The following is a 57671-nucleotide window of genomic DNA, read 5'->3' as shown; positions in this document are numbered from 1 at the left end:
ATGACCTTGAGTATCGATTTGAAGGGCTTAATTAATCTTGGACCGAAAAGTCTTATAATGTTTGTCGCAGGAACAGTTGGAATCATTTTGGGTGGAGTAGGAGCTGTCTGGTTGTTCTCTATTTTTAGTCCGGAGACTGTCGGTGGAGAAGGTAATGAAGCTACCTGGAGAGGGTTGGCGACGTTGGCAGGAAGCTGGATCGGTGGTGGTGCCAATCAAACAGCTATGTTCGAAATTTACAAATACAAAGAGTCTTTATATGGGGCTATGATTACTGTTGATATTGTTGTGGCAAATATCTGGATGGCTTTGGTACTTTTCGGAATTGAAAAGCGTAAAAAACTGGATAAATGGTTGAAAGCAGATAATACAGCCATTGATGAGTTGGTACATAAGATGGATGCTTTCCAGAAATCTGTTTCAAGACAGGCCGGAGTAAAAGATTATATGATAATGGCCGGATTGGTATTCGGAATAGTTGCTATCGCACACTTTTCAGCGGGATATTTATCCGAGTTTTTTGCCAGCCGGACAGAAACACCGGAGCAGGATACGTTAGCCAATTATTTTTTCTGGTTGGTGGTTCTGGCAACTGTTTTCGGGTTTATTCTTTCGTTTACAAAAGCAAGAAACCTGGAAGGGGTAGGAGCGTCAAAAATAGGATCGATTTTTATTTACATTCTTGTGGTAACGATTGGAATGAAAATGGATATTACACGAATTTTTGAAAATAAACTTCTCATACTGGTTGGATTAGTCTGGATGGCAATTCATGTCGGGATACTGGTGTTGGTTGCTAAGTTAATTCGTGCTCCATATTTCTTTCTGGCTGTAGGTAGTCAGGCAAATGTTGGAGGAGCTGCATCAGCTCCGGTTGTTGCAGGAGCATTCCACTCATCATTAACTACCGTAGGAGTTATCATGGCAGTCTTTGGATACTTTGTCGGAACAGTTGGTGCAATAGCCTGCGCAGAATGGATGAGGATCGTAGCTCCGTAAAGTAATCGAATAGATATTAAAAATAAAAAACGCTGTTTCTAAAGGAAACAGCGTTTTTTTTATTCATCAACCAAAAGGGAAGAAGGTCTTACTCTTCCTCTTCTTTCTTTGTTTTTTTCGGTTTTTTATTCTTTTCAATATCGATTTTCAACTCCTCACCGTTTTCACCAAGATCAATTTTGATCGAATCTCCTTCCTGTAGATTGGCTTTGATAATCTCTTCTGCCAATGGATCTTCAATATATTTTTGGATGGCTCGCTTCAATGGTCTTGCTCCGAATTTTTGATCATAACCTTTATCTACAATGAAATCTTTTGCTTTCTCGGTCATCGTCATATCATAACCAAGATTGTTAATACGACCGTATAGTTTGTTGATTTCAATATCGATAATTTTGTGGATGTCTTCACGCGTAAGTGACTTGAACAGAATCATGTCATCAATACGGTTCAGGAATTCAGGAGAGAAAGCTTTTCTGAGCGCATTTTGAATCACACCTTTTTGTGCTTCTTCTTCCTGATCTTGTTTTGCTTTTGTTCCAAATCCAACTCCTGTTCCAAAATCCTGAAGTTGACGGGCACCGATATTTGATGTCATAATGAGAATTGTGTTCTTGAAGTCAACTTTTCTTCCCAATCCATCTGTCATGTGACCGTCATCCAAAACCTGTAACAACAAATTGAATACATCAGGATGTGCTTTCTCTATTTCATCCAGAAGAATGATGGAGTAGGGCTTACGGCGTACTTTCTCCGTCAATTGACCTCCTTCTTCGTATCCGACATATCCGGGAGGCGCTCCAACCAGTCTGGAAATAGAGAACTTCTCCATATATTCAGACATGTCTATTCGAATAAGAGCTTCCTCGGTATCAAAAAGATACTTGGCAAGTTCTTTGGCTAACTGCGTTTTTCCCACTCCTGTTGGCCCCAGAAAGAAGAACGATCCGATGGGTTTATTCGGGTCCTTCAGTCCGGCACGGTTTCGCTGAATCGCACGAACTACTTTTTGAACAGCTTCAGACTGACCGATAACGCGTTTGTGCAACTCTTCGGCCATTGTAACCAGCTTTCCGCTTTCGGACTGAGCAACACGTTGTAAAGGAATTCCTGTCATCATGGATACTACTTCGGCAACATGTTCTTCGGTTACCTGAATACGATGAGATTTGGATTCCTCTTCCCACTTTGTTTTGGCTTCTTCCAGTTTCTCCTGCAGTTTTCTTTCCGTATCACGCAATTCAGCTGCTTTTTCATACTGCTGACTTTTGATAACGTTGTTCTTTTCTTCTTTGATCTTCTCAATATCAGCCTCAATATCAATGACTTCTTTAGGGACATTGATATTAGTAATATGAACACGTGACCCCACTTCATCCAATGCATCGATTGCCTTGTCAGGTAAGTGGCGATCCGAAATATAACGATCCGTCAATTTGACACACATTTCTATAGCTTCCGGAGAGTAAATAACATTGTGGTGTTCTTCATAACGTTCCTTGATGTTATTGAGGATCAAAATAGTTTCATCAATCGTTGTTGGTTCAACCATTACTTTTTGGAAACGACGTTCCAAAGCACCGTCTTTCTCAATATACTGACGATACTCATCCAATGTTGTAGCTCCGATTGCTTGCAGTTCGCCCCTTGCCAAAGCAGGTTTAAACATATTGGAAGCATCCAGAGAACCACTTGCTCCCCCGGCTCCGATAATCGTATGGATTTCATCTATGAACAGAATAATGTCCGGAGATTTTTCAATCTCACTCATTACTGCTTTCATTCTCTCCTCGAATTGTCCTCTGTATTTAGTTCCTGCCACAAGAGACGCAAGATCTAGTGAAACAACACGTTTGTTAAAAAGTACACGGGATACTTTTCGTTGAACAATGCGCAGCGCAAGTCCTTCAGCAATAGCACTTTTACCTACACCGGGTTCACCGATCAGGATAGGGTTATTCTTCTTTCTTCGTGATAATATCTGACTAACACGTTCAATTTCTTTTTCACGTCCGACAATCGGATCCAGTTTCCCCATTTCGGCCATTTTTGTAAGATCACGACCAAAATTATCCAATACAGGAGTTTTGGATTTTGAGTCTGTTCCTTTACGTTGACCGGGAGTACCATATCCGCCGCCTTCCTGTGGGTCTTCATCCGAAGCCCCGGGAAATTCGGACTTAGGTAATTTTCCTTCTTCTAACATAAGTTCAAGTTCGTCTTTAACATTTTCATATAAAACGCCATACCTGTTCAATAAACGGCAGGCGAGGTTGTTCTCATCCTTCAATATTGATAGTAACAAATGCTCAGTTCCGATAAGCGGGCTTTTAAACAATTTAGCCTCCAGATAAGTAATCTTTAAAACTCTTTCAGCTTGCTTAACCAATGGAATGTTTGTCATTGAAGCATTCGTTGGTTTTGCTGTTTTTAACAACGTGCTTTCCAGTTCCTTGCGCAGAGCACCAAGATCCACATTGAATTCCTTGATAAGGCGTATTCCAAGCCCTTCGCCTTCGCGAATCATTCCTAATAATATATGCTCAACCCCTATAAAATCGTTTCCGATGCGTAAAGCTTCCTCTCTACTGAAAGAAATCACATCCTTAACGCGGGGAGAAAATTTTGCTTCCATAATTTACCTGTCATTTTTGAGTTCCTGATAAAACACAGTATACTCAGTTTACCAAAAATATAATTTAGTTTCTCAAAAACCGAAAAAAACAGATGCAATTTTCAACAGAATTTTGTTTATAAAATGCCGTTGCATTTGGTTTTTGTAGCTATCTTTTATGTATTTTCGAAACTTTATGGAATAGCAAACAATTTCCATGCAAATCTAAAATGATGTCAAAATGGCAGATGGAGAAAGAATAATACAGATTAACATTGAGGATGAAATGAAATCGGCTTACATCGATTATTCGATGTCGGTAATTGTTTCACGGGCGCTTCCTGATGTTCGGGATGGTTTTAAGCCGGTTCACAGAAGGGTTTTGTATGGAATGCAGGACCTTGGAGTTTATTCGAACAAAGCGCATAAGAAATCAGCAAGAATTGTAGGGGAAGTGTTGGGTAAGTATCACCCTCATGGAGACTCTTCAGTATATGATACAATGGTTCGTATGGCGCAGCAATGGTCTTTGCGCTATCCATTGGTGGACGGACAAGGAAACTTTGGTTCTGTTGATGGTGACAGTCCCGCAGCAATGCGTTATACGGAGGCCCGGCTTCGGAAAGTGGCTGAGGAAATGTTGTCGGATCTGGATAAGGATACAGTAGATTTTCGTCCAAACTTTGATGAATCTCTTCAGGAGCCTTCAGTTCTTCCTACTAAAGTACCAAATCTTCTTGTAAACGGGGCGTCAGGTATCGCAGTAGGTATGGCTACAAATATGGCTCCTCACAACTTGTCTGAGGTAGTCGATGCTACTATAGCCTATATCGATAACCGCGATATTGAAATCGCTGAGTTAATGCAGTATGTGAAAGCACCCGATTTTCCTACCGGAGGTATTATCTATGGATATGAAGGGGTGAAAGATGCATTTGAAACAGGTCGCGGACGTGTTGTAATGCGTGCAAAAGCTACTATTGAAGAGGAAGAAAACGGTAGGTCATATATCATTGTCAATGAGATTCCTTATTTGGTAAATAAGGCCGAGATGATTAAGAAAACAGCCGATCTGATCAATGATAAGAAGATTGATGGTATTTCTGATATTCGTGATGAGTCTGACCGTAATGGTATGCGTGTGGTTTATGAATTGAAACGCGATGCAATTCCAAATGTAGTACTTAACAAGTTATTTAAGTTCACACAGCTACAGACTTCCTTCTCAATTAATAATATTTGTTTGGTAGATGGACGTCCGAGATTATTGAATCTGAAAGAACTGATTCATTATTTCGTTGAGTTCCGTCACGAGGTGGTGATTCGCCGTACTCGTTTTGAATTGAAAAAAGCTGAAGACCGGGCGCATATTCTGGAAGGGCTTATTATTGCTTCGGATAATATTGACGAAGTTATTGCTATCATCCGGGCTTCCAAGTCTCCTGATCAGGCAAGAGAAAACCTGATGACAAGATTTGAACTATCGGATCTACAGGCGAGAGCGATTGTTGATATGCGTCTTCGTCAGTTGACAGGACTGGAACAGGATAAGTTACGTACTGAGTACAATGAATTGTTGGAAATAATCAAAGATCTCAAAGATATTCTAGATCGTGAAGAACGAAGAATGGAGATTATTAAGGATGAGTTAGCCTACATAAAAGAGAAGTATGGGGATGAAAGACGTTCGGTTATAGAGTACTCTGCCAGTGAAATGAGAATAGAAGACCTTATTCCTGATGAGGAAGTGGTTGTTACTATTTCACACGCCGGATATATTAAACGAACTAATCTTGCTGAATATAAAGTTCAAAACAGAGGAGGAGTAGGATCGAAAGGTTCGACTACAAGAGATAAAGACTTTCTGGAACATCTTTTTGTTGCTACAAATCATAACTACCTGCTGATCTTTACAGAAAAAGGACGTTGTTTCTGGATGCGTGTATTTGAAATTCCTGAAGGAAATAAAACATCCAAAGGACGGGCCATTCAGAACCTCATAAATATTGAACAGGATGATAAAGTAAAAGCGTACATCAATGTAAATGATCTGAAAGATCAGGAGTACGTGGAAAACAACTTTATTGTTATGTGTACAAAGAGAGGAGTTATTAAGAAAACGTCTTTGGAGGCGTACTCCCGTCCTCGAACAAATGGTATCAATGCTATCAATATCCGTGAAGACGATGAGTTGTTAGAGGCAAAACTGACTAATGGTTCAAATGAGATTATACTTGCGGTAAAATCAGGTAGAGCAATCCGTTTTAATGAATCAACTGTGCGTCCAATGGGTAGAACTGCCTCCGGAGTAAGAGGAGTAAATATTTCTGAAACCGATGAAGTGATCGGAATGATCTGCATCCAGGAAAATTCAGAAACGATTCTGGTGGTTTCCGAAAACGGTTACGGTAAACGATCGTATCTGAATGATCCAGAAGATGGGGAACCTGTATATCGTATTACGAATCGGGGTGGTAAAGGTGTGAAAACATTAAATGTTACAGATAAGACCGGTCCGTTAACAGCGATCAAAACCGTGACGGATGAGGATGACTTGATGATTATCACGCAATCCGGAATGGCAATTCGAATGCATGTGGCTGATATTCGCGTTATGGGACGTACAGCGCAGGGAGTAAAACTAATCAACCTGAAAGGGAAAGAAAGTATAGCTGCCGTTGCTAAAGTTCCACGTTCGGACGAGGAAGAGGATATGTACGACGAAGAGAACGGTGGAGAAATGAATGATAATGGCACTATTGTTGATGATAACAACAATGTAGAAGAATAAGGTTAAATTGAGTGAATTATGAAAATAGTTAAATATTCAGCCGTGTTTTTGACGGCCGTTATGATTACAACAGGCGCATTTTCTCAGAAGAAAAACGAGACCAATGCTGCTATGGATTATCAATCGTATGAAAAGGCTTTGATGTCCCAGGATATGGATGGAGCAAAGAAATCACTTCTTTCAGCTAAAAATTGGATTGATGAAGCTGCGGAACATCCGGATACAAAAGAAAGTGTAAAAACTCTTTTCTATAAAGGTAAAATATACCTTGGACTTTCCATGTTGGGATTGATGAGTGAGGACGCAGAATTGAAAGAACTGGCGACAGAAGAAAATGCGCAAAAAGGTATTGATGCATTTAAAAAATCGTACGAATTGGATTCGAAAGGACGTTATCGCGATGATATCAAAACAATGGCTTTTATGGTGCGTGAGCAGTCTATTCGTGAAGGAGTGAAACAATTCCAGGAGCAAAAATTTGAACAGGCAATGGAATTGTTCGAAACATCTGTTGTAATGATGGATGTAATCGGACAAACGGACTCGTTGGCTATTTATAATATGGCTTTGGCTGCTGATCGAAGTAAAAATTTCGATAAAGCTTTCGAATATTATGATAAAGCGGCTCAAGTGGGGTATAATGTACCTGGATCATATACTTTAGCATCTAACGCATTGCGTGAGCAGGGTAAAAACGAAGAAGCTTTGGCTTATGTAAAAACTGCCCGCGAGAAATTCCCGAACGATCAGGATCTGATCATCCAAATGGTGAATATTGCCCTTAGCTCCGGAGATAATGAAGTAGCTGAGAAAAGTTTGAACGATGCGATTGCAAAAGATCCGGAAAACAAACAATTGTATTTTGCAATTGGTACCGTGTATGATCAGTTAGGGAAAAATGAAGAAGCAGTAAAATCATTCGAGAAAGCGATTCAGATTGACCCTAAGTATGAAGATGCAGTATACTCGTTGGGAGCACACTACGTTAACTTGGCAGCTGCTCAATTTGAAGAAGCTTCTAAAATGAAGTTGGGTGATCCTGATTATGAAGGATTGAAAAAAGAATCGGAAGATAATTATAAGAAAGCAATTCCGCATCTTGAAAGATCATTAGAGTTAAATCCTCAGAATGTGGATGTAATGAATACGCTTTTCCAATTGTACAGAAAACTTGGAGATAGTGCCAAAGCACTTGAATACAAGAAAAGAATGGATGCGTTGAAAAACTAATTACGTAGTATATGTTAAAAAAGCGGGTTCGGTAATGAATCCGCTTTTTTTTGGATTGAAATTTGTTGTATATTGTTCAAAAAGAAAAGAATGAGACAAATACTATCATTGATTGCAACTGTTCTGTTGATAGGAGCAGGTTATGGACAACAATTAAAAATTGACGCCTCTCAGGCTAAAGTTGCTTTCTATTTTCATGGAGATAAAGTGGATGGTACAGTAAGTGGTTTTGAAGGAATCATAAAATTTGACCCGTCAACTCCTTCTTCTGCAGAAATATCAGGAAGTGTAAAAGCAGGTACAATCAATACCGGAAATAAAATGCGGGATAAGCATCTTGCTTCTTCTGATTTTTTTCATGCAGAGAAATTTCCTGAGATTCGATTCCGTGCAGCTGAAGTGAAAAAGGAAGGGGAAAACTATACGGTTAGAGGTAAATTAACGATTAAAGATACACCAAGGGAGGAATTATTTAAAATGTCCGTGAAAGAAGGAAAGTTGATTTTTACTTCCTCAATTAATTCGGCAGATTACGGAATTATGGAGAAAAAGAAACGAGAAGATTCTCAAGTTGATATTACAATAGAGATTCCGTTATTGTAAGTGATACTTTTTGTAGTTTTGAGTCCGTCTATTAGGCGGACTTTTTTATGCGCAAAATTGGAATTATAGGAGGAGGTGCAGCAGGTTTTTTCGCTGCAATACAGTGTAAGTTACTGAACCCGGAAACGGATGTCACAATCTTGGAGAAAACTTCAAAAGTTTTAGCAAAAGTTAAAATTTCAGGAGGGGGCAGGTGTAATGTAACGAATGTGGAGTCAGACCCTGTAAAACTGGCTGCCAAATATCCTCGTGGAGAACGACAACTGAAGAAAGCATTCCGGGATTTTTCTACGACAGATACGATTCGTTTTTTTGAAGAAAGAGGTGTTCCATTGATTGCTCAGGAAGATGGTTGTATTTTTCCGGTATCACAGGATTCCCAGTCGATCATAGATTGCTTTCTTAATGAGTGTGCCCGCTTGAATATTGAAGTAAAGAAGAACTTCAGAATGGAGAAAATAGAACAGGTTTCCAACGGTGGTTTTGCGCTGATAGCAGAAAATGCAAGCCTGTTTTTCGATAAAGTGATTATTTGTACCGGAGGGGCTCCCAAAAAGAGCCATCTATTGTGGTTGGAAGAACTCAATCAGCCGGTGATTGATCCGGTTCCTTCTCTCTTTACCTTTAATATGCCTGGAAATCCGATAACAGAGTTGCAGGGAAGTGTTGTGAAACATGCAATAACTAAAATTCCGGGAACTAAATTGACAGCAGAAGGTCCCTTATTAATTACTCACTGGGGTATGAGTGGTCCGGCTATTCTTGTACTATCAGCCTGGGGAGCAAGAGTGTTGGAGGAAGTTGGTTACGAATTTAAAGTAACCGTGAATTGGACCGGAATTAAAAATGAAGAAGAGATCCGAACCGAATTGAGACATTGTGCAGCGCAAAATGCGAATAAAAAACTGGATAAATTTGGTGTTTTTGGTTTGACACAGCGACTTTGGAGTTTTCTTCTGGATAAATTTCAAGTCAATAAAGAAAAAGCCTGGAAAGAACTGAATAAAAAAGAATTCAACCGATTGGTAAACGGGTTGATGAATGATGAGTATCCTGTTTCCGGGAAAACTACCTTCAAAGAAGAGTTTGTTACTGCCGGTGGAGTTGACTTATCGCATGTGAACGTGAGTAATATGGAGAGTAAGATCATTCCGGGATTACATTTTGCAGGTGAAATTCTGGATATCGATGGTATAACCGGTGGGTTTAATTTTCAGGCAGCCTGGACAACAGCCTATCTGGCGGCAAAAGGAGCTGTTTCCTGATCTTCATTTATTCCATCCTTTTGTCTAAAAAAAACAGGGATTCCCCTCTGTTGTTACAAGTGTTTTCTTTTGATTTTTGTTGAATAATGGTTGTCCTAATACCATTGACTATGAAATCAATTAAAAACAAATAGCTATGAAAAGCGTAAAAAAAAGCAGACTTTTACTAGTAGTATTATCAGGAGCGTTATTAATTTCTTGTAACAGAGAAGGGTGTATGGACTCTTCGGCTTTAAATTATGATGCCGAAGCAACAGTAGATGATGGAAGTTGTGTCTATACTGAAGATGTACCTCAACCTAGAGAAAATCATTACTATTCGCTTGTTTCTCATAATGGAGATACTTTAGAGCAAGGCTCTGTACCATACCTATATGGATTAGCACAATCACATATGGATTTTGATAACTATGTCTTGTCATTTTATATAAATGACTCACTAACAAATGGAGTATTAGTAGGAGGTTCCTGCCTGATTAATGAAGATTTTACGCTTGTTGATAGTGCGGTAACAGGGGGAGTTGACCCAAATTCGAATCGTGTTGGTATCCAATCATACTTAACTGGTGGTATGGCATACACGAGTCACACTGGACATGTTAGTATTCAAGATGTAGAAATACACGATTTTCATCCAGGTGACCAAGATGATATAAACAAACGAATCACACTTACTCTACGCTTTGATGGTGTCTTTCATACAGATAGTTTAGAGACTGTACCTGCTACTTTAACTATGGTTTTTAGTAATTAGAAAATTCCCTGAAAAGCTAGTTTAAGTTTAGTCAGCATTGAATTTTATTAAGTGCGTTTTGTGATTCTTTACAAAACAAAATTTCACCTCAGAAAGTCGTAATAGCATGGCTTTCTGAGGTAAATGCGTTAAAAATACATCGAAGTAACCTCTTTGGATTGAATAATAAGCACCGGAATTTTATACTTATTAGTGAGAAGTCCCTGGTGGAAGCTATCCAAAGCGGGAATAAGGCTTTCCGTGTGATAAGCAACAGCTATAAGATCAGCATTGATCTCATCAGCGTATTTCAGAATTTTTGAAGAGTAACTCCCTGAAGTATCGAACATGTGAATAGAAGCATTCACTCCAAGGTTTTCAAACTTATCCTCAACCAGTTTAATTCTGTTTTTCATTTGACGAGACAAGATTTCATCCCGTTGATTTTCAGCAATAACGTGTACTCTTGCGTTGAACAGATAGGCAATATCTGCTGCAAAAGAAATAATCTGAATACTCTCTTTCGTTGTATCAATAGGAACAACAATGTTTTCGATCTTTTCAGGAGGTGTAGAGTCCTGAACGATATAAAAGGGAAGGTTGGTACTTCGAATAACCTTAATAGCATTGGAACCGAATACTTTTTGAAGCCCTTTGGCTCCATGTGTACCCATAATAACCTTACTACAGTTGTGTTTTTCAGCAATGCGGTTAATATCTTCAAAAATAGAACCCGTAGTAACAAGGGGAGTGATTTTCGTATCGTATCCCGTTAAATCAAGAGAATCCACGTAATCCATCATTTTGTTCTGAGCGGCTTTCACTTTGGATTTGTCATCCACCAAGTGCAGAATTAATAATTCTGCTTTTGCAACCTTGGCAAGCAGAAGGGCGTGCCTGACAGCTGCGTGGGCGACTGCTGAAAAGTCGTGAGGAACGAGATAAATTTTCGAGTTCATAGCTACAGTTTAATACGGTTATTTATTGAATAACGATCTTTTCAATATAATTATTCAATGTTGTTTTAATATGCACAAGATACAATCCTTTTGGGATATGATCCAAATTGATTTTAACAGCTTTGTTCACAGTGTCTTGTGAATAGATGGTTTTACCCTGATTATCAATTATAGAAAGAGAAAAACGAGCCTCAGAAGCTTCTGAAGATACTTCTACAGTAAACTCTCCTTTACTGGGATTGGGGTAGATGTAGAGTTTTTCAAGTACGTTTTCTGTAAGCAGGAGAGGAGCGTGTCCTTTTTCGTAAACAGAGACATTATCTATGTAGGTATTGTTTCCTGATCGGTTAATATTTTGGAAAACAACAGATAGGTCCTGTCCGTTTACTCCAGTGAGGGGATATTTTCCCGTTCTCCATTGGTTTGCTTCCGGGACGTTGTCCCAGAAAATAGTAGCATCATAAGCAAGGTCAAGTCCGGTTAAGAAAGAGAGCGTATCGAAATGTGCGGAAGAACAACCTTCAGCAAGAAGAATATATAATGTGTCCTGTACATGAGAGGTGGAAGATCGTCTCAGGTAACTGTAATCAAATTCCAGAAACAGAGAATCACTTTGAGAAGGAAAGGAAATGAGGGGAGAAATGAGTTCGTCGCGTTGGTTGGCATTCGGACCGTATTGATAACCATTTATCCAGGCAGATTGCGTTCCCCAGGTTTTGTTGGGAACCTCAACTGTCGACCAGGTTCTGCTTCCATCAGGATTCGCAACTATCCAGTCTCCCGCACCGAACCCGTGCTCAAAACCATCGAGAAAAGGGATGTCTTTTGTCGGGCGAATATTAAACCGGTAAAAACGGGTATTGTTAATGAAATCATATTCCTCCGTTCCATTACCCAATTCTGCACGAATAATTAACTCATTTGTTCCTGTTTGATTACTCGTGAGTGTGGGGATATCTATTTGAACGGTTTCTCCGGGATTAAGTATGCCTGTCCAGTTTATAAATTGTTCTGTTGCTTCGTTTAAAGAATAAAAAATACTGAATTCTGAAAGAACAGTGGTTCCGGAGTTTTCAACGACTACATAGGGTTGTAGTGTTGATTGACAGAGTACATCCGTATTTTCATAAGTGGAGACAGTTTTAAGGTTCAAATCATGAAATGCTGCCAATGGATCTGTTGGTGTATGATTTTGTGCAAGGTGGAGAAAAGCAGCATGTGCATCAATCAACCCCATACCATAAGTATTGTCTTCACCCGGGATACCCAAATCAATAGCAGTTAGGTATAATGCCCACAAGATTTCCTCTCCGCTAACATCGGGAAAAGCTTCCTTTAAGAGTAAGATTACTCCCGAAACATGCGGAGTAGCCATGGAAGTTCCGGATAAATACGCATATTCATTTTGATTGTACGCACTTCTTACATTTTGTCCTGGGGCAACTACTTCAGGATGAATAATCAGAGAACCTGTTCCCGGACACTGTTTAGGCCCGCGACTTGAAAAATCAGAAATAGGAAATGGATAACTTAAATTCGCATTTACAGAACCTACTGAAAAAGTATTTACCTCTGACGTATTAATTCGTTGAGGGGCAGAAACGGTTGTATTAGAAGGTCCGAAATTCCCTCCGGCGAAAACATTGGCAATTCCAGCTGCTTCAATGGCATTCATAAGGTCAACAACAACTCCTTCACATTGCTCCTGATCTGCTCCGTCGTACCATCTCCAACTGTTATTGATTACATCCGGAACATCATGTGAGGTTGAGATATCTCCGTCGGGGTTTAGTGCCCATTCAAAAGAAGACATCATATCTGCAAGTGTAGGAAGACTTTCGACGGTAGTTCCGATATGGTCATTTGCCATCCAATAGGCGTTGAAAGCAATTCCAATGGTGTCGTTTGTTGCTCGTTCCAAGCCGGCAACAGTTCCCAGCACATGCGTTCCATGGCTGCTTCTTTGCCCATTAGGTACATCAGCGAATTGTCCGTGCCAGGTTGCCGATTCAGCTCTGAAGTTTCCGAGATAACGATCTGCGAAAGAAGGATGTCCCGGCCATACTCCTGTGTCGTAAATGAATACCTGTCTTCCTCGTCCGGTATAGCCCATATCCCAAAGAGGGCGTACGTTGCAAGCTAGTACACCGGGTTCAACTCCGTTTTCCATCTTTTCGGTAGCCGGCTGAATAAGCGGTTTCTCGTGCCAGATAAAATGATTGTTTTCCAGATGTATAGAGGCGATCTCATCAAATTGTTCCAGCTCGGGAAGTAGCTCGGGACGTATCTCACAAATAATAGCATTGATAATCCAGAAAGTTTGAATATTATTTATTTCCTGTGGATGTTGCACGAAAAAATCCCGTACGTTTCGTTGTTCCTGTCGGGCGATTGCCTGAAGTTCTGTGATTAGTTCAGGAACGCGGTCCGATATTCCTTTTTTCTCCTGTTTTTTCTGAGCATGAAAACTACGGGAATCAAATTTTTTGGTGAATTCAATCCGAATCCGTATATATTGATTCTGAGTATGTAGAATATGGTTGGAGAGGGTTTCGTCTATTTTAGATTGAGCAAATACCTGAGTTGAAAAAAACAAAACAAGAACCAAATGATAATATCTCATATTTGTGGATTTAAACCAAAAATAGAGTAAATTTGAACCTCTGCAAAATTCAGTATATCAATTTTTATGAGGAGTTTAGGTTTTATTGTATTTGTGATACTGCTTTTATTTGTTTTGGATGCCTATTTATGGTGGTCATTGAAGAAAACACTTTACATGGGATGGTATCGTTGGCTGATTCCACTTTCCAGTCTGATATTACTGACATCTTTCTATTTTGTGTTTAAAAGAGCCGGAGAAGGAGGGCATAATGCCATTTATTCATTGAATTTTATTGTCGGTCTGACATTTGGTATTGTCATCGCTAAGATTTTAATGGTTACCGTGTTTTTTGTAGAAGATGTCGTACGTGTGGCATTGTACGTTGGGGAACAATTCTCTTCGAGAGGACATACAGAGTTGGCCGGGAGGCGTACGTTTGTAAGGAATCTGTCTTTGGCTGTTGCTTCTGTTCCTCTGGCAGGAACATTATGGGGGATCACACGAGGAAAATATCACTACATGACAAATCGGATGGACCTTTATTTTAAAGACCTTCCGGAAGCTTTTGATGGTTTTAAAGTAATCCAGTTTACGGATTTTCATGCCGGAACATTTGATCATCCTTCTGAAGTAGCCAGAGGGCTGGAATTATTGCAAAAGGAAGAAGGAGATGTGATTGTTTTTACAGGAGATGCTGTAAACAATCGTTCTGAAGAATTAGAGCCTTTTGTATATATGTGGAAGCGATTACATGCGAAGTATGGTAAATTCAGTATTCTTGGCAACCATGATTATGGACACTATATCTCGTGGGATAGTGAAACCGATCGTATAGAGAACTTGCAAAAGTTATTTGATTACCAAAAGGAGGCCGGTTTTGACTTGTTGCGAAATCAACATCGGGTTATCGAAAAAGAGGGAAGCAAACTGGCATTGATAGGGGTTGAAAACTGGGGAAATCCTCCTTTTCCGCAATATGGAGACTTAGATAAAGCTATGGAAGGTGTACCTGCAGATTGTTTCAAAATTCTCTTGTCGCACGATCCTGATCACTGGGAAAAAGTCAGACAACACCCTGAGAAAATCGGGTTAACGTTAAGTGGTCATACCCACGGAGCTCAGTTTGGAGTAGATATACCGGGGTGGAAGTGGAGTCCTATAAAGTATCGTTATAAGAGATGGTTGGGGTTATATGATGAAGATGAAAGCTATCTTTATGTGAACAGAGGATTTGGTTTTCTTGGTTTTCCCGGAAGAGTAGGGATGCGACCGGAAATATCTGTATTTACTTTGCGTAAAGGAGAGCGTAGAACATCCTAAAAGACTTATATAGCATAAAAAAACGCTGCTCTATCTGAGCAGCGTTTTTTTTATTTTTAACTGTATCATTAGTGTTCTTTCGAAGCCAGATAACGTTCTGCGTCTAGTGCAGCCATACATCCGGTTCCTGCTGCTGTAATAGCCTGACGATAGTTTTTATCGGCAGCATCTCCTGCAACAAATACTCCGGCTACATTTGTTTTGCTTGTTCCGGGTTCTTGATACTTAATATACCCGGTTTCATCCAAATTAATGTAATCTTTGAAGATATCTGTGTTGGGTTTGTGACCAATCGCAACAAAGAATCCGGTAGCCGGGATATCCTGCTCTTCTCCTGTAACGTTATTTTTTACACGAACACCAGTTACAACATCGTCTCCTAAAACTTCTACTGTCTCGGTATTGAAAAGGATTTCAATATTTGGTGTATTCTTCACGCGGTCTGCCATGATTTTTGAAGCACGGAACTCGTCACGTCTGACCAACATGGTAACTTTTGTACAAAGCTTTGATAAATAATGAGCTTCCTCACAGGCAGAGTCACCGGCTCCTACAATAACAGTCTCCTGACCTCTGTAGAAGAATCCGTCACATACCGCACAGGCTGATACACCACCTCCGCTTTGCAGAAATTTCTGCTCGGAAGGAAGTCCCAGATATTTAGCGGACGCTCCGGTTGCAATTATAATCGTATCAGCGTGAATTTCTTTGTTATCGTCCGTCCAGGCTTTGTGAACAGATCCTGAAAAGTCAACTTTGGTAATAAAACCTGGTCGAACAATTGTGTCAAAACGTTCGGCCTGTTGTTTTAACTGGATCATCATGTCCGGACCCGTCACTCCCTCGGGATATCCTGGGAAGTTTTCAACCTCATTGGTCGTCGTTAATTGCCCTCCGGGTTGAAGTCCTTCGTACAATATTGGTTGCATACTGGCTCTTGCTGCGTAGATAGCCGCTGTATATCCCGCAGGACCCGAACCTATAATTAAACAAGATGTTTTTTCTATTTCGCTCATATTTGTAAGTATATTCTCGTTGAAACCTACAAATTTAGCAATATTCTCTCGTAAGATGTGTGATTTTTGCTACAAAAGGAGGAAGGCTAAAATTTTTTTATACCCATAAAATAATACAGCTTGAATCCCGTTATAATAGTACCGATTAACAAAATGTAAAATTGTGAGCCTATGCAAAAAGTATTTACAAATTCAATTGCTCCAAAGGGCCAGGAGTTGAAAGAAGGTCCAAAACGTGCTTCATTAGATTTGATTTTAGCTTTTTCTAAGTCGGTTGAAGTAAAAAAGTCATCCCATAACCAATCAGTCTGTGTTCACCTGAACTGATTCGGGGAAAGAGAGACGGGCCGGCGAAATTTTCGCCGGCTTTTTTGTGTTCGATATTTTCAGGACAGCCTTTGATTATTTTTCTATTTTTGCGTAATTCACAAGCTATTATCAATAGTTCTAAAACAAAGTCCATGAGGTCATTTCTTGACTATTTTTTTCTTACACTGAAAGGAGCTGCTATGGGAGCAGCAGATGTTGTTCCAGGGGTTTCCGGAGGTACGATAGCGTTTATATCAGGGATTTATGAAGAGTTGCTGACAGCGATTAGTAATGTTAATTTAGAGGCGTTACGTAAACTAAGAAAAGAAGGAATAGGTGCTGCGTGGAAGTATATTCATGGAGACTTTTTGCTGGCTTTATTGACGGGGATATTTATTTCGGTTTTAACATTGGCAAAACTGATCAAATTTCTCTTGGAAAATCATGAAGTATTAATCTGGAGTTTCTTTTTTGGTTTGGTATTAGCCAGTACCTGGTTGGTAGGCAAGCAAATTCAGTCCAGAAGACCAGAGGTTATCGTAGGTTTTTTGCTTGGAGCCGGAGCAGCATATTGGATTACAACCATCGAGACAACAGCTGATGTACAGGCAAACTGGTACTTCTTTTTAAGTGGAGCAATAGCTATCTGTGCAATGATTTTACCTGGAATTTCAGGGTCGTTCATTTTGTTATTGATGGGATCCTATCATGCGGTTATAGAAGCTATTCATGATCGGGACCTGAAGTTGATTACTATCTTCGGAGCCGGATGTGTAGTAGGAATCCTCAGTTTTTCCCGTGTTCTTAAATTCCTTTTTAGTAGGTTTAAAACGGTTACACTTGCTGTTTTGACAGGTTTTTTGTTAGGATCATTGAATAAGATTTGGCCGTGGAAAGAGAATGTAGGAAGTACTCCTCTTACGATTCATTCAGATGGAAGAGAAGAGTGGTTGCAACGCAATGTAAGTCCTGATAATTTTTCGGGAGATTCGCAATTGGTAGGAGCAGTTCTTTTAGGTTTGGCGGGAATGGCAATTATTATTCTCCTTGAGCGATTTGCTTCCCGAAAACAAAAAGTAAATTAAACTAAACTTCTCGTTGAAAGATGACTAAATACGGTTTGATCGGAAGAAAGCTGGGACATTCTTTTTCTGTTAATTTTTTTTCTGAAAAATTTAAAAATGAGAATATTAAATCAGTTTACTTAAATTATGAGTTGAGCAATATTGATGAGATTCAGTCTGTATTGTTGGAAGAGAATTTGAAAGGATTGAATGTGACAATTCCATATAAGGAAGCTATTATTCCGTTTTTGGATGAGCTAACGGATGAAGCGGCGACAATTGGTGCTGTTAACACAGTTCTGTTTCGAGATGGAAAAACGATTGGAGCCAATACAGATGCGTTTGGCTTCCACCAGATGATAAAGCCTTTTTTGCTGAATACACATCACAAAGCACTTTTGTTTGGTAATGGTGGAGCAGCAAAAGCTGTAAAGTATGTACTTGAACAGATTGGTCTCGAAGTTCTGGTTGCTGCAAGGTCACCACGTGAAGGAGAGTTTCGCCTGGAAGATGTCAATGAATTGATGATCCGTCACTGTGGAGTTTTGGTGAACTGTACTCCGGTTGGGATGTTTCCGAAAGAAGATACAGTACTGAATATTCCATTTGAAGTAATACATTCAGACCACCTTGTTATTGATTTGATATACAATCCAAAAGAAACTATTTTTCTAAGAAAATCAAAGGCTAATGGAGCGGTCGTTTTGAACGGAGAAACAATGCTTCGGGAACAGGCATTACGGGCCTGGAAACTTTGGAATGAATAATGACACTACAAGAATTTATAGCAGAAGGAGAGCATCAGCGGCAGGATTTTAAATTCAGAGTAGATGATGCGAGAAAAATTGCAAGAACGATGAGTGCTTTTGCTAACTCAGAGGGAGGTAGGTTACTTATTGGTGTGAAAGATAACGGCAAAATTGCGGGGGTTGATCCTTCGGAAGAGATTCATATTATTGATGCAGCTGCTGATATGTATTGTACTCCTAAAGTTCCTTTTACAACTGAAGTATGGCAGGAAGGTCATAAGTTCGTTTTACTGGTATTTGTTGAGCCCTCGGAGGAAAAACCTCATAAATCTCCTGATGAAGAAGGAAAGTGGGTAACGTATGTGCGGGTTGGTGATAATACCTTGCTGGCAAATAAGATCCTTGTCAGGGTGTGGAAAAAGCAAAAAACCACCGTTACGAGACCGGAAGAAATGTCACAACCACAGCTTGATTTTTTAAGGCTGATAGCTTCAAAAGAAAAGTCTACATTATCATCTTTGTATCGAGATAGTTCATTAAAGAAAAGAGAGGTAGATGATCTTTTGGTTCTTTTTATTTGTTGGGGGTTGGTAGAACAACAAATCACACCGGAAGGGACGTTCTATTTTTCTGTGTAATTACTTTGTAAGTCAGGCGGTAAGAAAATTTGATTGCTGGACGTTTCGTTGATGTGCCTACCCAAGCTATTCTTAATTTTTTACCTTAAATTTTTGGCTGTCTCTTTAATCAGTCTAAATAGTAATGTTTTTTTAGCATTTATTTTTAAATGGGGTGACAAATTCTTATTTTCGCAATCCACATGTTTAATAAGTTAAATTTAAAAGAAAACCCGCTGTAATTATGGTATTTGATTTGGATATGATCAAAAAGGTTTACGAGCGTTATCCGGAGCGTATCGAAGCTGCGCGTAAGGTGCTTGGTAAACCGATGACTTTGTCGGAAAAGATTCTTTATGCTCACCTTTGGGATGGAACTGCTTCAGAAGAGTACACTCGTGGTGGTTCTTATGTTGATTTTGCTCCGGATCGCGTTGCGATGCAGGATGCTACTGCACAAATGGCCTTGCTTCAATTTATGCAGGCTGGTAAAAAGAAGGCTGCGGTTCCGTCAACAGTTCATGCGGATCACTTGATTTTAGCAAAACTGGGTGCTGATAAAGATTTACAGGACTCCTTGAATAAAAACAATGAAGTATTCAACTTTCTGGCATCAGTATCCAACAAATATGGAATTGGTTTCTGGAAACCGGGAGCGGGTATTATCCATCAGGTTGTACTTGAAAACTACGCTTTCCCGGGAGGAATGATGATTGGTACCGATTCTCACACGGTAAATGCGGGTGGACTTGGAATGGTGGCTATCGGTGTTGGTGGTGCTGACGCGGTAGACGTTATGGCAGGTATGCCTTGGGAATTAAAGTTCCCAAAACTTATTGGTGTTAAATTAACTGGTAAATTGAACGGCTGGACGGCACCTAAAGACGTGATTCTTAAAGTGGCAGGTATCCTTACTGTAAAAGGTGGTACAGGATGTATCGTAGAGTACTTCGGTGAAGGTGCTAAATCGCTTTCAGCAACCGGTAAAGGAACAATCTGTAACATGGGTGCGGAAATCGGTGCTACAACATCTACTTTTGGTTATGACGATTCTATGCGTCGTTATCTTGAGGCTACAGGACGTAAAGAAGTGGTTGAGTTAGCAGATAAAATTGCAGATCACCTTACGGGGGATGACGAAGTTTATGCAAACCCTGAAAAATATTTTGATCAGTTGATCGAAATCGATCTTTCTACTTTGGAGCCACACGTGAACGGACCATTTACTCCGGATCGTGCAACACCTGTTTCTCAGATGAGAAAAGAGGCAGAAGCTAACGGATGGCCAATGAAAGTAGAATGGGGATTGATTGGTTCATGTACCAACTCATCTTACGAAGATATTTCGCGTGCTGCATCTATTGCTCAGCAAGCATTGGATAACGGCTTGAAACCAAAAGCTGAATTCGGTATCAACCCGGGATCGGAGCAGGTTCGTTTTACAATCGAACGTGACGGATTTATAGGGGTCTTCGAGCAGCTAGGTACAAAAATATTTACAAATGCCTGTGGACCATGTATTGGTCAGTGGGACAGAGAAGGAGCGGACAAAGGAGAAGTGAATACAATCGTTCATTCTTTCAACCGTAACTTTGCAAAACGTGCGGACGGTAACCCGAATACACATGCTTTTGTTACTTCTCCTGAAATGGTAGCTGCTTTGGCTATCTCCGGAGACTTAGGGTTCAATCCGATCACGGATACATTGACAAATGATAAAGGGGAGCAGGTTAAATTGAATCCTCCTACTGGATGGGAGCTTCCTCCTAAAGGATTTGATGTAGATGACCCGGGATATCAGGCGCCTGCAGAAGATGGATCTGGTGTGGAAGTAGTAGTGAAACCGGATTCAGAACGTCTTCAACTTCTTGAAAGTTTCCCGGCATGGGACGGTAAAAACATTACAGGAGCCAAGTTGTTGATTAAAGCACAAGGTAAATGTACAACGGATCACATTTCTATGGCTGGTCCATGGTTGCGTTACCGTGGACACCTTGATAATATCTCTAACAATATGTTGATTGGTGCAGTGAATGCATTCAACGGAGAAACCAATAAAGTGAAAAACCAGTTGACTGGTTCATACGGAGAAGTTCCGGCTACACAGCGCGCCTACAAAGCAGCAGGTATTCCTTCGGTTGTAGTTGGAGATCACAACTACGGAGAAGGTTCTTCCCGTGAGCACGCAGCAATGGAGCCACGTCATTTGGGAGTACGAGCAGTAATTGTTAAGTCATTTGCACGTATTCACGAAACCAACCTTAAAAAACAAGGTATGTTAGGGCTTACTTTTGTAAATGAAGCAGATTACGATAAAGTACAGGAAGATGATGTAATTAACTTCCTTGATCTTGACCAGTTTGCTCCAGGAAAAGCACTTTCGGTGGAGTTTGTTCATGCGGACGGTTCTAAAGATGTGGTTTCTTTGAATCATACCTACAACGAGCAGCAGATCGAGTGGTTCAAAGCAGGTTCTGCATTGAACTTGATTAAAGCTGAAGCTGCTAAGGGAAAAGCATAAGTTAATAAGTAATTGTAAAGATAGAGTCCTCGTGTTTTGGCACGGGGACTTTTTTATAAATATCAGGTGTATTTTGTACATTTGAAGCTTAAATCATTTAGACTATGTCAGACGACAAGAAGATCATTTTTTCAATGCACCGTGTGTCAAAGACGACACCAATGGGCAAGCAGATTATTAAAGATATTTCTCTTTCATTTTTTTATGGAGCGAAAATCGGTATTATCGGTTTGAACGGATCGGGTAAATCTACCGTATTAAAGATTATAGCAGGTCTTGATACCGCATATCAGGGAGATGTGTCAATTGTAGAAGGTTATTCTGTAGGCTACTTACCTCAGGAGCCTGAACTGGATCCCTCCAAAACGGTTAAAGAAGTTGTGATGGAAGGAGCGCAGGAAACAGTTGATGTTTTGAAAGAATACGAAGAGATAAACAATGCCTTTATGGACGAAGAGGTATTGAATGATCCTGATAAAATGGATAAGTTAATTGCCCGTCAGGGACAGGTACAGGATAAAATTGATGCACTTGATGCGTGGGAATTGGATACAAAACTGGAGCGTGCTATGGATGCTCTACGTTGCCCTCCCGATGATCAGATTGTTGAGCACTTATCGGGAGGAGAAAAGCGACGTATCGCTTTATGTCGTTTATTGATTCAAAACCCGGATATTCTTTTGTTAGATGAGCCGACTAACCACCTGGACGCGGAATCAATTCACTGGTTGGAGCAACATTTACAACAATATAAAGGAACAGTAATTGCAATTACGCACGACCGTTACTTCCTGGATAATGTTGCCGGTTGGATTCTTGAGTTGGACAGAGGAGAAGGTATTCCATGGAAAGGAAACTATTCTTCGTGGTTGGATCAGAAATCAAAACGACTCCAACAGGAAGAAAAACAGGCTTCGAAACGCCAGAAAATGTTGGAGCGAGAGTTGGAGTGGGTGCGAATGAACCCGAAAGGACGTCACGCAAAAAACAAAGCGCGTCTGGCAAATTATGACAAGATGATGTCCGAAGAGATGAAGGAAAAAGAGTTGACTCTTGAAATTCCGATTCCAAATGGTCCACGTTTGGGAACGAACGTAATTGATGCCATTCATGTAGCCAAGTCTTTTGGAGATAAATTGTTGTATGATGATTTGAATTTTAAGCTGCCACCGGCTGGAATTGTAGGAGTTGTAGGACCTAACGGTGCCGGTAAAACCACAATTTTTAAAATGATAATGGGGGAGCTACAGCCTGATTCAGGAAACTTTGAAGTAGGGGATACAGTCAAAATCGGATACGTAGACCAGAATCATAAAGATCTTGATCCGGAAAAGTCCGTAATTGACGTGGTTTCAAATGGGGTAGAGTTTGTTGAAATTGGTAACCAAAAAATCAATGCGAGAGCTTACATTTCGAAATTTGGTTTTGTAGGAGGTGATCAAAGCAAAAAGGTCGGTGTGTTATCAGGAGGGGAACGAAATCGTCTTCATCTTGCGATGACAATGATGACAGAAGCAAACGTATTGTTACTGGATGAGCCTACCAATGATATTGATGTGAATACATTACGTGCTTTGGAAGAAGGGATCATGAATTTTGCCGGTTGTGCTGTGGTTATTTCTCACGACCGTTGGTTCCTGGATCGTATCTGTACACATATCTTAGCTTTTGAAGGCGACTCACAGGTATATTGGTTCGAAGGATCTTACTCGGAGTACGAAGAGAACAAGAAAAAACGATTGGGAGACACCGGACCGACACGTATGCGTTATAAAAAACTAATGAAAGATTAGTATGCAGAAAGAGCATCTGATAAAATTAGCTAATACAAAAATGCCCTTTGGAAAATACCAGGGGCATTTTTTGGTGGATCTACCTGAACCCTATCTTGTTTGGTTTCGGCAAAACGGCTTTCCCAAAGGAACCATAGGAAGTATGTTGGAAGAAATGCTGGAAATAAAGATTAATGGATTAGAACACTTGATCCGACCACTCATTCGGAAATAGAAAGTGAAAGAACAATCCGGAAAAATAGAATTGAATCCACAGGTAGATGATTACCATTGTGAATGGTTGTATGCGTTGCAAATATGGAGCAACACCACAATGTAAAGTAAATAACTGGCGAGAAGAATTAGAAACGCTCCGACAAATTATTTTAGAAACAGGTCTGAAAGAAGAAGTAAAATGGGGAGTACCTGTGTATACCAATAAAGGGAAAAATATAGTTTCAGTCAGTGCATTAAAAGAGTCTGCTACTATTGGTTTTTTTAAAGGTGCTTTACTGTCGGATAACCAGAATGTCCTTGTGCAGCAGGAGACAATACAAGCAGCCCGGGTAATTAGGTTTACCTCGTTGAGTAGTATTCAAACTTTGGAAAAAACGCTGAAAGCATATATACTGGAAGCGATAACTATCGAAGAAAGTGGAAAGAAAGTACTGTATAGCAAGGAAAAGGAAGCATTTCCTGAAGAGTTAGTGCAGGCTTTCGAGAATGATCGGGGATTTAAAAAAGCTTTTTATGCGTTAACTCCTGGGAGGCAAAGAGGGTATACAATTTATTTTTCGCAACCTAAGCAATCTGTAACAAGAAGCAACCGGATTGAAAAATGCAAACAACAAATTTTTGAAGGAATCGGGTTGAATGACAGGTATAAGAAGTGAAATGTAGAGTTAAATACGTTGAATTATTTGTACCAAATTATATTTTCGAGCGTTAGGTTTACTAAAAATCATCCGATATGACAGTACTTACAAGACGAAAAAGAAGATCCGCTTTGAGAAGATTAAATCGGTCTGTTGTTTCTGTCTTTATCTTAGGTTTTTTGTTCGGAGCCTGTAAGAAAGACAGTGCTATAAAACCAACGGGAAATAGTCAGGCAAAACCGGTATACAATCAGGCATATAGTGAAAATCATGATCCGGATACTATAGAAGATATAGTCAGGGAAGCGAAAAATGCATATGTCCTTGTGGATCCGTTTATGCCGGGAGTTGCAGAGAAAATTCCTTCCATTCAGGCGAATAATAATGAAGTAGGAGGCTACATTAGTATAGGTACAGGAGAAAGTTGGAGAAATGATTTCCCGGATCTGGTACCATTTCTGGTAACCACACAATGGAAAGAATGGGAGGGAGAGTTTTTTGTAAAGAAAACTACTACAGGAATTCTTCAGGTTATGAAGAGGAGAATTGATCAATTAGCCGATTGGGGTTGCGATTGGGTCGAGTTTGATAACATGGACTGGTTTTTTGATGAAGATCTTAAAAGCAAATACGGCATAGAAGTGACAAAATCGCAGGGGATTGCGTATTACCAGGAGCTTTGTGAGTATGCACATACCAAAGGACTGAAATGTATGGCAAAAAATCATGTTGTTGAAGCGGATAATTTTGACGGTGTACTCTACGAATCCTATCGAAAAGAAAAAGACTGGTGGCATCATGATGGAGCACAACACTTTCTTGACGCAGGTAAGTTGGTGATTATAAATCATTATGATGAACCACGTCCCAACACTGTTTACGCTGAATATATAGACCTTTATACTAAAGGAATTTCGTACATATGTGAGAGTTCGAAAGAAAAAAAGTATATTCATTACAATCAATAATATAGTATAGAAAGATGTCAATAACGAATGATTCGGAATGGCAAGGAATGTAAAAGGTGGGTAAAGCCGTTGCGTATACGTTGAAGAAAATAATTCAAAAGAGTCAAACTGTTTTTTACCGTTTACCTACCTTTGCGGACAGATATGAAATATTGACCGGAAGGTACTAGACAAATCCGGGATAAAAAACGAAAACTTCCTCAATGATAAAATACGATCCTAAATCCTGGGTGTTACACATTCTATCTATTCACAAGAGTGATACTGTCAGAATGCTATGGAAAGAGTTGCTGTACATGGCGATTCTAACTTCTATTCTTACGTATATTGAAATTACCTACTTACCCGATGCAAAGTGGACAAAGGATTTAATGGCTGTGTATTCATTGGTAGGTTTCGTGTTATCACTTCTTCTTGTTTTTCGTACAAATACTGGTTATGATAGATGGTGGGAAGGTAGAAAGAAATGGGGGGAGTTGGTTAATAATACACGTAATTTGGCAATTAAAATAAATACAAGTTCAGTGTCAGAAGAGACGAAGTCCTTTTTTCGCCGTATGATTCCCAATATTACGTACGCCGTTAAAGAACACTTACGAAGCGGAGTTATTCTCAAAGAATTAGATCTTACAATAGAGGAGAGAAAACTATTGGATGAATCATCACATATTCCCAATACACTGGTGAATAGTATGTATAATCAGCTTGAAAAAGAAAAAAAGGCAGGGAATATTTCGGATGTTGAAATGATGATAATGGATACTAACCTGAAAACATTTGCCGATATATATGGGGCTTGTGAGCGTATCAAAAACACACCAATTCCATATTCCTACAGCTTATTTCTTAAGAAATTTATTGTACTCTATGTAACTACAATGCCCTTGGCTTTCATTACTTCGTTTGGTTACTGGTCAATTCTTGTTGTCGTATTCGTATTCTACGTATTGGTTTCGATGGAGGTGTTGGCAGAAGAAATCGAAGATCCTTTCGGAAGAGATGATAACGACTTACCTACAGATGAACTCTGTGAGAAAATCAAAGCTAATTGTGAGGAAGTTTTTTCAACAAATTTCCCGGAGAAATAAATAAAATCTAAAAACCTTTCGTTTTCGTAGTTGTTATAGAATGAAAACGAAAGATATGAGAGCAATACAATATATTTTACTTTTACTCATGCTATGCTTTAGTTTTGGTCTGTTGTCACAGGAAACAGTCAGGAAAACGGAAGAAGAGTGGAAAGAAGAATTAAGTTCTGAACAGTACCGGATTCTGCGTGAGAAGGGAACAGAACTTCCTTATACCGGCAAATACTGGAACAACAAAGAAACAGGAATGTATCATTGCGCAGCGTGCGATAATCCATTGTTTTCTTCCGAAACCAAGTATGATGCAGGTTGTGGATGGCCTAGTTTCTATGACGCCATTGATAACGGAAACATAAAGACGGCAAAAGACCTGTCACACGGAATGCAACGGATTGAAATCATGTGTGCTAAATGTGACGGGCATTTGGGGCATGTTTTTGATGATGGTCCCAAGCAAACAGGATTGCGTTATTGTGTGAATTCTGAATCATTGGAATTTAAAAAGGAGGAAAAATGAAACAGGTAAGTGTGCTTTTTGGATTATTTTTGTCCATGGCAGGACTGAATGCTTGTATGTCCCAAAAGTCAGAAGTAAAAAAAATGGAAAAAGAATTAACAGTAAAGGAGAAAGAGATAAATACAAAAACAGAGTCAGCTACTTTTGGAGCCGGTTGTTTTTGGTGTATTGAAGCGTGTTTCGCAGATCTGAAAGGTGTTATTTCCGTTACTTCCGGTTATTCGGGAGGGCATAAAAAGAATCCTACCTACAAAGAAGTGTGTGAGGGAACTACAGGTCATGCAGAAGTAGCGCGCATCGTTTTTAATCCTGCTATCATTTCTTTTGAGGAATTACTGGAAGTGTTCTGGTTTGTTCACGATCCAACTACTTTAAACAGGCAGGGGAATGATATCGGAACACAATACAGATCTGTTATTTTTTATCATTCGGATGAACAGAAAAGACTGGCAGAGCTATATAAGAATAAGCTGAATGAGTCTGGGGCATTTGATAACCCGGTTGTCACAGAAATTTCTCCGTTGACGAATTACTACGCGGCTGAAGATTATCACCAGAATTATTTTGAAAATAATCCGGAAAACCCTTATTGTAATGCTGTTGTGCGTCCCAAAGTAGAGAAGTTTAGAAAGGTTTTCAAAGACCGATTAAAGAAATAATTCCCGTTTTCCATATTCTCCGCTCGTTTTTTCCTTTAGTCAGGGGATTTCCTTATTTTAGTCGCTGTAAATAGTAGGAAAGAACAGAGTTAGAACATGAATGTGACAAAAATAAAGTTTGGTACGGATGGATGGAGATCCATTATCGGAGAAGATTATACAACACAAAACGTAGCAAGAGTTTCTGAAGCAGTAGCTGTTTGGTTACTGGACAATTACGATTTACCTTCAGTAGTTCTCGGTCACGATTGTCGTTTTGGAGGAGAATTGTTTTTGCAAACAGCAGCTAAAGTGTTTGTAAAGAATGGAATTGCTGTAAAATATGCAAAAGGATTTGTTTCGACACCGATGGTTTCCCTTGGAGCTGTCCGATACGAGGCTTCTTTAGGAATTGTTTTCACAGCTTCGCATAATCCTCCCGGTTACAACGGATATAAACTGAAAGCGCATTACGGTGGACCTCTTTCCCCGGATAAAGTACAGGAGATTGAAGATGGAATTCCGGATCATGCAAATGAATATCGTGATTTTACCTGGGAAGAAGTACTTGAAACGGGGCTTGCTTCTTCAGTTGATCTGGAACGCGAATACATAGATACTGTGCGAAATGCGTTTGATCTGGAAGCAATCCAAAAATCGGGTGTTCGTCTGGCTTTTGATGCAATGTACGGAGCAGGACAAAATGTTATTCGTCAGATTTTGCCGGATACCAAAGAATTGCACTGTGAGTATAATCCCTCCTTTAAAGGACAGGCTCCGGAACCAATAGCAAAGAACTTACAGGAACTTTCGGCCTATATTAAAGATTCCAAAACCATCGATTGTGCTTTAGCAACAGACGGGGATGCGGACCGGATTGGCTTGTACGATGCAAAAGGAGAATTTGTAGATTCACACCATATTATTTTGTTACTGATTCATTACCTGGTTAAATATAAGGGAATGACAGGAAAGGTAGTAACTGCTTTCAGTTGTACCCCTCGTATTGAGCGTATGTGTAAACATTACGGACTGGATCACGAGACGGTTAAGATCGGGTTTAAATACATTGCCGGAATTATGGTGGATGAAGATGTTTTACTCGGAGGAGAAGAGTCGGGAGGAATTGCTGTTAAGGGACATATTCCTGAACGTGATGGAATCTGGATGGGATTAATTATCTGGGAATTCATGGCTAAATCCGGAAAAACACTGGATGATCTAATCGAAGAAGTATACGAAATTGTAGGGGCATTTAAGTTTGAAAGAAGTGACTTACACATTACAGAGGAGTTAAAACAAACCATTATTGCAAGTTGCAAGGCAAACAAGTACACTTCTTTTGGTAAATACCAGGTGCAAAGAGTTGAAACGACTGATGGTTTCAAGTTCTTCTTTGACGACGATCGTTGGTTGATGATCCGACCTTCCGGTACGGAGCCCGTTCTCAGAACATATGCAGAAGCTCCTACATTGGAAGAGGTTCGCGAGATTCTTCGAATTTGTGAAGAAACTATTACACATTAAGCTATGGCCGGAAATACTTTCGGTACTTTGTTTCGCTTAACCACGTTTGGTGAGTCGCACGGTGTGGCAATAGGAGGAATCATCGACGGATTTCCTGCTGGGTTTTCAATTGACCTGCAAGCTATTCAGGAAGAACTGGACAGACGAAAGCCGGGGCAGTCAGCGATTGTTACGCAGAGAAAAGAGTCAGATACAGTTCAATTCTTATCCGGAATTTTTGAAGGCGTGACAACAGGAGCACCAATTGGTTTTCAGATCATCAACGAAAATCAAAAATCTTCCGATTATGAACATCTGAAAGAAGTATATCGTCCTTCTCATGCTGATTTTACTTATGATAAAAAATATGGGCACAGAGATTATAGAGGCGGAGGACGATCCAGCGCACGGGAAACAGCTTGTCGTGTAGTAGCAGGAGCATTGGCGAAGCAGTTTCTTACGGAAAAAGGAATTGACATATTTGCTTTTGTAGATCAGGTGGGAAGTATTCGTCTCTCCGAAGACGATCGTATAGATCTTTCGGAAACAGAGAATAACCCTGTGCGATGTCCTAACGCTAATGTAGCGGACAAAATGCAGGATCTTATCAGAGAAGTCAGAAAGGATGGGGACACAGTGGGTGGTTGTATTCGATGTATCATTCAGGGTGTTCCTGTGGGGTTGGGAGAACCCGTTTTTGATAAACTACATGCTGATTTAGGAAAAGCCATGTTATCGATCAATGCTGTAAAAGGATTTGAATACGGTTCAGGTTTTGAGGCAGCCGAGATGTTAGGTTCTCAACACAACGACCTGTTGAATCCGGACGGTTCTACGCAAACCAATTTCAGCGGAGGAATTCAGGGAGGAATTTCGAACGGGGAAACCATCTTTTTCAGGGTTGCTTTTAAACCGGTGGCGACATTGATGAAAGATCAGCCTTCTGTGAACAACAGGGGAGAAGAAGTTATTGTAAAAGGAAAAGGAAGACATGATGCCTGTGTGGTCCCTAGAGCTGTTCCGATAGTAGAAGCAATGGCAGCTCTTACAGTAATGGATCACTGGCTTCGGTATACAGCTATAAATTAAAGTAACCTATGACGAAAGGAAAAAAGAAACTGGCATTACATTGGAAAATATTAATCGGTATGTTCTCCGGTGTGCTGTTCAGTCTGATTTTGGTAAACACAAGTTGGGGGAGTGAAACGGTTGAAATTATCGTTTCGGATAAATCAACTGAAACATCCCGGGCTGCTTTATTCGTACAGCATTGGATTAAACCATTCGGGAATATGTTTATCAATGCGCTGAAATTGATTGCTGTTCCTTTAATCCTGGCGTCATTAATAAAAGGAGTATCAGACCTCAAAGATATTTCGAGTTTATCAAAGATGGGGTTCCGTACTATCGGTACGTATATTACTACAACCATTATTGCAGTTTCCATTGGTTTGATCGTGGTGAATATCATCCAACCCGGGAAGTCGATTACTGAGGAAACCCGTAACGAATTGGTGGCGAGCTATAGTTCTGACGCAGATGAAAAAATTGAGTCGGCAAATAAAGAAAAAGAAGCAGGACCTTTGCGGGCTTTGGAAGATTTAATTCCGGGTAATATTTTCGCCTCCGCTTCGGACAATGGAAATATGTTACAGGTTATTGTGTTCGCTATTTTCTTTGGTATAGGGCTCATTCTTATTCCTTCGGATAAATCGGCTCCTGTGAAAGCTTTTTTTGATGGATTTAATGAGGTAATTCTTAAACTGATTGATCTCATTATGTTGGCAGCTCCTTATGGGGTCTTTGCTCTTTTGGCAGCATTGGTTGTGGAGTCCCCCAGTGCAGATTTGTTTAGTGCCTTATTGTTATATGCAATCAGTGTTATTATAGGATTATTGTTAATGATCATTATTTATAGTGCTTTGGTCTACTTTTTCACAAAAAAAACACCTCGTTTTTTCATCAATGGAATCTCTCCCGCACAACTACTTGCTTTTAGTACAAGTTCATCGGCAGCCACTCTTCCGGTTACAATGGAAAGGGTAGAAGAACACCTCGGGGTTGATGAAGAAGTAGCAAGTTTTGTATTACCAATCGGTGCTACAATTAATATGGATGGAACGAGTCTGTATCAGGCTGTGGCGGCCATTTTTATAGCCCAGGCATTTGGTATGGATCTGAGTTTGACAACACAGCTCGGAATTATTGTTACTGCTACTTTAGCGAGTATTGGTTCGGCAGCTGTTCCGGGAGCGGGAATGGTTATGTTGGTAATTGTTTTGGCACAGGCAGGAATTCCCGAAGCAGGATTGGCCCTTATTTTCGCGATTGATCGTCCATTGGATATGTTGCGAACCACAGTGAATGTTACAGGAGATGCGGCTGTTTCAATGATTGTAGGGAATTCAGTTGGAAAATTACGTGACCCTAAAGCTAAAGAGTGGAATGATAATTATGGAGTAGAGAAATAAGTAAAACAACATTTACTCTTCTTCCTGCGTGGCTTCCGAATTTGATTGTGTCTCTTCTGATTCTTTCGGTGTCTCTTCCGGAAGTGGAGTCAGTAAAGTTGTAGTTGTTGTAAATAATTCCGGTCGTTTCGGACGGATTTCAGAATGCCAGATAAAATGTTCTGTTTTTAACTCATTTCCCGGTATCTTTTCCATCCCGTAGAAAACGCCTTCCGGATTATCAAAATTTGTAAGTCCTACAACCTCACCGCTATCCAGGTACAATTTCATCTCACTACTTACCAGCTTATTCATTCCTGATCGGGTTACCACAACAGCAGTGTCATTTTCTTTCTCTTCTTCCGGAAAGTAAAGGGTTTTAGCATTTCCCTGTACATGGAGGAGGTGCAAATCTCCGTCTTTGAAATAACCATCCATTTCACGACCGGAAACCTGATTATAATAAAGTCCAGAATCCAGTTCAGAGACAGACAGAGCTTTTCCTTCTATTCGTGCATGTTTGATGTGTTTGGCATCCCGTTTAACAGTGATAAAATCACCATTTAACTGATTGTTGTCATTCCAGAGAACAGGCATACGATAGAGACGTAATAGGGAATCAGTACCTGAATAGGTAAGGGAGTCACATACTCCCTGATATTTCGTAGAGAATATTTCTACTTTATAATACGCTTTCATGGTTTCTATTTCATCCAGACTGTCAGAAACAGCAAAAAGAGTATCTGCATTTATATAGGTTGTATCTTCTTCCTGAAAGAAAATAGCATACGCTTTATCAGTAAGTAGTTTTGTTCTTTCCAACCCGTTGGAATACATGTAATGACTTCTGAACTCTACATTCTCAACAGAATCTCGTATCCGGACATTCCCGATCCCGATCGAAATTTCATCTTCTGACCGGTAGCGTAGTGTATCTCCTGTAACTAATTGCCCTGGACGATGAATTTCAGCTGAGTCAATAAATTCGCCCTCGTTATTGGCCATATTAAAATAGCCTTTATGGCAGAATATATCAGTAGTGTCCTCTTTTTGATGAATATGTGTCTTACCGAAAAAGAATAATTGTTCCTGAATGCTATTGAACTTCATGGTGTCAGTAACAACATGGTATTTTTCATCATCAAAAACAACATCTTTCCTGAAAAAGAAATTTTTAGAGTCAGGATAGTAATACCCCACTTGAGAAGTGAGTTGGTCACTGCGTTGGATATGAGTAATTGTACCTCCATGCCGGTAGATAGCAGCACTTTGTGCTGCATCATATTCCATTGTGTCTGTTTCTAGTTTGTATTCTCTATCCCGTACACGTACATTCCCCCAAAGTTTCGCTTTTTTAGTAGTACTATTGTAATATAGGGAGTCGCAAAAAAGATTCAGGGTATCTTTTTTATTGATGTGAACACGGCTATAAGCATATACTTCTCCTGTTTTATCGTAAAACAAAGCCGAATCGCAATACATAAGATGTCCCTGATACTTGAACCGCACATTTCCGATCAACTTTTGATATTCTTCCGAAGTATTGATGATCAGTTTATCCGATCCGGGTAGTAACTCAATAAGTCTTTGCCCTGTCAGGTTATTGACAAGAAAAAAAATTGCGCTTAGGAAAAGCGCAATTTTAAGATATGTGAGATTGAATCGTATCAATTTCTGTTTCTGTAATCCAATGTTTGCGCGCGGTCAGGTCCGACACTTACTACAGTGATCGGTACTTCAAGCTGCTCTTCCAGGTATGTGATATAATCTCTCAGTTCCTGTGGAGCATCCTTCATACTTCTCAATTGAGTAATATCTGTGTTCCATCCCTTCACTTCTTCATAAACAGGTTTTACGTCAACACTGTCTATATCGTAAGGAAGATAATCAATTTTCTTGCCATCCATGATATAGTGTGTACAAACCTTGATTTTTTCGAAGATACTCAATACGTCAGCCTTCATCATAGAAAGCTCTGTTACACCGTTGATCATGATCGCATAACGCAAGGCGGGAAGGTCAATCCATCCACATCTTCTCGGGCGTCCGGTTGTTGCTCCGAACTCTCCACCTTCAACCCGGATCTTCTCTCCGTCTTCATCGTGAAGCTCAGTAGGGAAGGGACCGGAACCAACGCGTGTACAATATGCCTTAAAAATTCCGATGATATTTCCGATTGTATTTGGGGCGACTCCCAAACCTGTACAGGTTCCTGCAGATATTGTGTTGGAAGATGTTACATAAGGATACGTACCGAAATCAATGTCAAGAAGTGTTCCCTGCGCCCCTTCAGCAAGTACCGAACGACCTTCTCTCAGACAGTTGTTGATAAATGTTTCGCTATCTACACATGTTAGGTTCTTTAGAATGTCAATCGCTTCCATCCACTCTTTTTCCAGCTCTTCCAGATTATATTCGAAATCTTCGTGATGTTTCAGAATTCCTTCATGCTTTTCAACAAGAGCATCATACTTTTCTTTGAAAGTAGGCAGGAATATATCTCCTACACGAAGTCCGTTACGACCGGTCTTGTCCATATAGGTCGGTCCGATACCTTTCAGAGTGGAACCGATTTTCTTTTTCCCTTTAGCAGCTTCGGACGCTGCATCGAGAAGCCGGTGCGTAGGAAGAATCAGGTGTGCTTTTTTAGAAATAAGCAGGCGGTTTTTGATGTCAATATTAAAAGGAGCCAGTTTTTCCAGCTCTTTTCTGAAAATAACAGGATCTATAACAACACCGTTTCCTACTAGATTCAGTACGTTTTCACGGAAAATACCTGATGGAATTGTATGAAGGACATGTTTTATTCCTTCGAACTCCAGTGTATGTCCCGCATTGGGTCCTCCCTGAAATCGGGCAATGACATTGTACTTTGGTGTAAGAACATCAACAATTTTACCTTTACCTTCGTCTCCCCATTGAAGACCTAACAAAACGTCTACTTTCATGCGTCTTGTGATTTTAATTTAGTTAGTGCCGATGAAAGATCTGCACTAATTGTGAATATTGAATTTAACTTAGTAACAATCAAAAGTTGGTTTATCGCAGGAGGGATACAACAAAAAATCAGTTCTCCCCCCATATTTCGAATTTTTGTAAAAAGCTTCAGAAACAGGTTAATTCCTGAACTATTCATTGCTTCGAGAGCAGACATGTCAAAAACAAATTGTTTATGAGCAGGAAGGTTGTCCTCTACAACATCAATCAAAGGGTGGTCATCATTATTGTTCAGGATTTTTCCTGAAATAGATATTACCAACACGTTATCGTGCTTTTCTATGAGCGGAGTTTGCTTCATGCTTCTTTGTCTTTCGACTTATTTTTCTTAACTCCGTAAAAATAGAGGGAGTGGTGTTGAATTTCTACACCGAAAAGTTCTTCGACAGTTTGTTTGATTGCCTGTATACGAGGGTCACAGAATTCAATAACTTCTCCTGTATCTGTGCAAATCATATGGTCGTGTTGTTTAGAACCATGTGATTTCTCAAATTGAGCCAGATTCTTTCCAAACTGGTGTTTGCGGACAAGATTACAGGCGAGCAACAAATCTATTGTATTATAAAGTGTCGCACGACTTACCCTATAGTTTTGATTTTTCATTTCGATATACAAAGTTTCGATATCAAAATGACCATCATAATTATAAATTTCAGCAAGTATGGCGAATCTTTCAGGAGTTTTCCTGTGCCCGTTTTTCTCCAGATAAGCGGAAAAAATATTACGAACTGTCTCTTGTAATTCTTCCTTCTGCATAGCGCAAAATTAAGCCGTAAAGCTAAACATTTTACTTGGATTTAGTGTAACTTTTAAGAAATTATTCTTTCTCGACCGAATAGCGTTCTACTGTTTTCACACCTTCAACTAATTCAAATTTTGAAATTAATTGCTCCAGATGCTCTTTATCGTATACGAGTACCTGGATAATTCCTTCAAACATACCATCATGGGCTTTAAAGGAAATTGATTTCATATTGACACGTTGTTGTTTGGAAATGATATCCGTGATATTATTGACGATCCCCAGATCATCATGTCCAATAAGACGGAGTGTAGCTTCCCGCTCCTGAGTATATTGGTTTTTCCATCTTGCCTTTATAATGCGATAAGCATATTTGGACATCATCTGTGTTGCATTCGGACAGTTATCACGGTGGATTTTAATTCCGTCATTGATAGTAATAAAACCGAAGATGTCATCACCGGGTAGCGGATTACAGCATTTTGCCATTTTGTAATCCATATTTTTGAAATCTTCACCAATGATAAGAGTATCCTCTTTAAGATTGATTTCTTTAAGTGCAGATTTCTTTTCCCGCGTGTCCCTGATCTTCTCCATTGGAAGTTGAAGAAGTCCGTTTTTCAGCTCCAGTTCTTTGAGTCTTTTCAGATTGAGTTTCCCTTTGGCAATAAGAAAGTATAAATCAGTTGCAGAAGGAACATTGAAATACTTCTCCATGAACGTAATATTCTCGGAAGAGAAAGGGATGTTATACTGGTTTAGTTTCCGTTCCAGAATTTCTTTTCCGTCCCCGCCAATAACTCTTCTTTCTTCCTTCAAAGCCATCTTGATCTTCTGCTTGGCACGTGCGGTTGTCACCATCTTTAACCATTCTTCCTTGGGCTTTTGCTTGGAAGAAGTTATAATCTCTACCTGATCACCACTTTTTAGTAGATGGGATAAAGGAACCAGTTTGTTATTAACCTTGGCACCGAGACACTTTTCACCAATTTGAGTATGGATATCAAAAGCAAAATCAAGCGTTGTAGCGCCATTCGGAAGAACGCGTAAGTCTCCTTTGGGAGTAAACACATAAATTTCGTCTGTAAACAGATTTAATTTGAACTCATCTATAAACTCCAGTGCATTTCCTCCTTCCGTGTTTTCAAGAAGGTCACGTATTTCAGCAATCCATCGATCGAATTTGGTATCACCGCCCTTTGATTCTTTGTACCGGTAATGAGCTGCAAATCCTTTTTCGGCGACTTCATCCATTCTTTTGGAACGGATTTGTACTTCCACCCATTTGCCGGTAGGACTCATTACCGTCGTGTGCAGGGATTCATATCCGTTTGCACGAGGCGTAGAAATCCAGTCTCTCAAACGATCCGGATTAGGTTGGTAGAAATCAGTGACCAGTGAATAAATGCGCCATGCGGCAGCTTTTTCATCTGCTTCAGGAACATCTACGATAATACGAACGGCAAAAAGATCATATATTTCTTCAAATGGAATGCCTTTCTTTTGCATCTTTCTCCAGATTGAAGAAATGGATTTAGTACGAGCTTTAATCTCAAATGTATAACCTTCTTTTTCAAGAGCGACTTTAATTGGGTAAACAAAACGGCGTATAAAACGGTTCCTTATGTCCTTCGTTTTTTCCAGTTTTTCCTCAAGCTCTGAATAAATTTGCGGCTCTTTATACCGAAGAGCAAGATCTTCCAGTTCACTTTTGATAGAGTAGAGCCCGAGACGGTGCGCTAAGGGTGCATACAGAAATAACGTCTCGCTAGCAATTTTGAGTCGTTTATCATAGCGCATACTTCCCAGTGTGCGCATATTGTGAAGGCGATCAGCCAATTTGATCATTACTACCCGAAGATCATCGGAAATAGTAAGAATCATTTTCCGGAAATTTTCAGCCTGAATGGAAAGGTTCTCATCAAAAACCTCAGGAATCTTTGTCAGGCCGTCAATAATCATCCTTACTTTTGATCCGAACAGGTCTTCTACATCTTCTAACGTTATGTGTGTGTCTTCTACGGTGTCATGTAATAACGCGCAAATGATAGCTGTAGGTCCAAGTCCCATTTCTTCCGCACATATCCTCGCAACAGCTATAGGATGATAGATGTACGGCTCACCACTTTTTCGTCGCATATCTTTATGTGCTTCAACCGCTACATCAAATGCTTTTCGGATGAGACGTGTATCTTCTTTATCCCGCTTATCTTTACTGGCTCTTAATAAGCCTTTAAATGCGTTCAGAATCTCTTTACGTTCTTTTTCCAAATCAATTTCAGGTGCAGTATTGCTCATAAAAACTACCAATTTTCAGGGTTCATACAAAGATGCTAAAAAATCAGGTGTAAAAAATAGTTCTGTTTCCGGAAATAACGAACAGTAGAATGCTGAAAAGTAGAGAAGGTGTTTTTTGAAAGGAAGGATTGGAATAAATAAAAGGAAGTCTGTCGAATCTTCTGTATTTTTGTCAAAAATATCCGTGATGGAAAAAGAGTTGTTTGGGAATTTTCAGCAGGTAAAGGAGAGAGTAACTTCCCCATATGAGTTTGACAGCGAGTTGTTGCGCATAAATGGATTTGAGAAAGAGTTTGTACAAGGGGAAAAGCGACTGTTTATATCAGGTAATAATACATTCTGGAAATCCTTTGACTCTACATCTTTCCTTGCGATGATCAATACGGATGTAGCGAAAGCAATAAATACTTGTAAAGGAGGGTTTTCAGGTGTTTTCTATGATGAAAATGAACAATTTACCCTTGTTTTTTCAGATTCTTTTGGACTCTTTCCGATCTATTTTGTTCATGATCCTTATAAAGCATTTTTTAGTTCTTCTTTGCGTCGGATACTGGACGAAGGAATTATCGAAAAAGAAATAGATGCAACTGTACTACTTGATTATTTTCGTTTTGGAAGTTTTTTGCCGGGTACTACACTATTCAGAGGTGTTTATCAATTACAACCAGGAAATTATTTGCGGATTTCTGAAGATAATTTTTCGGAAAACACATACTTCTCGTGGAATAAACGCTTTATTTCAAATTTTAGTTCTGTGGAACAAGTGTTCGCAGAAATCGACCATAGAAAAGCTGGTATTGAAGGACTGAAAAGTTATCCGGATATTCCGGGTTTTAAAGAACTCAGCGCATTTGTTGATACTATTGATGTGCCGTTTACACCTTCTGTTATAAGCACGCTTTCTCAGCCCGGATGGAGTGAAGTATTTGCTGCAAAAGAAATCTTTGAAGGTATACCGGAATTAAACCGGAAGAAATGGCCAATGAGTTTTTCACCTGCTCTTCGAACCATGATTTATCGCTTGGGATTGTGGAGGTGGAAAGGATTAGAGGGAGAGTGGAAGAAAGAAAAATTACAACAAGAATATTGGGATATTGAATTTTTATATCAATTCAATTATCAGATCGTTAAAGATGGTTACTTAAGGAAAGTGTTCAATTGGGATGAATGGCCAAAGAATGGTGTGTTTACTTTTCTTCATGATCAATTAGGTTATGGAAAAGATGGGTATGCATATCCGGTTTTTGGTCGTCTTTCGCTGGCAGAAATCTGGATTTCCCTCTTAAGTATCCAGGTTCCTTTTTTGCGCTATCTCTTTCAAAGGGAAGGAACTACAATTGATTATCCTAACCTTGATAAAGAATTATATATGTACGTAATGAGTGTGCCAGATGGTCTTAAAGAATCAGAATATCAGGGAAATATAGCCAATGTATATGCAAAAGATGCATCACCTGAAAGAGTAACTGTTTCAATGGATTCTGTCTCCGAAAAGGATTGGACTGCTTTTGCCTCCGGAATACAGTATCTACCATATTGTAACCCTAAAGAATTGCTTGCTCTCACACAGTCTGACAGTGGAAAATATCAACATATTTTAATTTTGGGAATTTGGTTGGAACAGGTGATGAATAAGGTTAATTAACTGTATTTCAGTGTTCTATGTTGGTTTGGGTTCTTTTATTTAAAAAATTATATATTTGTTTAAATAAAAGGAGGGGAATCAATGGGGAGAGTTTTGATTTTTAAGCTTTTTATAGGACTACCGTTACTACTTCATTTAATTAGTTTTTCACAAGCAAGTGTAACGCGTATTTATACGGATCACAATGGATTTTTTACTAGTGCTGTGGGTAGTCCTGTATCTGTTGATGTGGCAACACATCACTTATTAGCTTTTCAAACGGGTGGAACTGTGTGGTCCACGGGGGTAGATGATTTATTACTGACTACTAATTCAGTTACTTTTTCAGCACAGAGTTTTCAGGCTATGCCGGCATCTGTTAATGGAAGCAGCAGTAGTGCTGTAATTGGAATTGGCAGACAGTATGGCGGATATATAGGCTCGGAAGGCTGTGATCCTTCTGTAGTGCCACCCTTTGGAAGTAATGTATCAGCCTATTTAACAGATGGAACAAATGGTTTGGATATTTCTACAGCTATTTTTAATATCGGAGGAGATATAGAATATGTTGTTTCTGCAATTGCTGATGTATCCATAGGAGACGGTATTCCGGATATACTTATTACGCAAACCGGAGACCTGAACAGTTTGGTTGGAGATCGGTTTCGTTTTTTAGACGCATCGGATAATATTGTCGGTAACGAGGTGCAGGTTAACTTCTCAGGAGTGGATATTGTTGCAAGACCGTATTGGAAGTTCTACGACCTGAGTGATTTAAGTTGCGGGGCATCTACTGCAAGTACGCGAGACCTCCGACTTCTTGTATTTGACTTTGCTGATCTGGGAATAACCACATCCAACTATTCGGATATTGTAAAATTTCAGCACCAGATGACACCGAACAGTGATATTGCATTTGTTGCTTACAATACAACTTCAATAGATATCATGCCTATAACGTTGCTGTATTTTACAGCAGAAATGAAGGGTAGAGAAGTTCATTTGAGCTGGAAAACAGCTTCTGAGCTCGATAATGATTATTTTACTGTTGAACGTAGTCAGGATGGCATTGAATGGGAAAAAGTAATCGTACATCCCGGAGCCGGTAATTCTCAGGAAGAAATTAGTTACGAAGAAGTTGACTTTCATCCTTTACCAGGTGTTTCTTATTATCGATTGAAACAAACCGATTTTGATGGAACAACTTCTGTTTCTGATATTGTAGCAGTAAATTTTGAAGACAAAGCAACCGTCGTTTATCCTAATCCCGTGGAGGATGTTTTATTCATCCGCGGAAAAAATCTAAAATCGTCTGAAATATTTATTTCTAATCCTGTTGGCCAAGATGTAACAACACTGGTTTCGGTTATCTCTACCGGAAATAATTTGCTTCAATTTGATAGCAAAAAACTAAAATCAGGGTATTATTTTATCCATTGTAGCGGAGAGGTTTATCCGTTTCATAAACAATAATTTGAAGAGAATTTCTTCTGCTCGTTTTTTATACACGACACTATATCTTCCTATCCCTACCACTTAAGAAGCCTGTAGCAAAAAGGCAACAGTTAGATAGAAAAGTCGTCAATTGTATAAAGTTAACCTGTATCTATGTTTAAACGAAAGCTATTATTACTGGTACTAAGCCTGAATATTTTGGTAGTATTCGGACAAAATGAAGCCAATAACTGGTATTTTGGATATAATGCCGGATTAAGTTTCAGTACAGATCCTCCTACACCTCTTACCAATGGTGCACTGGTCACAGGAGAAGGTAGTGCTGTCATTTCAGATGTAAATGGTAACCTGCTTTTCTATACGGACGGAAGTACGGTCTGGAACGCTAATCACGCGATAATGTCAAATGGAACCGGACTTTTGGGAAATAGTTCCTCCGCACAATCTGCAATAATCGTTCCTAAACCAGGAAGCATAACTAATTATTACATTATTACTGTACCAGTAAATGGTTCAGTTGGAATGCGATATTCAGAAGTGGATATGACATTGGCTGGTGGCTTAGGGGGAGTATTACCGGCCAATAAAAATACTTTTATGTTCCAGCCTTCATCAGAGAAGGTAACAGCAATTAAGCATGCGAATGGTGTGTATTACTGGATTGTGGGAAGGGGGAATAGCTCTGACAGAAATTACTATTCCTTTTTGATAGATTGTGAAGGGGTTAATTTGACACCTGTAATATCAGCCAATGTAAGTTTGACTAACGGAGAGAATTGGGGATATCTTGTTGCCTCTCCTGATGGTACAAAAATTGCCTCTGCGAGTAGCTCGTCAGGAATTGAAATTGCTGATTTTGATAATTCAACAGGTCTGGTTTCAAATAATCTTTTTTTAGGGTCTTTGAATTATTCGGGTGTAACAGGAGGAAATTATGGTATAGCATTTTCATCGAATAGTAACGTTTTGTACGCATCAAGTATACATTCCTGGGCTCTTGTCCAATGGGATCTTACAGCCGCTAATATTCCTCTTTCCAATACATTAATTGGTTATACAAGTGGTAGTGGAGGTGCACGTCCTAACTACAGAGGTGGTGCATTACAGTTGGCTAAAGATGGGAAAATCTATGTTGCGGAAACGGGATTAAGTTCCTTGGGAGTAATTAATTCTCCTAATACAATAGGTACAGGCTGTAATTTTGTAAATTCCCAGATTCCTCTTGGTGGGCGTGTATGCAGGTTAGGATTACCTCCGTTTATTACCTCTATTTTCATGGAGGAGTCGGAGATTATCACAACAAATGAATGTGTGGATGACTCTACCCTTTTTTCAGTCAGTGGAGCGGGGATTCTGGATTCATTGAGATGGAATTTCGGAGATCCAGCTTCACCGGATAATGAAAGTAACTTAGTAAATAGTGCACATGTATATTCCAGCCCCGGGCAATATACAGTTACTTTGATTCGGTATTTAGACTGTGTTTCTGATACAACAATAACAGATATAACAATTCATGATTACCGAAGATCGACAAGAGACATTAGTTTGTGCAGACAAGGAACGTATACTTTACCTGGTGGAGGAATAGTCAGTCAGTCGGGTACGTATTATGATACGATTTCTTCCCAAACAATTCCTTATTGTGATAGTGTTATCACAACTATAATTTCGATTCCGGACATTAATTTCACAGTGTCAGATGATGATACAATTTGTCTAGGTCAAAACACTCAGCTACTTGCGCAGGGAGCTATGGAATATAGCTGGCAAACCGACCTTACATTAAGTGCAGATGATATACCAGATCCTATAGCGACACCTTTGGCTACAACAACATATTATGTAACAGGTAAAGTTCGCATAGGGAATAATCTGGTTGAAAATGGTGATTTCGAAAATGGAAACACAGACTTTAGTTCCGGTTATACATATGGCGATCCTGATGCAATATCCGGACCCGGTTATTATACAGTGAACACAGGTGTTACTAATACCTGGTGGCCTAATTGTGGAGACCACACCTCGGGTGCTGGGAATGCTTTAATTGCAGACGGGGCGGATGGTACATCAGGTGTTCCTTCCGGAACTAATATTTGGTGTCAGAATGTATTAGTAGAACCTAATACAGAGTATGCATTTTCTTTGTGGTTGACAAATGCTAATAGTGCCGGTGCAACTTCAACACTTAATTTTTCTATTAATGGAGCACAAATAGGAGCAACACAACAAACATTATTGGCATCTTGTCAGTGGAATGAGTTTTATGTGATTTGGAATTCAGGTAGTAATACTGTTGCTAATATTTGTGTTAGCGAAGCATCAGGAACGCAGCCAGGAAATGACTTTGCTATTGATGATATTTCGTTGTATAAACTGTGTGATGTAGTGGACAGTGTAACTATTGTTGTAAGTGATCCGCAGATACAGGTTGATGATCAGAGCAATGTTACCTGTTTTGGTTTGAGCGATGGAAGTGTAACCGTTTCCAGTACAGGAGGGTTTGAAAATTATAGCTACAGTTGGGATTCAACCCCTGCACAGAATACATCTACTGCAAGTGGTCTGTCCGTAGGAGTGTATACTGTGACAGTTGTGGATCGGTTTAACTGTTCAGTTAGCGAAAGTATAACGATAACTGAACCGGATGAACTAGTGGGGATTGTTTCCGGAGTTTCAAATGCATCCTGTTTTGGGTCAAGTGATGGTACTATTGAGGTTGGTGTGACAGGAGGAACAGGGCAGTATACCTACAGTTGGAATACAACTCCTGTTCAAACGACGTATATAGCGAATAATTTGGAAGCTGGGAGTTATACGGCTACAGTAACAGATGAAAACAATTGTTCTGCGACCGTCACTCAGGTGATTACTGAGCCAACAGAAGTTGAGGTGATAAGTACTCAGGTAAACCATGTTTCGTGTTTTGGTTTGAGTGATGGGAGTGCAACCGTTGAGGCTAGTGGGGGAACAGGTAATCACACATACGTTTGGAATACCAATCCGGTACAGAATGGAGCAACAGCTAACGGGCTGAGTGCGGGAATCTATCAGGTGACAGTAACGGATGAGAATAATTGTACCAACAGCCTTGAAATAGAAATCACAGAACCAGATGAATTACGAGTAACATTGACGTCTGAGGAGATGCTCGTATGTCCCGGAGAAACCGTTACTCTTTCAGCGGTTGCGCAGGGAGGAACTCCTGGCTATACAATTAACTGGAGTAATGGTTTGCCAGTTGATCAATGGAGTCCAACTGTAACGATGACAACACCTGAAACCTATTTGGCTACTGTCACCGATCAAAACCAATGCTCTGCTACCGCTACTATTACAATTGATGTTGTTGTTCTTCCTGTTGCGAATTTTAATGGAAGTAATCTTGTAGGTTGTACTCCGCTTGATGTTCAGTTAAATAATTTATCTACAGGTGTGTACGCCACCTGTGAATGGGAGATTGAAAATGAGGGGGTAATTACTGATTGCGGTACCATAGAACGACAGGTAAATTCATTGGGGTGTCACGATGTTACCCTTACATTATATACAGTTGAAGGGTGTTCAGTTGACATTACGATGGATAATTACATTTGTGTTGAACCACAGCCGGTAGCCAATTTTTCAGCCAGTCATTATGATTTAACAACACTAGATACGGAAATAGAATTTACCAATCAATCCCTTCATGCGACAAACTATGAATGGGATTTTGGAGATGAGTTTGGGTATTCTAATGAGGAACATCCGACGTATGTGTACAGTTATGAAGAATCTGATGTATACCTGATAACATTAATTGCTTCGAACAACATTGGTTGTGCTGACACAACCTATCAGGAAATCAGGATAACAGAAGAAGAGTTGTTTTATGTTCCGAATACCTTTACACCAGATGGGGACAAGTTTAACCCGGTGTTCAAACCGGTTATCACTTCAGGTGTTGATATTTATGACTACAGGTTACTTGTTTTTAATCGCTGGGGGGAAATTCTCTTTGAATCATATCATCCGGAAGTAGGATGGGACGGTACTTATGGTGGTATGCCATGTCAGGACGGAGCGTATATCTGGCAAATAGAAATGAAATCAACAGAAAGTGACAAGAAAAAAATAGTTACCGGACACGTTAATTTATTGAGGTAACCAGGTCTTCTTCCGTAAGAATGAAAAAGGAGCTTTGATACCAAAGCTCCTTTTTACGTAAATTGTAATTCTATTTATTTTAGAAGACCAATTTCCCGAAGTCTTTCTTCAAGATATTGACCTGCTGTTATGTCTTCATATTGTTGCGGGTTTTCTTCTGTAACACAACTTTCCAGACAATTCAATTTCATTTCAGGACGAGGATGTAAAAAGAAGGGGATCGAATAACGACTGGTCCCCTGTAAAGCTACAGGTGGATTTACTACCCGGTGTGTAGTAGAACGCAGACGATTGTTTGTTAATCGTTGAAGCATGTCTCCGACATTAACAACAATATGATCCTCAATATGCGTAACCGCTACCCATTCATTTTTCTTATTCAAAACCTCCAGCCCGTCTGCAGAAGCCCCGATTAGTAATGTAATCAGGTTGATATCTTCATGTTCACCCGCACGCAAAGCATCCGGGTCGGGATTGACAATTGGAGGGTAGTGAATTGGTCGTAGAATACTATTACCATTATGAATCTTATTGTCAAAGTAACTCTCCTCAAGCCCTAAAAATAAAGCCAGGGCGGATAATATCGAACGTCCGGTATTTTCAAACGTCTTATACGCCTCTTTTCCTGTAGGTAGAAATGAAGGTAGCTCATTAACAGAAACATTCTCCGGATATTCTGAACGAATCGGGTCGTTATCTTCCACAAATTGCCCAAAATGCCAGAATTCTTTTAAGTCTCCGGTTTTTCGGTGTTTTGCATGCTCTTTCCCAAAGGACGTATATCCTCTTTGTCCCCCTAATCCCTGAATTTCATACTTTAGTTTGGTTGCTTCGGGTAAAGCAAAAAAAGCTTTTACCGAATTGTATAGACGATCAATAAGGTCATTACTTATTCCGTGATTTCTGACAGCTACAAATCCAATTTCTTCGTAAGCGTTACCGATTTCACGAATAAACTTACTTTTTCTTTCCTGATCTCCGGATAGGAAATCGGATAAATCGACAGAAGGAATTCCTTGTGGTACTTGCATAATCTCTAATTTTACGTTCTCAAAAGTAGAGAAACTTTGCTAGTTTACCAATAGCAGTGAAGGTGAGAGTTTTTGTCTCTGATAATTTCTGTAGATTGTACTACTTTGATAAAAATTCAGACCGTTTTATTCGAATCTTCGAGAAGATCGTTTAATCGTTCAAATTCTAATGGAGTCAATTCTCTGTATTTGCCGACAGGAACGTCTAAATGAATATTCATAATACGTACCCGTTTCAGCTTTTGTACTTCATACCCAAGATATTCGCACATTCTACGAATCTGGCGGTTTAACCCTTGAGTGAGGATAATGCGGAATTCAAAACGACCTAGTTGTTCAACCAAACATTTTTTCGTTACTGTATCAAGAATAGGGACACCATTTCCCATCTTTCGGATAAAATCTTTTGTGATCGGACGGTCTACTTTGACGATATACTCTTTTTCGTGATTATTGCGAGCGCGAAGAATTTTATTGACAATATCCCCATCATTTGTAAGAAGAATCAATCCTTCACTGGGCTTGTCAAGACGTCCGATCGGAAAGATTCTCTTGTGATAGCCAATGTAGTCAATGATGTTGTCTTTTTCGACTCTTCGATCTGTCGTACATACAATGCCTACCGGTTTATTAAATACAAGGTAAACAAATTCATTTTTTTTGGTGCCGACTTCTTTACCATCTACGCGAACTTCATCTCCCGGAAGGACTTTTGTACCCACTTCAGGAACTTTCCCATTGATAGTAACCCGATTTTCTTCAATGAGTTTGTCTGCAGCGCGACGGGAACAATATCCCACTTCACTGAGGTATTTATTAATCCGGATTGCCTTATCGTCACTCATAGCGGCAAAATTAGTTATTTGGAGGGAGTCAAAGAGGAGAAATCAAAATATTTTCGTAAATTATCAAAAGGAGAAACATTTGGTGTACTTTTGAACGAATAAGTTAACCACCATTAATTATGAATGCGGAAGATGAAAACCAGGAGAGACTGGTAGCAAGAATCCGGGAACTTGAAGAGCAGTTGGCTGATCTAAAGGATCAGTTGCGAAAAACTCATTCTGTTGTTAAGGTTCCAGAGGAACTACAAGACATTTTTACCGAGGCAGAGAAGCGGGTGGATTCCTATTTCAGTGATTTGGAGATAAATCCGGAAAAAGGAATGATAGATATAGACGGAGATCGTTATATACTGGTAAGAGCTTCTGCACTTTCGTATGATTTTATTCATACAGTAACCCGGCTATATGCGGATAGTTCTCCTGAAAAAGCTTTTGAAGAGGGGAGAAATTTCCTTTTTGATATAGGACACGTTATCGGAAGGGAAGATGCAAAACTATTTCATCAAAAGATAAAAGTAGATTCCGAATTGGAGAAACTCGCTACCGGACCTGTTCATTTCGCTTATACCGGATGGGCTTCGGTGGTCATCCACCCTGAAAGTAACCCGGTTCCGGGGGATGACTTTTTTCTCAAGTACAGTCATCCATATTCCTTTGAAGCAGATAGCTGGATTAGCAAAGGAGAAAAATCTTCTCAACCGGTGTGTGTTATGAATGCAGCTTATTCGGCTGCCTGGTGTCAGGAGAGCTTCGGAATACAATTATCAGCTGTCGAAATTACCTGTAAAGCAAAAGGGGATGAACAATGTACATTTGTTATGGCTCCGCCTGACAGGATCGCAGATTACCTGAAGGGATACCAGAAGGCGGAAGATGAAGAAATAAAAGTACCCTTTTTCTTTGAACGTAAACAGATAACTGAACGACTCCGGGAGAATGAACAGCTTTTGCAAGATGCTCAGAAAATGGCCCGGCTGGGGAGTTGGTATTTTAATTTACAGACAAAAAAACTGATCTGGACAGATGAGTTATACCGGATCTTTGAATTTAGAAATGAATACAACCCAAATTTATATCAGAATTATCTGAGTCGCTATACACCAGATGAATTACCGGTTCTTAAAGATCATGTAACAGCTGCAATAGAACAAAAGAAAAAATACAATTTTCGGCATTCAATTGTTATGGACGATGGTCGGATAAAATGGGTGTATTGTCTGGGTGTGCCGATTGAAGATGAAGAAGGAAAGGTAGTCGCGTTGAAAGGAATTGTTCAGGATATAACCAACGAGGTTCAGAAGGAAATAGAACTGGAATCCTTTTTTGATTTGTCTGTGGATTTAATGGCTGTTGCTAACGATAACTCTTTTGTAAAGCTCAGTCATTCCTGGAGTGATTTACTGGGCTACTCGCTGGAGGAATTGTACTCTCGTCCGATAACTGACTTTGTACACCCTGATGATGTAGCTGTAACAAATGAAGAAATTAATCATTTGAACAACGGAGAAATATCCCTTCATTTTGAGAATCGATATATCTGTAAAGACGGAAAAGTAGTGGTACTATCCTGGAATTCAGCTCCTCATTCGGCAACGAACCTTGTTTATGCTACTGCAAGGGATATTACAGAACAAAAAGCGGAAGAGGAACAACTAAAGCTAACCATCTCTGAAAAAGAAACCTTGTTACAGGAAATTCATCACCGGGTTAAAAATAATTTACAGGTCATTTCCAGTCTGTTGTCGTTACAGTCGAAAATGAATGAGAATAATCTAGAATTGAAACGGTTGTACGATGACAGCATTAACCGGATAAAATCAATGGCTTCTTTGCATGAGCTGTTTTATAAGTCAATAGATAGAGACCGTATTGACTTTGAAGAGTACACCAACAAACTTGTACTGGATTTATTGTATTCATTCAGGGGAGAAGCACATAATATTCGACCCGAAATTGTTGTTCGGGACGTTTACGTAAATCTGGATACGGCTGTACCCTTAGGTTTGTTGATAAATGAAGTCATAACTAACTCTTTGAAGCACGGGTTTCACGGGAGAGAAAATGGTAAGATTTATATTCGTCTACAAAAAGCAGGTGATGGAGAACTTTGTCTTGAAATCGGAGATAATGGAAGTGGTTTTACATCCGGTATAGATATTTCAGAAGCCGAATCAATGGGGTTAATCTTAATTTCAAGTCTTACAGAACAGTTGGAAGGCGAAATTAAAAGAGATGCGAACAGGAAAGGGACGCATTATTCATTAAGATTCAAAGAAATCATTCTTTAGTAACTTCCATTCCACCGACGGATAAACCATTCGGTTGCAAATAGGGCAATCAGCAAGAAGAATAACCATTTCAGATCAATACTGTTCGTGAATGCTGTTTCCTCAAATTTACGGGAAGCAATGTCTTCACGTTCACGAAGAAGAGATTCAACGGTTTCCAATTGGTCAGCGGGTACGAAAGTCCCTTTTGTTTGTTCTGAAATATCCTTTAGAAGGGTGAAATTTGCCGTAAGGTTGAGGGATTCTGAACTTGACTCTGAAATAATCAGGTCACCCAGTTTTGTGTAACTTTTTCCTTCAAATTGGGTGCTGGCTTTCCATTTATAGGCTCCTGCTTTTAGTTTTCCAAGTAATAATGCATAGTCTTCCAGACGTGTTCCGAATGTGTAATTTGCAATTTTAGTATCATCAATATCCATTAGCGTAAGTTGAATCTCAGGTTCAGTGATACGCTGGAAAGCATCGTTATAAAATTCTGCTCTGAAAACAAGTTCTTCCCGATCCGAAGAATTAGAAGGAGGGAAGATTCTGAGTTTATCCCGGTTTGATTTTACAGTTAGATATTGCAGTGTTTTACCCCAGATCTCTTCAAATGTGGTATTGTCCTTAAAGCGATTGTATTCAAACAATTTCCATCTCCAGATTCCTTCCCCGTATAACACGGCACTTTTCTTATTTCCATTTTCAAAAAAAGTGAGAAGAGGCTTGTTGGTTGTTACTGTGCCTATTCGTTGGTAGAAAAGCGTATTACCTTTATCGCTGATAGACTGTGCATAAGGAACTGTTAATGGAGGGAAGTTTTCAAGACGGCTGGAAAGTTTTTCGGAGAATAGAATCGTAGTAAAGTCAGGGTTTTTATGCGTTGTCACGAAGTCTGCTTTTCCGGGTGCTACACCACCTACACTAAGGGATAACGGACGTAGATCTGAGCTCGCCGTGAGCATTGCCAGATAAGGTGTGGATGATGTTCTGACTTTATTCCACAATGACAGGTTTGCAGTAGGATTATGAAAGATAATCAGATCACATTTAGGGACTTCATTAACTTTTCGGGCATCTAATAAGTTCAAGTCTGTATTCTGATCTTTTCTCAGAACAGATTGTAAAGCACCCAAATCAGGATGTATGCCTCCATATAAAATGGTTACTTTTCGTTTACTCTCTAATATTTCGATATAGTGAATCTTTTCGTTATTCTTGCGTGTAAACTCTTTTTCATCTACGGATACGAGTGCTCGCAGAGATTGTATTCCGGGTTGGTTCGCTTCAATCATAAACTCTTCCGAAAAAGAGAAAATCTGATCAGAGACAAGAATCTTTTTTTCCGCTACATTCTTTTCTCCCAGAAATAAGGAAACTTTCAATTCTTTACCTTTGAGCCGGGTTGCATTTCCTTCTATTTTAACAGGGAACAAGTTTCCTCTGAAAGCAATCTGATTGGCTATGATACTATGAATGGCAGCATCTTTTTTTGTAATCGTATCACCTGCGCCAATAGCAAATACGGGAGTGAATTTAAGCCGCTGCGCTTCAAATACGGGATTAATTCCCCGGTTGAAGTTTCCATCGGTTACCAGTAGAATGGCCCCGGGATTTTTGTTGATATATAATTCACGAATATGTCTGAAAGGGAGTGACAAGTCAGTAGAAGTTCCAGAGAAAGAGTTTTGAAGACTATCTGTAACTTTATCTGAAAAGGATAAACGTTTGATCTCAAATTTATCGGACAGACGATCTGATAACTCCTTAAGTTTTTGGTTTAACTCATTTTTAATGAAAACAGAGTCTGCATAATTCAACATAGAAGCTGAGTTGTCTGCGGCAATAAACAGGATTGGTTTTTCAGTTCTGTAACGTTTTCTTTGAAATATTAGCCCAATCAAAAGCAGACAAATGATAAAGATACCTGTCGAACGAAGCGCAAAAAGAGTCTTCATAACGAGAGGTGAAAAGGTGGATCCCTTTCCTTTGAAATAGTAATACCAACTAACGGCAACAGAAAATAGAAGAGCCGGAAGTAACCACCATAAACTAATCTCGGAAAGAAGCTTCATGTCGTAAAAATAATGAAAAGAAATGGTCTTTGGAGGGACTAATTATTAGGGTTTTTTCCTTCAGCCTTTAATCGGTCAAGATGAACTGTAAGTTTGTCTCCTTTCAGTTCTCTTCCATTCCAGAAATAACGTCTCCCGATTTCTTTTCCATTCTCGTCGTATCCTATCCACCAACCATGTTTCAGGTTGTTTTTGTAGCGTTCAAGAATCATTATTTTTCCGTTCGGATGGTATTTTTTTACGACACCGTCATAATTTTCATTTACGTAGGTTCCTTCTGATTTAAGTGTGCCATTTGGAAAGTACTCTTTCACTTCGCCACTTAACTTACCGTTTTTATAGTGGTATTCCTGGGCAACTTGTTGTGTCTTTTGCTCTGGATGTTCCGGAATATAATAAATGGTTTTTTTCCCGTGTAGTATTCCGCTTTTATACGTTTCTTTATAACTTGTATGACCTGAAGGAGCAAAATGTGTCCAGACCGAATCTTTTTGCTGATTTAAATATTTTCCGTAAGCCATAAGTTTTCCATCTTCCTCATACATAACGGCCCGACTGACAGTACCATTGTTCTCAAATTGCATAATGGCCTTTACTTTCTTGGAAGGGTAGTAGTATGTAAATTTCCCAAACGGTTTTCCGTCCTTAAACTGTCCTTCGTATTGAGGTACACGGCTATTTTCAAAAAGAACGATCCATTTCCCCTGTTTTCTTCCTTGTGTATCAGTTTGGTTCGGCCCCTGTGATAGAAGCGTGAAGTTTGTGCTGACGGTTAGAATGAATACCAGTACTTTTATGCTGTTCATAGTTTGAATAATTTTATACAATCGGCTAATTTATCACAATAATAATCTGATTTTTCAATCGCATCTTTTTCTTTTCCTATCCTTACAGTTATCATGCCAAGATTCTTTCCGAAAGCAATGTCTGAATCAGAGTCTCCAACCATAATTGATTTGGTAAAATCAATTTCGGGAAATAGTTCTTTTGCCCGCAGTCCCATTCCGGCTCCCGGTTTTCTGAACGGACTGTTTTCCGCTGCCAGTTGAGGCGCATGCAGTATAGCGTCGAATTTTCCTCCTGCATTTTCAACGTGTTTACTCATATAATCATGTACTTCAGATAAGTTACATTCTGTCATGTAACCTTTTCCGATACCTTGCTGATTGGTAACGACGATTATCCGGCCAAATATTCGGGAAAATTCTGAAATGGTATCTGGTACTCGGGGTAAAAAGATAAATTCTTCCGTATGTTTTACATAACTACCAACAATACGTTCATTTATCACACCATCCCGATCAAGAAATAGCGTCCAGGTTTTATCTATTGTCTGATTATCTAATTTCACGTTGTGCTTTTTCGTAATCTTCAGGGATTCCTATATCAATGAAATACCCTTCCATTTCTATTCCACAAATTTCTGAATTCCCGGCTAATTTTTCAAGGAAGTCTTTTTCAAAGGAGAAATGCGATGGGAAATTCAGTTTTCTGAATTTTTTCAGGTCAATAAAGTAAACTCCTGCATTGATTAGTGCATTTTCAACAAGTCTTTTTTCATTAAACCCGATAATTTTTTCCCCATGCAAAATAACCTCTCCGTAACGATCTCCGGAAGCAATTCGTTTCAACGCCAGGGTACAGGTAGCATTTTGCGAATAGGAACGTTTGATGAATTCATGAAGATCGATGTCAAAAAGTGTATCTCCATTGAGAATCAGTGCGTACTCACTATCCGGTATGGATTCGACAGCCAACTGAATAGCTCCTCCTGTTCCCAAAGGCTGTAACTCTTCAACGTAGCGTAGGGCAGAGGGAGTATCTTGTTGATCAAAATAATTTATAATACTCTCCTTTTTGTAGCCGATACTTACAATCAGGTTATTCATTCCCTGTTTTCTCAGGCGATCTGTCAGAATTTCAAGAAAAGGCTTTCCGTTCACCGGAGCCATTGGTTTGGGAACGTCCGGAACTGCAGATTGAAGACGGGTGCCTTTTCCTCCCGCCAGAATAATGCAGGGGATAGTATTTATATATGTACGGTCCATTTTTCTGCTCCTGTTTCAGTAAACTGGTAAGGAATCACTTTCCCTCCAAAATCATTCAATGCACGTATTACGTCATATCTTCGGGTTCCGGCAGCGTAGAATATCATAAAACCACCACCACCGGCTCCGGATATTTTACCTCCCAGTGCTCCGGCTTTTCTGGCAGCTTCATAACATTGTTCAATCCGTGGGTTACTGATACCCTGTGCCATATTTTTCTTGTTTAGCCAACTTTCATGTAGCAAGTGACCAATTTCATCTAACTCTCCCTTCAGTAGGGTTTCTTTCATGGAAAAGGCTTTTTCACGAACTACATGCGTTGCCTGAAGCGAGGAAGATTCACCCTTACGGATATTTTGTTGTTGTACTTCAATAATATTTGCTGATTCCCGGGACGTTTCCGTGTAATACAAAATCAGGCAGAAAGCCAGCTCATTTCGCAATTTTGTTCTGACCCGTAAAGGGTTGACAATCACATATTCATTCGCTCCAAATTCCATGAAGTTAAAACCCCCAAAAGTAGCAGCGTACTGATCTTGTCTTCCTCCCGCCATTTTTAGATCGTTGCGTTCAATTTCAAAAGCGAGACGGGCAATATCATATTCTCCAAGAGGTAGTTTTAACCATTCGGTGAAAGCAGTAACCATGGCCACAACAAGGGTAGAGCTGGTGCCTAATCCCGATCCGGAAGGTACATCCATCGAAGTAACCAATTCAAAAGAAAGAGGCTGTTTTGTGAATTCTTTTACAATTCGGTTATAGACTCCTTTTTGAAGATCCAGTTCTCCTGTGATATCAAGTATCTCTGTACTTTCCAGTACAATACGCTGGTTGTTGTCTTCCGAATGAAAAATGATCTTTCCATCCGTTCGGGGAATGATAGTTGCGTGAGCGTATCGGTTAATGGTTGCATTCAATACAGCTCCGCCATATTGATCTGCATAGGGACTGACATCTGTCCCACCACCAGCCAATCCTATTCGAAAAGGTGCGCGTGCTCGAATGATCATTTGTTTGTAATTAAGTTAAGTAACTGATCTGTAAAAGAAGACCAGGAGAATTTCTCCTTTTCTGTTGTAACATGTGAACGGAATTCTTCTTCTTTATTTTCACCAAAATAGCGATCTATTGCTGTTCGGATATTATGCTCATCCGGCTGAACCACATAACCGACATAATCGTGTTTAACCATTTCTGGAAGCCCACCAGTTTGTGTAACAATCATGGGGCAGTTAAACTGATAAGCAATTTGGGTCACACCACTTTGTGTTGCCGATTTGTAGGGCTGCACAACAACATTCGCAATACTGAAAAAGTATTTTACCTGAGAGTCAGGAATAAATGAGTCGAACAGATGAATATCGTTTTCCAGCTGCTTTGAATGAATAATTTCCAGATATTTCTCTTTGTCGTTGTAAAATTCTCCGGCGACAATTAGCTTTACTTCTGAACGAAAAGCAGAGTCAGCATAAGCTTTTAGCAAAAGGTCAAGTCCTTTGTAATCCCGGATTACGCCAAAAAACAAAATGTATTTCTGATTTTCAGAAATATTCAGGAATTCTGCAGCTTCTTTTCGAGCAACCGGAGTACCGAAATTATCATACAAGGGATGCGGACAGAATTTTCTTGGTTTTTGCGTGTCAAAAGTGTTGAGATCTTTTGCCACAGCGTCTGACATATAAATAAAGCCGTCTACAGCTTTGAGAAAAAAGTTTGTAAAAATCCGATCTCCCGGACGTTTTTCATGAGGAATAACATTGTCCAGTACAGAAATGATTTTTGTTCTTTTTCGAATAGATCCGAAACGTAAAACGGATCCTAAAGCCGGTCCCAGTAGCGGAATCCAGAATTTGGAAATAATCATGTCCGGTTTCTTTTTCCGAATCTTCCTTCCTGCCAATAACCAGGATAGAGGATTTACAGAATTAATCCATCTGTGTATTGTAAGATTCCTGGGAGCGGGCTCATCAGAATACTGCGTTTTTCCGGGGAAAAATAACTTAGGGTACTGAACCGTAAATGAAACAATTTCAACATCGTGCCCTTTTTCAATTAATTCGCGTGCAAGCCGCTCATTAAAAGAGGCTATTCCTCCGCGAAACGGATGTGCAGGACCTATGATGATGATACGCATTAAATCTCTTTTTCAATTAGATAATGGTTACGCGTGGATGAGTTCCTCCCGATTAATTCAGCAGTAAATCCGGCAAGGAAAAACTGAACACCCATTATCATGGATGTTAGCGAAATGTAAAATTCAGCACGACTGGCAATCAATCTATTCGTTTTATCGATAAAGAGCTTTGAAATTCCCAACCAAAATGCAAATGCGAATCCGACGATGAAGAGAAGAGTTCCTATAGCCCCGAAAAAATGCATGGGCTTCTTGGAAAAACGTCCCATAAAAACAACAGATAATAAATCGAGAAAACCATTCATGAAACGGTTGAGTCCAAATTTGGTAGTACCATACTTTCTAGCCTGGTGTACAACGACTTTTTCTCCGATTTTTGTAAATCCGGCGAATTTTGCCAGTACCGGTACATATCTGTGCATTTCACCATAAACTTCCACACTTTTAACAACGACTTTTTTGTAGGCTTTTAATCCACAGTTAAAATCATGTAAACTAATTCCTGTGAGTTTACGGGTTGCCCAGTTAAATAACTTCGTGGGAATTGTTTTAGAGATGGGATCATGACGTTTCTTCTTCCAACCCGAAACCAGGTCGTAATCCTCCTTCATGATCATGTTGTACAACTCAGGGATTTCATCCGGACTGTCTTGTAAGTCCGCATCCATAGTAATAACAACCTCTCCTTTGGCAGCTTCGAATCCAGCAAACAAAGCAGCTGATTTTCCATAATTTCGCTGGAACTTAATTCCCCTTACATGTGTGTTCCTGGAATGAAGCTGCTGAATAACCTCCCAGGACCGATCTTTTGATCCGTCGTTAACAAATAGAATCTCATAGCTGAATTGATTGGCAGCCATTACTCTTACGATCCAGTCATGTAGTTCGGGAAGCGATTCCTCTTCATTGTAAAGAGGGATCACAACAGATATATTCAGTTCATTGTTTTCCACAGTACGAAAATTGCTCTATTCGCAAATATAGTTCTTTAATTTTTAGAGAGAATTGAATATCGGATGAATTTAGCCCCGGGTAGATAGCGAAGTGAAATTTTTGGGTGAAAATAGTAGGATAATCAAAAATGATTGTATTTTTATCAAAAAAATGATAACTTTACCGTCATGAACTTAGGGGCAAATTTAAAATTACTACGGAAGCGTTTCAAGAAATCCCAGGAAGAGATTTCCGGAGAATTAGGACTTACAAGAAGTAGTTATAGTGGCTATGAGAATGGAGTGGCTGAACCGAATATGGAAACGATTTTGAAAGTTTCTGATTATTATCGTATTCCGGTAGATGAATTATTGCGTCGTGATTTTAATGAACTGAAGGAACCCGAATGGGAAATTATTGAATCAGGAATTTATACGGATGTAAAAGGAAGTCGGTTGAGAGTGTTGACTTCTATGGTTGATGCAGAAAATAATGATCTGATTGAGTTAATCCCCGAAAAGGCACGTGCAGGGTACGCTGTAGGATATTCGGACCCCGATTACCTGAAGGTATTACCAACTTTCAGTTTGCCCTTTTTGTCAAAGGATAGAAAATACCGTTCTTTTCCGATAAAGGGAGATAGTATGCCACCTGTAGTAGAAGGTTCGTATGTGGTTGGTGAGTTTATCCAGAATTGGAATTCTGTAAAAAACGGAACTCCTTATATTGTTGTTACCAAAGATGAAGGAATTGTTTTTAAAATCGTGAATAATTTGCTGGCGACGGAAAAGTCGTTTCAATTGTGTTCTACGAATCCGTTATATCCTCCTTATATGGTGCATGCCAACGATATTCTGGAAATGTGGAAGTTTGTGAATTACATTTCTCCCGAGTTACCAGAAGTGGCAATTCCGGAAAATGATATTGCAAAAACAGTAAAAGGGATACAGAAAGAAGTAAGTGAACTGAAAAGTATGCTTCGCAAAGTTTAATCAGTAGGGGTACTTTTGCTTCTTTTTTTCCATTCACCAATATTGGTGGATAAAGTGAACATATTATTAAAACCGGCGGCTGAAATTACATTAATGCCATACTGGATCTGAAACTTTTTCATCATCAGACCAAATCCGAATGAAAAACCGGCTACGCCAGTTCTGTCCACGACCTTCATCTCTTGTCTTTGGTGGTAGTCAAATGCTGCACGGATATGGATATACTTTCCAAGAATCGTTTCTAATTGAAACGTAAAATGTCGCCCTAATTTTTCGAAGAATCCGGCTTTTTCAACTTCAGTTAACTCTCCTGAAAGAGGATCGACAGTTGGTTGTGCATTAGGATCATTATAGGTTAAGTCCCATTTGTGTAAATGATGCATCAATACAGATATTCTGAACGGGGCATGCTTCAAACGGTGGGATACTCCCAACATAGGATTGGCAGCAATTGGTTCTCTATTTTTTGAAGTATACCCAGCCAGTTGAACACCTGCATTACGCACTACTGCAGTAACAACAGTACGTTTGTCAGCAAAATTGAATGTTCCGGATAAATCAGCTGATATCCCGAAAGCCTGATAGGTTTCGAGCGTTGAAAAAATAAAATTCAAGTTTGCTCCGACAGAGATAATTTCATTTAATTTATGACCGTATCCTGCGCCAACAATCACATCTCCTGCCGTAAAATTTCCTGCAACTTCTCCATTAGGGAGCGTTAAATCCATTTTGCCATAGGACATATAGCGGATGTGACCACTGATCATGCCTGAATTCTTTAGTTGATGAGCATAGCCAAACTGACCATAGTTCAACCCGCCAGAAAGAATACTGTGGCTAAAAGATGCATTCTTATGGTGAGCAGGGTTTAGTAG

Annotated in this window: 45 protein-coding genes (2 of these 45 cut by a window edge); 26 read left to right on the top strand and 19 right to left on the bottom strand. The window is 39.6% G+C overall.

Annotated elements, in window-relative coordinates; all coding sequences use genetic code 11:
* Nucleotides 1-999: the 3' portion of a DUF819 family protein gene (locus AC4PL9_RS04210; RefSeq protein WP_491603526.1), read on the top strand. The gene continues 684 nt to the left of window position 1, outside the view; the window shows 999 of its 1683 coding nt (coding positions 685-1683); the start codon falls outside the window, past its left edge; its stop codon occupies nt 997-999.
* An 88-nt stretch (nt 1000-1087) separates the two neighbouring features.
* Here the strand turns inward: AC4PL9_RS04210 and AC4PL9_RS04205 are convergent, their stop codons facing one another.
* Entirely contained in the window at nt 1088-3634 is a 2547-nt protein-coding gene (locus tag AC4PL9_RS04205; RefSeq protein ID WP_491603525.1) for an ATP-dependent Clp protease ATP-binding subunit, read from the bottom strand.
* A 220-nt stretch (nt 3635-3854) separates the two neighbouring features.
* Between AC4PL9_RS04205 and gyrA the strand changes: the two genes are divergently transcribed.
* The 5 genes from gyrA to AC4PL9_RS04180 all read left to right on the top strand — a co-directional run bounded on the left by gyrA (nt 3855) and on the right by AC4PL9_RS04180 (nt 10256).
* Nucleotides 3855-6404, top strand: a complete 2550-nt coding sequence (gene gyrA, locus AC4PL9_RS04200) for a DNA gyrase subunit A (protein ID WP_491603524.1) — start codon at nt 3855-3857, stop codon at nt 6402-6404.
* Nucleotides 6405-6422: 18 nt separating this feature from the next.
* Entirely contained in the window at nt 6423-7634 is a 1212-nt protein-coding gene (locus AC4PL9_RS04195) for a tetratricopeptide repeat protein (RefSeq protein ID WP_491603523.1), read from the top strand.
* 90 nt (nt 7635-7724) lie between these two features.
* Entirely contained in the window at nt 7725-8237 is a 513-nt protein-coding gene (locus AC4PL9_RS04190) for a YceI family protein (protein WP_491603522.1), read from the top strand.
* A 47-nt stretch (nt 8238-8284) separates the two neighbouring features.
* Nucleotides 8285-9502, top strand: a complete 1218-nt coding sequence (locus tag AC4PL9_RS04185) for a BaiN/RdsA family NAD(P)/FAD-dependent oxidoreductase (RefSeq protein WP_491603521.1) — start codon at nt 8285-8287, stop codon at nt 9500-9502.
* A gap of 136 nt (nt 9503-9638) precedes the next feature.
* Nucleotides 9639-10256 carry a hypothetical protein gene (locus tag AC4PL9_RS04180; RefSeq protein WP_491603520.1) on the top strand — a complete coding sequence of 206 codons (618 nt, stop codon included), beginning with the start codon at nt 9639-9641 and terminating at the stop codon, nt 10254-10256.
* Nucleotides 10257-10384: 128 nt separating this feature from the next.
* On the opposite strand, the gene AC4PL9_RS04175 is transcribed toward AC4PL9_RS04180, so the two are convergent.
* Both AC4PL9_RS04175 and AC4PL9_RS04170 read right to left on the bottom strand, forming a co-directional pair.
* Nucleotides 10385-11194, bottom strand: coding sequence for a universal stress protein (locus AC4PL9_RS04175; protein ID WP_491603519.1), 810 nt, complete (start codon nt 11192-11194; stop codon nt 10385-10387).
* Between the two features lie 22 nt (nt 11195-11216).
* Nucleotides 11217-13817, bottom strand: coding sequence for a S8 family serine peptidase (locus AC4PL9_RS04170; RefSeq protein WP_491603518.1), 2601 nt, complete (start codon nt 13815-13817; stop codon nt 11217-11219).
* A 66-nt stretch (nt 13818-13883) separates the two neighbouring features.
* On the opposite strand from AC4PL9_RS04170, the gene AC4PL9_RS04165 reads away from it, so the two are divergent.
* Complete coding sequence (locus AC4PL9_RS04165) at nt 13884-15119, top strand: metallophosphoesterase (protein ID WP_491603517.1); 1236 nt, start codon at nt 13884-13886, stop codon at nt 15117-15119.
* Nucleotides 15120-15187: 68 nt separating this feature from the next.
* Here AC4PL9_RS04165 and trxB read toward each other — a convergent pair whose 3' ends face one another.
* Nucleotides 15188-16135, bottom strand: coding sequence for a thioredoxin-disulfide reductase (gene trxB, locus AC4PL9_RS04160; RefSeq protein WP_491603516.1), 948 nt, complete (start codon nt 16133-16135; stop codon nt 15188-15190).
* A gap of 461 nt (nt 16136-16596) precedes the next feature.
* Here trxB and AC4PL9_RS04155 point away from each other — a divergent pair, with 461 nt between their 5' ends.
* From AC4PL9_RS04155 to AC4PL9_RS04090, 14 genes are all read left to right on the top strand, one after another.
* Complete coding sequence (locus AC4PL9_RS04155) at nt 16597-17529, top strand: DUF368 domain-containing protein (protein WP_491603515.1); 933 nt, start codon at nt 16597-16599, stop codon at nt 17527-17529.
* 20 nt (nt 17530-17549) lie between these two features.
* A complete protein-coding gene (locus AC4PL9_RS04150) occupies nt 17550-18275 on the top strand; it encodes a shikimate dehydrogenase family protein (protein WP_491603514.1) in 726 nt (241 codons plus the stop codon).
* Nucleotides 18275-18895 (top strand): AlbA family DNA-binding domain-containing protein, encoded by a 621-nt coding sequence (locus AC4PL9_RS04145; protein WP_491603513.1) that lies wholly within the window; start codon nt 18275-18277, stop codon nt 18893-18895. Before AC4PL9_RS04150 ends, AC4PL9_RS04145 begins: the two co-directional genes overlap by 1 nt.
* 223 nt (nt 18896-19118) lie before the next feature.
* Nucleotides 19119-21395: an aconitate hydratase gene (locus AC4PL9_RS04140; protein ID WP_491603512.1), complete on the top strand. Its 2277-nt coding sequence runs from the start codon at nt 19119-19121 to the stop codon at nt 21393-21395.
* A 104-nt stretch (nt 21396-21499) separates the two neighbouring features.
* A complete protein-coding gene (ettA, locus tag AC4PL9_RS04135) occupies nt 21500-23188 on the top strand; it encodes an energy-dependent translational throttle protein EttA (RefSeq protein WP_491603511.1) in 1689 nt (562 codons plus the stop codon).
* Between the two features lies 1 nt (nt 23189).
* Nucleotides 23190-23402, top strand: a complete 213-nt coding sequence (locus AC4PL9_RS04130; protein ID WP_343786735.1) for a DUF3820 family protein — start codon at nt 23190-23192, stop codon at nt 23400-23402.
* Between the two features lie 46 nt (nt 23403-23448).
* On the top strand, nt 23449-24060 hold the full coding sequence (locus AC4PL9_RS04125; protein ID WP_491603510.1) for a YdeI/OmpD-associated family protein: 612 nt from the start codon (nt 23449-23451) through the stop codon (nt 24058-24060).
* Nucleotides 24061-24137: 77 nt separating this feature from the next.
* Nucleotides 24138-25010: an endo alpha-1,4 polygalactosaminidase gene (locus tag AC4PL9_RS04120; protein WP_491603509.1), complete on the top strand. Its 873-nt coding sequence runs from the start codon at nt 24138-24140 to the stop codon at nt 25008-25010.
* Nucleotides 25011-25213: 203 nt separating this feature from the next.
* Entirely contained in the window at nt 25214-26098 is an 885-nt protein-coding gene (locus AC4PL9_RS04115) for a bestrophin family protein (protein WP_491603508.1), read from the top strand.
* Nucleotides 26099-26153: 55 nt separating this feature from the next.
* Nucleotides 26154-26615: a peptide-methionine (R)-S-oxide reductase MsrB gene (gene msrB / locus AC4PL9_RS04110; protein ID WP_491603507.1), complete on the top strand. Its 462-nt coding sequence runs from the start codon at nt 26154-26156 to the stop codon at nt 26613-26615.
* On the top strand, nt 26612-27274 hold the full coding sequence (gene msrA / locus AC4PL9_RS04105) for a peptide-methionine (S)-S-oxide reductase MsrA (RefSeq protein ID WP_491603506.1): 663 nt from the start codon (nt 26612-26614) through the stop codon (nt 27272-27274). Before msrB ends, msrA begins: the two co-directional genes overlap by 4 nt.
* A gap of 96 nt (nt 27275-27370) precedes the next feature.
* Entirely contained in the window at nt 27371-28780 is a 1410-nt protein-coding gene (locus AC4PL9_RS04100) for a phosphohexomutase domain-containing protein (RefSeq protein WP_491603505.1), read from the top strand.
* 3 nt (nt 28781-28783) lie between these two features.
* Nucleotides 28784-29848, top strand: coding sequence for a chorismate synthase (gene aroC, locus AC4PL9_RS04095; protein ID WP_491603504.1), 1065 nt, complete (start codon nt 28784-28786; stop codon nt 29846-29848).
* 8 nt (nt 29849-29856) lie between these two features.
* Complete coding sequence (locus AC4PL9_RS04090) at nt 29857-31230, top strand: dicarboxylate/amino acid:cation symporter (protein ID WP_491603503.1); 1374 nt, start codon at nt 29857-29859, stop codon at nt 31228-31230.
* Nucleotides 31231-31242: 12 nt separating this feature from the next.
* On the opposite strand, the gene AC4PL9_RS04085 is transcribed toward AC4PL9_RS04090, so the two are convergent.
* The 5 genes from AC4PL9_RS04085 to AC4PL9_RS04065 form a co-directional block, all read right to left on the bottom strand.
* Entirely contained in the window at nt 31243-32880 is a 1638-nt protein-coding gene (locus AC4PL9_RS04085; RefSeq protein WP_491603502.1) for an OstA-like protein, read from the bottom strand.
* Nucleotides 32877-34157, bottom strand: a complete 1281-nt coding sequence (locus tag AC4PL9_RS04080; protein ID WP_491603501.1) for an adenylosuccinate synthase — start codon at nt 34155-34157, stop codon at nt 32877-32879. The genes AC4PL9_RS04085 and AC4PL9_RS04080 overlap by 4 nt, the downstream gene beginning before the upstream one ends.
* Nucleotides 34154-34507 (bottom strand): STAS domain-containing protein, encoded by a 354-nt coding sequence (locus tag AC4PL9_RS04075; protein ID WP_491603500.1) that lies wholly within the window; start codon nt 34505-34507, stop codon nt 34154-34156. Before AC4PL9_RS04075 ends, AC4PL9_RS04080 begins: the two co-directional genes overlap by 4 nt.
* Complete coding sequence (locus AC4PL9_RS04070) at nt 34504-34962, bottom strand: Fur family transcriptional regulator (protein ID WP_343786758.1); 459 nt, start codon at nt 34960-34962, stop codon at nt 34504-34506. The genes AC4PL9_RS04075 and AC4PL9_RS04070 overlap by 4 nt, the downstream gene beginning before the upstream one ends.
* Before the next feature lie 61 nt (nt 34963-35023).
* Nucleotides 35024-37246: a RelA/SpoT family protein gene (locus AC4PL9_RS04065; RefSeq protein WP_491603499.1), complete on the bottom strand. Its 2223-nt coding sequence runs from the start codon at nt 37244-37246 to the stop codon at nt 35024-35026.
* Nucleotides 37247-37433: 187 nt separating this feature from the next.
* Between AC4PL9_RS04065 and AC4PL9_RS04060 the strand changes: the two genes are divergently transcribed.
* From AC4PL9_RS04060 to AC4PL9_RS04050, 3 genes are all read left to right on the top strand, one after another.
* Entirely contained in the window at nt 37434-38891 is a 1458-nt protein-coding gene (locus AC4PL9_RS04060; protein ID WP_491603498.1) for a hypothetical protein, read from the top strand.
* An 81-nt stretch (nt 38892-38972) separates the two neighbouring features.
* The gene (locus AC4PL9_RS04055; RefSeq protein ID WP_491603497.1) at nt 38973-40343 is read left to right on the top strand and encodes a T9SS type A sorting domain-containing protein; all 1371 of its coding nucleotides are present in this window, start codon (nt 38973-38975) and stop codon (nt 40341-40343) included.
* 135 nt (nt 40344-40478) lie between these two features.
* Nucleotides 40479-44471, top strand: coding sequence for a PKD domain-containing protein (locus AC4PL9_RS04050; RefSeq protein WP_491603496.1), 3993 nt, complete (start codon nt 40479-40481; stop codon nt 44469-44471).
* Between the two features lie 74 nt (nt 44472-44545).
* Here the strand turns inward: AC4PL9_RS04050 and AC4PL9_RS04045 are convergent, their stop codons facing one another.
* Nucleotides 44546-45502 (bottom strand): isopenicillin N synthase family dioxygenase, encoded by a 957-nt coding sequence (locus tag AC4PL9_RS04045; RefSeq protein WP_491603495.1) that lies wholly within the window; start codon nt 45500-45502, stop codon nt 44546-44548.
* 116 nt (nt 45503-45618) lie between these two features.
* Entirely contained in the window at nt 45619-46347 is a 729-nt protein-coding gene (gene rluF / locus AC4PL9_RS04040; protein WP_491603494.1) for a 23S rRNA pseudouridine(2604) synthase RluF, read from the bottom strand.
* Nucleotides 46348-46466: 119 nt separating this feature from the next.
* On the opposite strand from rluF, the gene AC4PL9_RS04035 reads away from it, so the two are divergent.
* A complete protein-coding gene (locus AC4PL9_RS04035; RefSeq protein WP_491603493.1) occupies nt 46467-48635 on the top strand; it encodes a PAS domain-containing protein in 2169 nt (722 codons plus the stop codon).
* Here the strand turns inward: AC4PL9_RS04035 and AC4PL9_RS04030 are convergent.
* Genes AC4PL9_RS04030 through AC4PL9_RS04000 form a run of 7 tightly spaced genes read right to left on the bottom strand, consistent with a single transcriptional unit; the run spans nt 48632 to nt 55809 of the window.
* Nucleotides 48632-50689: a hypothetical protein gene (locus AC4PL9_RS04030; RefSeq protein ID WP_491603492.1), complete on the bottom strand. Its 2058-nt coding sequence runs from the start codon at nt 50687-50689 to the stop codon at nt 48632-48634. The two genes, AC4PL9_RS04035 and AC4PL9_RS04030, sit on opposite strands and share 4 nt — an antisense overlap.
* Nucleotides 50690-50727: 38 nt before the next feature.
* Nucleotides 50728-51495 (bottom strand): toxin-antitoxin system YwqK family antitoxin, encoded by a 768-nt coding sequence (locus AC4PL9_RS04025; protein WP_491603491.1) that lies wholly within the window; start codon nt 51493-51495, stop codon nt 50728-50730.
* A complete protein-coding gene (locus tag AC4PL9_RS04020; RefSeq protein ID WP_491603490.1) occupies nt 51492-52040 on the bottom strand; it encodes a D-glycero-alpha-D-manno-heptose-1,7-bisphosphate 7-phosphatase in 549 nt (182 codons plus the stop codon). Before AC4PL9_RS04020 ends, AC4PL9_RS04025 begins: the two co-directional genes overlap by 4 nt.
* Entirely contained in the window at nt 52027-52737 is a 711-nt protein-coding gene (locus tag AC4PL9_RS04015) for a nucleotidyltransferase family protein (protein ID WP_491603489.1), read from the bottom strand. Before AC4PL9_RS04015 ends, AC4PL9_RS04020 begins: the two co-directional genes overlap by 14 nt.
* The gene (locus tag AC4PL9_RS04010) at nt 52719-53747 is read right to left on the bottom strand and encodes a GHMP family kinase ATP-binding protein (protein ID WP_491603488.1); all 1029 of its coding nucleotides are present in this window, start codon (nt 53745-53747) and stop codon (nt 52719-52721) included. Before AC4PL9_RS04010 ends, AC4PL9_RS04015 begins: the two co-directional genes overlap by 19 nt.
* Nucleotides 53744-54871 carry a glycosyltransferase gene (locus AC4PL9_RS04005; protein ID WP_491603487.1) on the bottom strand — a complete coding sequence of 376 codons (1128 nt, stop codon included), beginning with the start codon at nt 54869-54871 and terminating at the stop codon, nt 53744-53746. The genes AC4PL9_RS04010 and AC4PL9_RS04005 overlap by 4 nt, the downstream gene beginning before the upstream one ends.
* Nucleotides 54871-55809: a glycosyltransferase family 2 protein gene (locus tag AC4PL9_RS04000; protein ID WP_491603531.1), complete on the bottom strand. Its 939-nt coding sequence runs from the start codon at nt 55807-55809 to the stop codon at nt 54871-54873. The genes AC4PL9_RS04005 and AC4PL9_RS04000 overlap by 1 nt, the downstream gene beginning before the upstream one ends.
* 183 nt (nt 55810-55992) lie before the next feature.
* On the opposite strand from AC4PL9_RS04000, the gene AC4PL9_RS03995 reads away from it, so the two are divergent.
* On the top strand, nt 55993-56796 hold the full coding sequence (locus AC4PL9_RS03995; RefSeq protein ID WP_343786788.1) for an XRE family transcriptional regulator: 804 nt from the start codon (nt 55993-55995) through the stop codon (nt 56794-56796).
* Here the strand turns inward: AC4PL9_RS03995 and porQ are convergent.
* Nucleotides 56793-57671 carry the 3' portion of a type IX secretion system protein PorQ gene (porQ, locus tag AC4PL9_RS03990; RefSeq protein ID WP_491603486.1) on the bottom strand. Its footprint extends 183 nt past the window's final position, so 879 of the gene's 1062 nt are visible here — the last part of the coding sequence; the start codon falls outside the window, past its right edge; it ends in the stop codon at nt 56793-56795. The genes AC4PL9_RS03995 and porQ overlap by 4 nt on opposite strands.

It is taken from the genome of Wandonia sp., assembly GCF_984588085.1.
Note: the sequence above shows the minus strand (reverse complement) of the source record. Positions and strands in the feature narration are given on the sequence as shown.

What these genes read in the sequence shown, in the direction of transcription:
- trxB (WP_491603516.1), bottom strand. Translation starts at nt 16,135, where the DNA reads ATGAGCGAAATAGAAAAAACATCTTGTTTAATTATAGGTTCGGGTCCT.
- AC4PL9_RS04100 (WP_491603505.1), top strand. Translation starts at nt 27,371, where the DNA reads ATGAATGTGACAAAAATAAAGTTTGGTACGGATGGATGGAGATCCATT.
- AC4PL9_RS04050 (WP_491603496.1), top strand. Translation starts at nt 40,479, where the DNA reads ATGTTTAAACGAAAGCTATTATTACTGGTACTAAGCCTGAATATTTTG.
- AC4PL9_RS04180 (WP_491603520.1), top strand. Translation starts at nt 9,639, where the DNA reads ATGAAAAGCGTAAAAAAAAGCAGACTTTTACTAGTAGTATTATCAGGA.
- AC4PL9_RS04045 (WP_491603495.1), bottom strand. Translation starts at nt 45,502, where the DNA reads ATGCAAGTACCACAAGGAATTCCTTCTGTCGATTTATCCGATTTCCTA.
- AC4PL9_RS04015 (WP_491603489.1), bottom strand. Translation starts at nt 52,737, where the DNA reads ATGGACCGTACATATATAAATACTATCCCCTGCATTATTCTGGCGGGA.
- AC4PL9_RS04140 (WP_491603512.1), top strand. Translation starts at nt 19,119, where the DNA reads ATGGTATTTGATTTGGATATGATCAAAAAGGTTTACGAGCGTTATCCG.
- AC4PL9_RS04120 (WP_491603509.1), top strand. Translation starts at nt 24,138, where the DNA reads ATGACAGTACTTACAAGACGAAAAAGAAGATCCGCTTTGAGAAGATTA.
- AC4PL9_RS04170 (WP_491603518.1), bottom strand. Translation starts at nt 13,817, where the DNA reads ATGAGATATTATCATTTGGTTCTTGTTTTGTTTTTTTCAACTCAGGTA.
- ettA (WP_491603511.1), top strand. Translation starts at nt 21,500, where the DNA reads ATGTCAGACGACAAGAAGATCATTTTTTCAATGCACCGTGTGTCAAAG.
- gyrA (WP_491603524.1), top strand. Translation starts at nt 3,855, where the DNA reads ATGGCAGATGGAGAAAGAATAATACAGATTAACATTGAGGATGAAATG.
- AC4PL9_RS04005 (WP_491603487.1), bottom strand. Translation starts at nt 54,871, where the DNA reads ATGCGTATCATCATCATAGGTCCTGCACATCCGTTTCGCGGAGGAATA.
- AC4PL9_RS04205 (WP_491603525.1), bottom strand. Translation starts at nt 3,634, where the DNA reads ATGGAAGCAAAATTTTCTCCCCGCGTTAAGGATGTGATTTCTTTCAGT.
- AC4PL9_RS04080 (WP_491603501.1), bottom strand. Translation starts at nt 34,157, where the DNA reads ATGAAAGTAGACGTTTTGTTAGGTCTTCAATGGGGAGACGAAGGTAAA.
- AC4PL9_RS04075 (WP_491603500.1), bottom strand. Translation starts at nt 34,507, where the DNA reads ATGAAGCAAACTCCGCTCATAGAAAAGCACGATAACGTGTTGGTAATA.
- AC4PL9_RS04130 (WP_343786735.1), top strand. Translation starts at nt 23,190, where the DNA reads ATGCAGAAAGAGCATCTGATAAAATTAGCTAATACAAAAATGCCCTTT.
- AC4PL9_RS04185 (WP_491603521.1), top strand. Translation starts at nt 8,285, where the DNA reads ATGCGCAAAATTGGAATTATAGGAGGAGGTGCAGCAGGTTTTTTCGCT.
- AC4PL9_RS04055 (WP_491603497.1), top strand. Translation starts at nt 38,973, where the DNA reads ATGGGGAGAGTTTTGATTTTTAAGCTTTTTATAGGACTACCGTTACTA.
- msrB (WP_491603507.1), top strand. Translation starts at nt 26,154, where the DNA reads ATGAGAGCAATACAATATATTTTACTTTTACTCATGCTATGCTTTAGT.
- AC4PL9_RS04070 (WP_343786758.1), bottom strand. Translation starts at nt 34,962, where the DNA reads ATGCAGAAGGAAGAATTACAAGAGACAGTTCGTAATATTTTTTCCGCT.
- AC4PL9_RS04145 (WP_491603513.1), top strand. Translation starts at nt 18,275, where the DNA reads ATGACACTACAAGAATTTATAGCAGAAGGAGAGCATCAGCGGCAGGAT.
- AC4PL9_RS04060 (WP_491603498.1), top strand. Translation starts at nt 37,434, where the DNA reads ATGGAAAAAGAGTTGTTTGGGAATTTTCAGCAGGTAAAGGAGAGAGTA.
- aroC (WP_491603504.1), top strand. Translation starts at nt 28,784, where the DNA reads ATGGCCGGAAATACTTTCGGTACTTTGTTTCGCTTAACCACGTTTGGT.
- AC4PL9_RS04195 (WP_491603523.1), top strand. Translation starts at nt 6,423, where the DNA reads ATGAAAATAGTTAAATATTCAGCCGTGTTTTTGACGGCCGTTATGATT.
- AC4PL9_RS04025 (WP_491603491.1), bottom strand. Translation starts at nt 51,495, where the DNA reads ATGAACAGCATAAAAGTACTGGTATTCATTCTAACCGTCAGCACAAAC.
- AC4PL9_RS04150 (WP_491603514.1), top strand. Translation starts at nt 17,550, where the DNA reads ATGACTAAATACGGTTTGATCGGAAGAAAGCTGGGACATTCTTTTTCT.
- AC4PL9_RS03995 (WP_343786788.1), top strand. Translation starts at nt 55,993, where the DNA reads ATGAACTTAGGGGCAAATTTAAAATTACTACGGAAGCGTTTCAAGAAA.
- AC4PL9_RS04125 (WP_491603510.1), top strand. Translation starts at nt 23,449, where the DNA reads ATGATTACCATTGTGAATGGTTGTATGCGTTGCAAATATGGAGCAACA.
- AC4PL9_RS04035 (WP_491603493.1), top strand. Translation starts at nt 46,467, where the DNA reads ATGAATGCGGAAGATGAAAACCAGGAGAGACTGGTAGCAAGAATCCGG.
- AC4PL9_RS04165 (WP_491603517.1), top strand. Translation starts at nt 13,884, where the DNA reads ATGAGGAGTTTAGGTTTTATTGTATTTGTGATACTGCTTTTATTTGTT.
- AC4PL9_RS04190 (WP_491603522.1), top strand. Translation starts at nt 7,725, where the DNA reads ATGAGACAAATACTATCATTGATTGCAACTGTTCTGTTGATAGGAGCA.
- AC4PL9_RS04155 (WP_491603515.1), top strand. Translation starts at nt 16,597, where the DNA reads ATGAGGTCATTTCTTGACTATTTTTTTCTTACACTGAAAGGAGCTGCT.
- msrA (WP_491603506.1), top strand. Translation starts at nt 26,612, where the DNA reads ATGAAACAGGTAAGTGTGCTTTTTGGATTATTTTTGTCCATGGCAGGA.
- AC4PL9_RS04010 (WP_491603488.1), bottom strand. Translation starts at nt 53,747, where the DNA reads ATGATCATTCGAGCACGCGCACCTTTTCGAATAGGATTGGCTGGTGGT.
- AC4PL9_RS04065 (WP_491603499.1), bottom strand. Translation starts at nt 37,246, where the DNA reads ATGAGCAATACTGCACCTGAAATTGATTTGGAAAAAGAACGTAAAGAG.
- AC4PL9_RS04175 (WP_491603519.1), bottom strand. Translation starts at nt 11,194, where the DNA reads ATGAACTCGAAAATTTATCTCGTTCCTCACGACTTTTCAGCAGTCGCC.
- AC4PL9_RS04115 (WP_491603508.1), top strand. Translation starts at nt 25,214, where the DNA reads ATGATAAAATACGATCCTAAATCCTGGGTGTTACACATTCTATCTATT.
- AC4PL9_RS04090 (WP_491603503.1), top strand. Translation starts at nt 29,857, where the DNA reads ATGACGAAAGGAAAAAAGAAACTGGCATTACATTGGAAAATATTAATC.
- rluF (WP_491603494.1), bottom strand. Translation starts at nt 46,347, where the DNA reads ATGAGTGACGATAAGGCAATCCGGATTAATAAATACCTCAGTGAAGTG.
- AC4PL9_RS04030 (WP_491603492.1), bottom strand. Translation starts at nt 50,689, where the DNA reads ATGAAGCTTCTTTCCGAGATTAGTTTATGGTGGTTACTTCCGGCTCTT.